Here is a 54,190-nt window from a genome sequence, read left to right as displayed (position 1 = left end):
CGCCCCCGCCGGCCACCGGCGGATTGAGCCCTGGTTGGTATCCCGACCAGCAGGATCCGAACCTGATGCGCTACTACGACGGCCGCGTCTGGACGGCGCAGACGCAACCCCGTAGGTAGTCCGCGGCTAGAAGTCCCAGTCCTCGTCTTCGGTGATGACGGCCTTGCCGATGACGTAGCTCGACCCCGAGCCTGAGAAGAAGTCGTGGTTCTCGTCGGCGTTGGGGCTCAGCGCGGACAGGATCGCCGGGTTCACGTCGGTCTCGTCGCGCGGGAACAGCGCCTCGTAGCCGAGGTTCATCAGCGCCTTGTTGGCGTTGTAGCGCAGGAACTTCTTGACGTCCTCGGTCAGCCCGACCTCGTCGTAGAGGTCCTGGGTGTATTCGACCTCGTTGTCGTAGAGCTCGAACAACAACTCGTACGTGTAGTCCTTGAGCTCCTGCTGCTTGGCCGAATCCTCGAGCGCCAGGCCGCGCTGGTACTTGTAGCCGATGTAGTAGCCGTGCACGGCCTCGTCGCGGATGATCAGCCGGATCATGTCGGCGGTGTTGGTCAGCTTGGCCCGGCTGGACCAATACATCGGCAAGTAGAAGCCGGAGTAGAACAGGAAGCTTTCCAGCAGCGTCGAGGCCACCTTGCGCTTCAAGGGCTCGTCGCCGCGGTAGTACTCCATCACGATTTCGGCCTTGCGCTGCAGGTTCGGATTCTCCTCCGACCAGCGGAACGCGTCGTCGATCTCAGCCGTCGAGCACAGCGTCGAGAAGATCGCGCTGTAGCTCTTGGCGTGCACCGACTCCATGAACGCGATGTTGGTGTAGACGGCCTCTTCGTGTGGGGTCAGCGCATCAGGGATGAGACTGACCGCGCCGACGGTGCCCTGAATGGTGTCGAGCAGCGTCAGGCCGGTGAACACCCGCATGGTGAGTTGCTTTTCAGCAGGGGTGAGCGTGTTCCACGACGGGATGTCGTTGGACACCGGCACCTTCTCGGGCAGCCAGAAGTTGCCCGTCAGCCGGTCCCAGACCTCGGCGTCCTTCTCGTCCTGGAGACGGTTCCAGTTGATCGCCGAAACGCGGTCGATGAGTTTCATGTCGCTCACGGGACCCCACTTCACCAAGGAGTTTTGACGTGCCTATAGCGGTTCTATAGCGCGCCACCGACACTACCTCTGGGGCGCGACAACCTCCGGCACCCCAACATCTAGATTTTTCGTGTCGGTGCGACCGTCCCAGAACCGGTACTCGCTGGGGTCCAGCTTGCGGGTATCGCGCCAGTATTCCCACGTCATACCGCTCCACAGAGTCCGGTTGACGCCATGCTCGTCGAGATACCAGCTGCGGCATCCGCCGGTGTTCCACACGGAGCCGGCGAGCCTTTGCTGAAGTTCGGCGTTTTTACGGTTTTGGGCGTCGCGGGTAGGCGCCAGCGCCTGGGCACCGCGCTTGTCCACCGCGGCGATCGCCTGGGCCACGTATCGAATCTGCGCCTCGATCATGAACACAACCGAGGTGTGCCCGAGCCCGGTGTTGGGACCGAGCAGGAAGAACAGGTTGGGCACGTCGGCCACGGCGACGCCGCGGTGTGCCACGACGCCTTCGCGGTTCCACCGATCCACCAGGTCTTCGCCCCCGGCGCCTTTGACGTCGACGTAGGTGTAGGAGTCGGTGACGTGAAATCCGGTCGCGTAGACGATCACGTCGACCTTGCGCTCGGTGCCGTCGGCGGTGACGATCCCGTCCGGCGTGATCCGGTTGATCCGGTCGGTGATCAATTTCGTCTTCGGGTTCGCGACGCCCTGATAGTAGTTGGGCGAGTAAAGAATTCGCTTACATCCTGCCCGGTACGTCGGAGTCAGCTTGCGGCGCAGCTCCTTGTCTTTGACGTGGTGCCGGATGTTCCACCGGCCCACCAGCTCGACCGCCCGCAGAAGTGCCGGCTGCCGGGTCATCGCGAACCCCAGCCCCTCGAGCCACCAATAGATGCCGCCGCGAACGGCCAGCCGCAAACCCGGAACAGTTGCAAAGGCCCGCTTGAGGCTTTCCGGGAACGGCTTGTTGGGCCGCGGCACCACCCACGGCGGCGTGCGCTGGTAGAGCTGCAGTTCGCTGACGTCCTTGACGATCTCGGGCACGATCTGGATGGCACTGGCTCCGGTCCCGATCACCGCAACCCGCTTGCCCGCGAGGTCGACGCTGTGGTCCCACTGCGCGGAATGGAAAGCGACACCGCGGAATACGTCCTTGCCGTCGATGTCGGGGATCAACGGTATGTGCAGTGCACCGGCCCCGGAAATCAGGAACTGCGCGACGTACTCTTGGCCATCCGCGGTGAACACATGCCAGCGGCACTCGGCGTCGTCCCAATTCGCGCGGTCGACAAAGGCATTGAACTTGATGTAGCGGCGCAACCCGTACTTGTCGGTGACGCCCTTGAGGTAATCCCAGATCTCCGGCTGCGGCGAGAACAGCTTGCTCCACGTCGGCTTCGGCTCGAAGGAGAAGGAGTACAGGTGCGACGGGACGTCACAGGCGCATCCTGGATAGGTGTTGTCGCGCCAGGTGCCCCCGACCTCGTCTGCCTTCTCCAGGATCAGAAAGTCCACCCCCTGCTTCTGCAGGGCGATGCCCATGCCGAGGCCGGAGAAGCCGGTGCCGATGATCAGCGCGCGGGTATGGACGGGCGAAGCGTCCGGTCGGGTGGCCACGCTCGGTTCGGCGACAGTCATGGCGGTCCGTCCTTTCCTGGGAACGCCGGTACCGGGTAACTGCGGAACAGTGTAGGCGTCACCCGGAACCGGTGAGAAGTGCGACGGAGCGACGCAATTGCTGCTCGTCGGGCGGCGCCGGCAGCTGCGAGGTTCCGGTTTGGAACGCGTCGAGCATCAGCGCGGCGAACCGCCGCCAGGCGTCCGGCGCAGCCGTGGCCGTCGCGGCCAGCACGCCGGAATTGGCCAAGAGCAAGACGACGACGTCAGCCACCACCAAGTCGGCGCGCACAGCACCTTCGGCCTGCGCTCGCGCGATCAGTGCCTTGAGCTTGTCGACGGCCTCGGCCGTCTGTTGCTCGACCGTGCTGGTCGCCGGAAATGCGGTGGTGAGCAAGTCCCGCAGACCGGCGTCGCGGGCTTGCAATTCGCAGACCTCGAAGATCAGGTCGCGGAAGCCGTCGCCGGCGCGGGGATTGGCCAGCGCCCTGTCTACCGCCTCCGTGTACTGCGACATGCTGCGCTCGAACGCCGCCTCTGCCAGGTCGGCCCGGGTGGGAAACCGCCGGTACAGAGTGGCCACTCCTACCCCGGCCCGACGTGCGATTTCTTCGAGCGGAACTCCGAGACCGCGCTCTGCGAACACTTTGGCGGCCGCCGACAAGATGCGGTCGCGGTTGAGCTGAGCATCGGCGCGCAGTGGCCTGGCTTTCTTCGCGTGCCTCGTTGCGCTTGAAATCACAGGTCCAGACTACCCGCTGAAGTGGAGGCGCGCGTCCATTTATCCGTATTGTCGATAGCGGTAAGTGGCAGTTGTCCTCCACTTAAGGAACGGAGCAAATATGTCAGTCGTAACGATGGCGCCGGAGCTGACCCACGGCGGTCGGCATCGGGCGCCCGAGAAGCGCGGCCTGCGAGGCCACCCGTGGTGGACGCTGGCCGCAGTGTCGATCGGCGTCATCATGGTCGGGCTCGACGCGTCGGTGGTGGCGATCGCCAACCCGCGCATCGCGGCCGACCTGCACGCGTCGCTGTCGGATCTGCAATGGATCACCGACGCCTACCTGCTGGCGCTGGCGTCGCTGCTGATCTTCGGCGGCAAGCTGGGAGACCGGTTCGGCCGTCGCGAGATGTTTTTCATCGGCGTGGCCGGCTTCGCGCTGACGTCGGTCGGCATCGGGCTGGTCGGCTCGGTGTCCGGGGTGATCGCGCTGCGCGCGCTGCAGGGCGTTTTCGGCGCATTGCTGATGCCGAGCACGCTGGCCATCGTCCGCAGCGCCTTCCCAGCCGACAAGCTCAACACCGCCGTGGGAATCTGGGGCGCCGCGTCGGGTGTGTCGATCGCCGCGGGCCCGATCGTCGGCGGCCTTCTGGTCGAACACGTCAGCTGGGAGTCGGTGTTCTACATCAACGCGCCAATTGCCGTGGCCGCCTTGATCATTGGGGCCATGGCGATCGTCGAGAGCCGCAGCACGAACGCCCACCGGCTGGACGTGCCCGGCATCACCGCGCTCAGCGGCGGGTTGTTCCTCATCGTGTTCGGTCTGATCAAGGCGCAGAACTGGGGCTGGCTGGCGGGCAGCACGTTGGCGTTCATCGTGGCCGGGTTGGCGGCCCTGGCGGCGTTCGTGATGATCGAGTTGCGGTCGCCGGAGCCGCTGGTTCCCATGCACCTGTTCGCCAACCGGTCGCTGTCCATCGGAACGGCTGTGGTCGTCATCAACTTCTTCGCACTCTTCGGGGCGCTGTTCTTCATGACGCTGTATCTGCAGAACGTGCACGGGATGTCGCCTGTCGAGTCGGGCGTACGGACGCTGCCGCTGAGCTTGGCACTGATGGTGTCGGCCCCGGTGAGCGGCCTGGTCACCGAAAGGTTCGGACCGCGTCCGGCCATGGTCGCGGGGCTCGGCGCCGTGGCGGCTGCCCTGTTCCTGCTCACGGGTCTGCAGACCGATTCCGGCTATGACGCGCTGTGGCCGGCGTTTGCGCTGCTCGGCGCGGGTATCGGGCTGGTGCTGACGGCGAGCTCGGACGCGATCGTCGGCAACGCCAGCGTCGACGACGCCGGGGTGGCCGGCGGCCTGCAGAGCACCGCCGTGCAGTTGGGCGGAGTGCTGGGTACGACGATCCTCGGCTCGGTGCTGAGCAGCCGCGTGGGTGCGGCGCTGCCGGGTGAGCTGACGGCCGCTGGAACCCCAGAACCGTTGGCGGACAAGCTGATTGCGGCCAAGCAGCTCGTCGCACAAGGAGTGGCACCGTCGATACCCGGCGCGCCGACCCCGCTGTCGGCCGCGATCGCCGAGGGCAGCCACAACGCGTTCATGGCAGGGCTGCACACGTCACTTGTGGTCGCAGCGGCTGCGGCCGGCGTGGGCGCGGTGCTCGCGATGTTCGTGCGGCGCGGGCAGAACTCCGACGCCGTCGTGCCCGTCGGCCTCTGACCCGCGGCGACGTCAGGCGACCGAGTGGCTGGGCAGCGGAACCGCTTCGCTGATCGGCCGCTCGGCGTCGAGCTTGATGCCGAGAAGTTCGCTGGTCCCCGTGATCACGCTCAGCATCACCGTGGTCAGGTGCTCGATGAACTTCTCGCGCGCCATCCGTCGCGGGCTGTCGGCATTCGGGCCCAGCCACCAGTCCGTCGCCGACGCTGCTGAGCCGAACGTCGCGAACGCCGCCAGCTCCAGGGCGGCCGGATCGAGTTCCATCTCCCGCAGCTCGTTGCTGAACAACGCGGCCATCTCGAGCGTGATCTCGCGGCCCTCGTTCAGGGTCCGCATCGTGGACTCCGTCTGCTCGACAAAGCGGCCCTGAATGAGGAACCGCAGCACGTTGGGATGCTGGTCGACCAGGTCGACGTAGTGTTCGACACTGCTGCGGATGATCTCGCGCACCGAGTCGGTGGACAGGTCGATCGACGGGAAGATGGCCGACCACAGCATGTCGCGCAGCCGCTCCCCGATGGCCTGGAAAAGGTCGGACTTGTCGGTGAAGTGCCGGTAGATCTTGGGCTTGGCGGTACCGGCCTCCTCGGCGATCTCGCGGATCGACAGCTCAGGGCCGCGCTTGTCGAGGGCACGGAACGCGGCGTCGACGATCTGGGCGCGCACCTTCTTGCGGTGCTCGCGCCAGCGTTCGCTGCGGGCATCCACCTTGCCGCCCGCGGTCACGCTGGGTCTGGGCATCGCCGGTCTGCGCACGGGCAACACTCTACCCGTATCAGGCTGCTGACCTGCTCATAAGCGCTTTCCAACTGTCGCGGGGCGAATTGTATGCGCGGGTCGTGGGTACTATTCGGGATCAAATCCGATTACCGATTGCGAGATCGATGACGCAGCACTACGACCTGGTCATAGCAGGCGGCGGACCGTCCGGGTCGGCCGCAGCATGGCAGGCCGTGCAGGCCGGGGCCAATGTCGTGGTCTTGGACAAGGCCGAATTCCCGCGCGACAAGCCGTGCGGTGACGGCCTGACCGCCCGCGCGGTCAGCTATCTGCAGAAGATGGGCCTGGCCAGCGAAGTGGCCAAATTCCACCGCGTCAACAGGGTGACGGTCTTCAGCCCCAGCCAGTGGGAGCTGTCGTTCCCCAAGCGCCCGGGCATGCCTGATCACGGACACACCGTCAGCCGCACAGAACTCGACACACTGCTGCTCAAACACGCGGAGTCCGCTGGAGCCGAAGTGCGCCAATCGGCCGAGGTGACCGGACCGATCGTCGACGACAACGGCCGTGTTATCGGCGTGACGCTCAAGAGCGGCGAGAAGGTCTACGGCGATGCCGTGATCGCCGCTGACGGTGCGTACTCTCCGATCAAGCGCGCACTGAAGATCGACTCTGAATACAACGGATACTCGGCGATCGCGATTCGCTCGGAGATGTATGCGAACCGCCCTGACTCCGACAGCCTCGACATCTATCTGAAACTGGCCTTCCGGGGCGACCAATTGCCCGGCTACGGCTGGGTTTTCCCCATGGGCTCCGGCCGGTTCAACATCGGCCTGGGGTACGTGAACAGCTACAAGAACTGGCAGCAGATCAACGCCACCCAGTTTCTGGGCGAGTTCTTGCGGTCGCTGCCTGCCGAGTGGGAGCTGCCACCGATCGAGGAGCTCAAGAAGAACAAGAGTGTGCGGGCGTGGCGGCTGCCGATGGGCTTCACCGCGTGGCCGCCGTGGCGTCCGGGCGTGCTGTTCACGGGTGACTCCCTGGGTGCCGGCAAGCCGGCGTCCGGGGCGGGCATCTCCAAGGCGCTCGAATCAGGCTTGGCCGCAGGCGAATGCGCGGTGATGGCGCTGCAGAACGGCGGGCCCGACGACTTCATGAACTATGCGCTGCGCATGGAAGAGGCGTGGGGTCGGGAGTATCGCCGCGGCCGCTACTTCCACAAGCTGGCCGGCATCCCGGCCATCGCCAACGCCGGAATCAAGGTGCTCGACAACGGCCGCGTGCGCGACTTTCTGCTCAAGCGGATGTACAAGAAAGCGCAAGGCCCGCAGCACACCTACTGACTGGTGCCGAGTGGCCACTTAAGTCACGCTTTTTCGCGAAACGCGTGTATCAACTGCCCACTCGGCGCACCATTTCGGTATGCGGATGCGGGCAATCGTCGGTGCGGCAGTTGTGGGCGCTGGTGTGGCGTTGTCGGGCATCGGCTTGCCGACCGTTGCCACGGCCGACCCGGGGACTGGTCCGGCGGACCGTCAATGGTGTCCTGCCGAACAATTCGTGCCGTGTGAGTTCTGGCAGCAGCGGTTCTGGCAGTCCCCGCTGTGGCAGTCGCAGCTGTGGCAGAACCCGTGGATCAGGGTGCCGTGGCAGCAGACCGCCTCACCGAGGGTGAACTGAGCGAAGCGCTACCGTTAAGCGGCCGGCCTCTACAGCATGCAGCTGACGCAACCCTCGACTTCGGTTCCCTCCAAAGCCATTTGCCGCAACCGGATGTAGTACAGCGTCTTGATTCCCTTACGCCAGGCGTAGATCTGCGCCTTGTTCACATCCCGTGTGGTCGCCGTGTCCTTGAAGAACAACGTCAGGCTGAGGCCTTGGTCGACGTGCTGCGTGGCAGCGGCATAGGTGTCGATGATCTTCTCGTAGCCAATCTCGTATGCGTCCTCGTAGAACTCGAGGTTGTCGTTGGTCATGTAGGGCGCCGGGTAGTAAACCCGCCCGATCTTGCCCTCCTTGCGGATCTCGATTCTGCTCACGATCGGATGGATCGAGCTGGTCGAGTGGTTGATGTACGAGATCGACCCCGTCGGCGGCACCGCTTGCAGGTTCTGGTTGTAGATGCCGTGCTTTTGCACCGACGCCTTGAGCTCCCGCCAATCCGCTTGCGTCGGAATCGCAATGCCGGCGTCCGCGAACAGCTTTCGCACCTTCGACGTCTTCGGCTCCCACACCTGGTCGGTGTACTTGTCGAAGAACTCCCCCGACGCGTACTTCGACCGCTCGAAGCCCTTGAAGTGCGTGCCGCGTTCGATCGCGAGCTTGTTGGACGCCCGCAATGCGTGGTAGAGCACCGTGTAGAAGTAGATGTTGGTGAAGTCGATGCCCTCTTCGGACCCGTAGTAGATCCGCTCGCGCGCCAAATACCCGTGCAGGTTCATCTGCCCGAGCCCGATCGCGTGAGAGTCGTTGTTGCCCTGTTCGATTGACGGCACCGACTTGATCGACGTCTGATCGCTCACCGCCGTCAACGCCCGGATAGCCACCTCGATGGTCTGCGCAAAATCCGGCGAGTCCATGGCCTTGGCGATGTTCAGCGACCCGAGGTTGCACGAGATGTCTTTGCCGACCCTCTTGTACGTCAGATCCTCGTTGAACTCCGAGGGCGTCGACACCTGCAGGATCTCCGAGCACAGGTTGGAGTGCGTGATCTTGCCCTCGATCGGGTTGGCCCGGTTCACCGTGTCCTCGAACATGATGTACGGATAGCCGGACTCGAACTGCAGCTCCGCCAGCGTCTGGAAGAACTCGCGCGCTTTGATCTTGCTCTTGCGGATTCGCGCGTCGTCGACCATCTCGTAGTACTTCTCGGTGACCGAGATGTCCGCGAACGGCACGCCGTACACCCGCTCGACGTCGTAGGGCGAGAACAGGTACATGTCCTCGTTCTTCTTGGCCAGCTCGAACGTGATGTCGGGAATCACCACACCCAGCGACAGCGTCTTGATGCGGATCTTCTCGTCGGCGTTCTCCCGCTTGGTGTCCAAGAAGCGGTAGATGTCGGGGTGGTGGGCATGCAGATACACCGCACCTGCACCCTGGCGCGCACCGAGCTGGTTCGCGTAGGAGAACGAGTCCTCGAGCAGCTTCATGATCGGGATGACGCCCGAGCTCTGGTTCTCGATGTTCTTGATCGGCGCGCCGTGCTCGCGAATGTTGGTGAGCAGCAACGCAACTCCACCGCCACGCTTCGACAACTGCAGCGCCGAGTTGATGGCCCGGCCGATGGACTCCATGCAATCCTCGACGCGAAGGAGAAAGCACGAAACTGGCTCGCCGCGTTGCTTTTTGCCCGAGTTGAGGAACGTCGGAGTCGCCGGCTGGAATCGGCCGTCGATGATCTCGTCGACCAGTTTCTCCGCCAAGTCGGTGTCGCCCGCTGCGAGCGTCAACGCCACCATGCACACCCGGTCTTCGAACCGCTCGAGGTACCGCTTTCCGTCGAATGTCTTCAGCGTGTAGGAGGTGTAGTACTTGAACGCGCCGAGAAACGTCGGGAACCGAAACTTCTTGGCATAGGCGCGGTCGAACAGCGACTTGACGAACTCCCGCGAGTACTGCTCGAGCACCTCGGCTTCGTAGTAGTTCTCCTCCACGAGATAGTCCAGCTTCTCGTCGAGGTTGTGGAAGAACACCGTGTTCTGGTTGACGTGCTGCAGGAAGTACTGGCGCGCGGCCTGCACGTCCTTGTCGAACTGAATCTTGCCGTCGGGCCCGTACAGATTCAGCATCGCGTTCAGCGCGTGGTAATCCGTCTCCGTCGACGGATGCCCCGCGCTGGACGTGGCCGCTACAGGCTCTGCAGTTGTGACGGTTGGTGGCACGTTGCGTCCTTCCAGAACTCAGCCAGGCCCGCACGGACGGCGTGCACGTCCTCGTCGGTGCCCATCAATTCAAAGCGGTAGAGATACGGCACCTTGCACTTGCGTGACACGACGTCGCCCGCATAGCAGTACTCCGCGCCGAAGTTGGTGTTGCCGGCCGCGATGACTCCGCGCAACAGCGACCGATTGTGTTCGTCGTTGAGGAAGGCGATGACCTGCTTGGGCACGTAGCCGCCGGCACCGATGTCCGGCGTCGCGCGGCCTCCGCCGTAGGTGGGCAGGACCAGCACGTAAGGCTGGTCCACCCGGATCCGCCCGTGCAGTGGAATCCGGGTGGCCGGCAACCCGAGCTTCTGCACGAACCGGTGGGTGTTCTCCGAGACGCTGGAGAAGTACACCAACCCGCCGTGCGGACTCACCTGAACCTCCTTCGCTACGGCCTCGGCGTCAGGCGCTGAGCGCGCCCGCCAGAGCCTTGATGCGGTCCGGCCGGAAACCCGACCAGTGCTCGCTGCCCGCCACCACCACCGGTGCCTGCAGGTATCCCAGAGCCATCACGTAGTCGCGCGCCTCGCTGTCGAGGCTGATGTCCACGACGTCGTAAGAGATGCCCTGCTTGTCCAGCGCCTTATAGGTGGCGTTGCACTGCACGCATGCGGGCTTGGTGTACACGGTGATCGTCATCGGCGGTACGGCTCCTCAGCGAAAGTTGACACGGACACTCGAAACCAAGAGCCCAGGGGCTCAGCGGACCGCCGGACTCCGAGATTTCGACGGGTCTGGGGCCGATCTGCACCGGGGCTTTCACCACCGGATCCTCGTTCCCGTCGACCCGAACATCTCGGCGTCTGTCGGTGCTTGGGACACTACACCTAGTGTCCCACAAAGCGAGGACATACAACATATTCGAAACCACATTGATGAAATTCCCTGGTCGTAAGCCGGTGCGTGAGCCCGGCCACGGCGTGTCGCGCCGCGTTCGGCGTGTCGCTCGGGCAGCATGACGACAGGTCTACCACCGGGCACCGACAAGTTGGTCGCCGACGCTCCGCAGCGTCGGCGACCATCCGCATAGCAAACTAGTTAGCCAGACTCAGCAACAAGCTTCCGCAGCACGTCGTGAACGTTGGCCACGAGCGCGGCGTTCTCCCCGGGATGTTTGCCGTCCAGCGATCCGATCGGCACCGACAGTGCCAGCGCGTCGACGATGTTGGCGCCGGCGATGCCGAACGACTTGCGCGTTTCGTCGTGCGCCCACACCCCGCCGTAGCGGCCGAGTGCTGCACCGATCACCGCGACGGGCTTGCCGGCGACTGCACTTTGGCCGTACGGCCGCGACAACCAGTCGATCGCATTCTTGACCACGGCCGGGATGCCGCCGTTGTATTCGGGGGTGATCACCAACAGGGCGTCGGCGTCGGCAACCGCGGCGCGCAGCCTGCCGGCCGCCGCCGGCGCCGTTTGGCCGTCGATGTCTTCGTTGTAGAACGGCAGCTCGCCGAGCCCCTCGTACAGCGTCACGGCAGCACCTTGCGGCGCATTGGCTGCCGCGAGCTCGGCGATCTGACGGTTGACCGAGGCGGCGCGCAGGCTTCCGACCAAGACCAGCACCCTGATGTCCGACATGTGATGATCCTTCCGCCGTTCGAGTCGATCCTCGCATGCCCTAACCGGACCACAGTCCGAATTGTTCCAGCTGAGTTAAAGTCAAGCATGGTCGCCGCCCACGAGCCGCTGCGCGTCTCAGACCAGACCACACAGGAACGCGGCGACGCTGCCCGCAATCGCGAACTGCTGTTGGGTGCGGCGCGGCGGCTCATCGCCGAGCGCGGCCCGGATGCGGTGAAGATGGACGACATCGCCGCCGAGGCGGGCGTCGGCAAGGGCACACTGTTCCGCCGATTCGGCAGCCGCGCCGGGTTGATGGTCGTGCTGCTCGACGAGGACGAGCAGGCGCTCCAGCGGGCCTTTCTGTCCGGCCCGCCGCCGCTGGGGCCCGGCGCGCCTGCGCTGGACCGCCTGCTGGCATACGGCCGCGCGCGGTTGACTTTCGTCGCCGAGCACCTCGGCGTGCTGTGCGACGCTGCCCGCGACCCGCAGACCCGCTACAACGCGCCGGCCACCCTGCATCGCACCCATGTCCGCGTTCTGCTCGAGGCGGCCGGAACAACCGGAAGTCTCGACGCCCAGGCCGACGCGCTTTTAGCGCTTCTCGAGCCCGGTTATGTCGCTCATCAGCTGCGCGACGCCGGCTTGGCGCTCGACACCCTCGGGGACCGTTGGGAAGACGTCGCGCGCAAGTTGTGCGGACGATGAGCGCTCGCGCGAAGAGCAGACGGCACCGATGACGAATTCGCCGCGCTGGATTCTGCATGTCGACCTCGACCAGTTCCTCGCGGCCGTCGAGGAGCGGCGCCATCCCGAACTAGCGGGATTGCCGGTCATCGTCGGCGGCAGCGGAGACCCGACAGAGCCGCGCAAAGTCGTCACCTGCGCGTCGTACGCGGCCCGCGAGTTCGGCGTGCATGCGGGGATGCCGCTGCGCACCGCGGCGCGCAAGTGCCCAGATGCGACGTTCCTGCCGTCGGATCCCGCCGCCTATGACGCCGCCTCCGAAGAGGTGATGAACCTGTTGCGCAACTTGGGTTTTCCGGTCGAGGTGTGGGGCTGGGACGAGGCGTATGTGGGCGCCGACGTGGATGACCCGGTGGAGCTGGCCGAGCGCATCCGCGCGACGATCGCCGCGGAGGCGCAGCTGTCGTGTTCGGTCGGCATCAGCGACAACAAGCAACGCGCGAAGGTGGCGACCGGATTCGCCAAGCCGGGCGGCATCTTCGCGCTCACCGATGCGAACTGGATGGCGGTGATGGGCGACCGCGCGGTCGACGCACTGTGGGGCGTCGGCCCGAAAACCGCCAAAAGGCTTGCGGCGATGGGGATTACGTCAGTTTCCCAACTCGCTGCGACGGACGCCGACGCACTTACGTGCGCCTTCGGCCCGACAATCGGGCTGTGGTTGCTGTTGTTGGCCAAGGGTGGTGGCGACACCACCGTGAGCGCCAAACCGTGGATCCCGCGATCGCGCAGCCACGTGATCACCTTTCCGCGCGACTTGACCGATCGCACCGAAATGGACGCAGCGATAGCCGATTTGGCGCGTCGCACACTCGCCGAGGTGACTGCGGAGTCGCGGATCGTCACGCGTGTCGCTGTCACCGTCCGCACGTCGACGTTCTTCACCCGCACCAAGATCCGCAAGCTGCCGAAGCCGACGGTCGACCCCGACGTGGTCGTGCCGGCGGCATTGGGTGTCCTCGACCTCTTCGAGCTGGACCGGCCGGTGCGGCTGTTGGGCGTGCGCCTGGAGTTGGCGGCGCCCGCGCCGATCACGTCCGCGGCATCACGCGGGTGAAGGTGTCGTTGGCCACTCGCATTGCGATGCTGTACGGCCACCACGCAAACCGCTTGAACATGTACAGCGCGCGTATGTCGTTGGAGGTGTAGATCAGGAAGCGGTTCTTGCGAACTCCGGCCAGTATTTTGTCGGCGACCGCCTCCGGCGCGACTGCATGCCCGGTGAACCGACTGACCAAGCGCTGCACCCGCGGGTTGTTCCGGTCGACACCGGCGATCTCCACCGTATTCACCAGGGGGGTGTTGACAGCTCCTGGCACCACCACCGACACACCGATCCGGTGGCGCGCGAGGTCGAAGCGCAACACCTCAGACAACCCCCGCAGTCCGAATTTGCTTGCGCTGTAAGCGGAATGCCACGGCAATGCCACCAACCCAGCAGCCGACGATACGTTCACCAGATGCCCGCCGCGACCCGCGGCCACCATCGGCGGCACGAACGTCTCGATCACGTGGATCGGCCCCATGAGGTTGATCGAAATCATCGAGCTCCACTGGTCGTGGGTGAGCTGGTCGACGGTCCCCCATGCCGACACGCCCGCGATGTTCATGACGATGTCCATGCTCGGATGGGCCGTGTGGATGTCGGCGGCGAAGCGGGCGACTTCGTCATAGTCGGATATGTCGAGCGCGCGGTGCTCGGCCACCGTGGCGCCCAGTGCGCGGGCGTCGGCGACGGTGGTGGCGAGGCCGTCCGCGTCACGGTCGGTGAGGTACAACTCGGCGCCGTCGGCCGCCAACTTCAGTGCGGTCGCCCGGCCGATGCCGCTGGCCGCGCCTGTCAAGAAAACCCGTTTTCCTGCGAACCCCTGCGCCACGGGCGTGACCCTACCGGGTATCGCCCGCACCGCCCCACAGTGCCGCGAGCCACAGCCGTTCGAGCACTCGCAGCCCACGTTGCACGTCGCGGTCCGGGCCCAGGAAGGTCGCGTCGCCGGAGAGCATCAGCGCCGTAGCTGCACCGAGAGTGCGTACCAATGCCGGTATGTCGTCACTGATAGGCCGCGCCGTGCCGGCCGCGCATTCGGCCTCGACGACGCGCACGATCTGGTCGATCACGGTGTCGATCTGACCGTCGAGGATCTCGCGGATCTTGGCGTCGGTATTGCGGGCGTTGTTGCACGCCGTCATCACCGGATCGTTGTGCGCGAAAACCGCGGCGGCGCTGCCGACCATCCGCGTGGCGAACTCGGCCGGCGTCTCGTCGGCGCCCCGCGGCGCGAAGTAGTGCGTGAGCTCCTCGAGCTCATGTGTGGCCTCGGCCAGGATCAGGGCCAGCACGTCGTATTTCGAGTCGAAGTAGAAGTAGAACCCGGACCTGGCGATGCCGGCCCGCTCGCTGATCGCACTGACCGACAAGTCCGCAAAGGACTGCTCCTGCAACAGTTCTCGGACCGCGGTGACGATCGCCTCGCGCTGCCGGTCGCCGCGGCTGCGGCGGGCGGCCGACTGTGCGGGCTCAGCAGTCATGACTTGCACTGTTCCATCACCGCTGGTCGACGACAAACTTGACAGCCGTCAAGTATGCCCGTCAGGATAAAGCCGAGTGACCTCGACCACACACTTCAACGGCGGGAGAACGCATGGCGACCATCAGTACCCGGGATTATTTGATCGATCAGGCGAAGCGCCGGTTGACGCCATCGTTCAACAACTTCCCTGGCATGGGTGCGGTCGAACGCAAACTTCTCCAAACAAATTTCCCGCAGAAAAAGCTTGCCGATCCGCCGCCGGGCAGCGGGCTGAAGCCGGTCGTGGGCGACGCGGGACTGCCCATCCTCGGGCACATGATCGAAATGCTGCGCGGCGGCCCGGACTACATGCTGCATCTGTACAGGACCAAAGGCCCCGTCGTGTTCGGCGATTCGCCGGTGCTGCCCGGTGTCGCGGCGCTGGGGCCGGACGCCGCGCAGGTCATCTATTCCAACCGCAACAAGGATTACTCGCAGCAGGGCTGGGTACCGGTGATCGGCCCGTTCTTCCACCGCGGGCTGATGCTGCTCGATTTCGACGAGCACATGTATCACCGGCGGATCATGCAGGAGGCGTTCGTCCGCTCCCGGCTCGTCGGCTATGTCGAGCAGATGGACAAGGTCGTGTCTCAGGTCGTCGTGCGGGACTGGGTGGCCAATGACGCGCGGTTTCTGCTGTATCCGGCGATGAAGGAGCTGACCCTCGACATCGCGTCGATGGTGTTCATGGGCCACGAACCGGGCACCGACAAAGAGCTGGTGACCAAGGTGAACAACGCGTTTGCCGTAACCACCCGCGCAGGAAACGCGATCATCCGCACCAGCGTGCCGCCGTTCAAGTGGTGGCGCGGACTGCGGGCGCGCCGGCTCCTGGAGAACTATTTCGAAGAGCGGGTCGCCGAACGCCGCGGCAAGGAAGGCAACGACCTGCTGACCGTGCTGTGCCAGACCGAAGACGAAGACGGCAACCGGTTCTCTGACGAGGACATCGTCAACCACATGATCTTCTTGATGATGGCCGCACACGACACGTCCACGTCGACCGCGACGACGATGGTGTACAACCTTGCGGCGCACCCAGAATGGCAGGATCGCTGCCGCGACGAATCGGACCGGCTTGGCGACGGGCCGCTGGACATCGACTCACTGGAGAAGCTGGAGTCGCTGGACCTTGTGATGAACGAGTCGATCCGGTTGGTGACGCCTGTGCAGTGGGCCATGCGCCAGACCGTGCGGGACACCGACCTGCTGGGCTACTACATTCCCGAGGGCACCCAGGTCATCGCGTACCCGGGGATGAATCACCGGCTGCCCGAGATCTGGACGGACCCCCTGAAGTTCGATCCGGAGCGCTTCACCGAACCGCGCAACGAGCACAAGCGGCACCGCTACGCGTTCACCCCGTTCGGCGGTGGCGCGCACAAGTGCATCGGCATGGTGTTCGGCCAGCTGGAGATCAAGACGATCTTGCACCGGCTGCTGCGCCACTACCGGCTCGAGCTGCCACGGCCCGACTACAAGGCTCGCTGGGATTACGCGGGCATGCCGGTGCCGATGGACGGCATGCCGATCGTGCTGCGGCCGCTCACCGGCCGGTGATTTCGGCGCTTGTCGCTTTGCGCGCAAGCGCTCATCGACGCCGCCAGGTGAACTTCTTCGCGTCGACGTCGAGCTCGGTGTACCACGCGACCGACATCAAGCGATTGGCGCACGCGATGATCGCGCGCAGCGCCGACTCGGTCTTGTCCTCCGCCCAGCCCATTGCCCATTGGACGTGCTGGCCGTCGGTGCCTTGGATGAACGTGGCGGTGTGGGTTCCGGACTCGAGCTGGTGGAAGCGCAGCATGTCGATGAAGATCCCGCAGCCGAACAACATAGAGATCAATGCGTCGACGGCCCCGGTGGACGCGACGGTGGTGGTCTCGATGCGGTCGCCGATCGCAAAGGTCGCGTGATAGATCCGCGGCTGAGGTCCGAGCCGGGTGGCCGGCTTGTCGGCATCCGCACAGGTGAACGAACCGAGCCGCAGCGGGCCGGAGACGGGACTGTAGGTGGCGGTGAATGTCTCCCACGACATGTGCTCGGCGTCCTCGCGAAGCCCCCGCGGCAGGGGAACGCGAAAACGGCTCGACGGTGAGTCGTAGGCGTGAGCCGCGGTGTCGGTGCTCGGTGAAGGTGTCATGGGTGCCGGTCCTCGGATCGAAGGAAGATGACCGACGTAGTAGCTCGACCCACAGCGGGGGGTCGGCCTGAATCAGACCCCGCTGCGGGCCGCTACTACGAGAAGCCTAGGCACGTCGCCGACAATAGACGCTGCTGCGCAGTCGGTGCAACCGAATCAGCTGGTAGCTAGCGAATCGATGGCATCCTGCAGCTTCTTCGTAACCTCGTCGGCGACTGGTTGCAGGCCGGCGTTTTCGGTGACGTCCACCAGGACCTTCGGGTTCATTGCCTCAACCAGTACTGTGCCCGGGGTGTCGGGGTCTTCTCGCACGACGACATTGCACGGCAGTAGCAGGCCGATCTGGCGATCGGCATCGACGGCTCGATGTGCCAGCGGTGGGTTGCACGCCCCCAGGATGAGGTAGGCCTCCATGTCGACGCCGATCTTCTCCTTGAGCGTCGACTTGACGTCGATCTCGGTGAGTACCCCGAACCCGTTCTGGGCGAGCGCAGCCCGGGTCTTTTCGACTGCATCCTCGAACGACGTGCGCAGCGCGGTTGACAAAGCAATGTTCACGTTCATCACCGTAGCTCTCTGACGCCCTCGTCAGCAGACCTACGAAGCGAGAAGATCTCGGCCCGACGCGATCTGATTGCCCAGGGTCACAAGGTGAATGGCGGCGGCGTGCAGGTACTCGCCGGCCTCGCGAGTGGCCTGCCCTTGGAGATAGCGCACCCAGGTCCCTTCGATCACCGTGCCGAGCTTGAAGCACGCCAGCGCCAGATACCAGGGCAGGTAATCGGTGCGACGGCCGCCGGCCACGTGGTAGGCCTCGAGCAGCTCGCGACGGCTGGCCAAACCGCCGAGCGCAGCCAACGCCTTACCACTGCCCAGTGGGTCGGCATCGCTGGGCCAGCACACCAGCATCCAGCCGAGGTCCAACAGCGGATCGCCGACCGTGCACATCTCCCAGTCGACGAACGCCGCCACCTCTGGCCGGTCGCGACGCAACAACACGTTGTTGAGGTGAGCATCGCCATGCATGACGCCCGGAGCGGAATCCGGTGGCTGGTTGTCCTCCAGCCAATCCGCGAGCCGATCGACACCAGGCAGCGCATCGTGCGGGTAGTTGGGCTGCTGACGGTAGGCCTCGACGAAGCCGCGAAATTGCGGAACTTGGCGTGCCACAAAGGATCCCGGTCGTTTGAGCGCGGCCAGCGGGCTGCCTTCCCATGGCACCTGGCCGAGGGTGGCCAGACCCGCCGCGTAATGCAGGCCGACGTCGTGGCGAAACTTCGGCTTGTCGACGTAGGTCGGGGCCACCTCAGTGCCGGGGTTGAACCCGTCGACGTAGGCCATGAGGTAGAACACCACCCCCAGAACGTCCAGATCTTCACAGCCACAGACGAATTCGGGATGCGGTACGCCAGTGCCCGCGAGCGTGCGGAGCACCGCGATCTCGCGCTGCATGGTCTTGTTACTGGTCGGCCGCGGATGTGCCGGCGGGCGGCGCAACACCATCCGGCGTCCGTCGACGCGCAGTCCCACCACAATGTTCTGAGTGCCCCCGGCAAGCGGTGTCACGTCGGTGACCTCTGACCCGATGCCGTGCTCCCGTATCCAGTTCCGCAGCACCGCGAGGTCCTCGTCGGTAAGCGATTCCGCCATCGCACGATCGTAAGCACGCTCGGGGCCGCGCGGCGGGAAGCGCCATTGTGCACAGGCGCAGCACGGTCCTATCGTGAGGATCATCGGGGCGACGGAGCGGGCGATGCACGAGATGGCCATCACTGAGAGCGTGGTCGACACCGTCTGCGAACACGCCGGAGGCCGGCGCGTGCACAGCGTCCGGGTGCAAGTCGGCGCGCTGTGCGCCGTGGTTCCCGACTCCATGCAGTTCTGTTTCGGCTTGGCCACTGAAGGCACCGTTGCCGAAGGAGCGCGGCTGGATCTCGATCTGCAGCCCGCGTTGGCGCGGTGCCGCGCCTGCGGCGCCGAGTTCGGCGTCGACGACCTGATCTTGCTGTGCGGATGCGGCAGCGCCGACGTCGAAGTGCTTGCCGGACGCGAACTGCGGATTCTCTCGATGGAAGTGAGCTGACATGTGCGCTACCTGTGGATGCGGCGACGACGGTGCAGTCATCACCGTCGCCGGCGAGACCGGCCACCACCACCCGCACAGCCATGACCATCACCACGATCACCCCCACGAGCATGGGCCGGCGACGCACACCATCTCGCTGGAACAGAAAGTCCTAGCCAAGAACGACGAGCTCGCGGAGCGGAACCGAAAATGGTTGGCGCAGCGCAACATTGCCGCCTTCAACCTCACCAGTTCCCCCGGCGCCGGCAAGACCACTCTGCTGGAGCGCACTATTCGCGAGCTGCAGGGCCGGCGACCGGTCGCCGTCATCGAGGGTGACCAGGAGACGTTGCTGGACGCCGAACGCATCCGCGCCACCGGCTGCCGCGTGGTTCAGGTCAACACCGGCGCCGGGTGTCACCTCGACGCCGAGATGACCCGCCGTGCGCTGGAAAGCCTGGCACCAGAGCCCAACTCGGTGGTGTTCATCGAGAACGTCGGCAATCTGGTCTGCCCGGCCCTGTTCGACCTGGGCGAGCAAACCAAAGTCGTCGTCATTTCGGTGACAGAAGGCGCCGACAAACCGCTGAAGTATCCCCATATGTTCTCTGCCGCCGGACTCGTCCTGATCAACAAGACCGACTTACTCCCCTATGTCGATTTCGATCTTGATGTCTGCGCATCGTATGCGCGGTCGATCAACCCGAATGTCGACATCATCCCGGTGTCGGCCACGACGGGTGACGGCGCCTCTGCGTGGTACGCGTGGATTGACGCTCACGCAAACAACTATTGCGAAACTGGACGTTGACAAGTCTTTGCTCCGGGAGTAGACCCAGAAACTAGCGCCACGCAAGTGGGCCGATGGTCGACTCCTGTGGTGCAGGGACACGGGTCGTCCCGGAAAGAGCTGCTAAATGCCAACTGAGGCAGCAGTCCAAGCAGAAGAGACCTTGATCCATGTCTTGTGGATCAATGCCGGTCTGAGTTGTGACGGCGATTCCGTGGCGTTGACTGCCGCCACCCAACCCAGTGTCGAAGAAATTGCTCTCGGCGCACTTCCGGGGCTACCAAAGGTCGCCGTCCATTGGCCCCTGATCGATTTCGAATGCGGGCCGAACGGGGGCGCCGACGACTTCCTCGAATGGTTCTTCAAAGCCGACCGCGGCGATTTGGAACCGTTCGTGCTCGTCGTCGAAGGGTCCATTCCGAACGAGCAGCTGCACGACGAGGGCTACTGGTGCGGATTCGGTAACAATCCGGCCACCGGTCAACCGATGACCACCAGCGAATGGCTCGATCGGCTGGCGCCGAAGGCCACCGCAGTGGTCGCCGTCGGCACCTGCGCGACCTACGGAGGCATCCATGCGATGGCCGGTAACCCCACCGGCGCGATGGGAGTCCCCGACTACCTGGGGTGGGACTGGAAGAGCAAAGCGGGCATCCCGATCGTCTGTGTCCCGGGTTGCCCCATCCATCCCGACAACCTCTCCGAGACACTGACATACCTGCTGTACATGGCCACAGGTCAGGCGCCGATGATTCCGCTCGACGACGCGCTGCGGCCGAAGTGGTTGTTCGGCCAGAGCGTCCACGAGGGGTGCGATCGGGCCGGATATTACGAGCAGGGCGATTTCGCGACCGAGTACGGATCGCCGAAATGCATTGTGAAGCTCGGATGTTGGGGTCCGGTGGTGAAGTGCAACGTGCCCAAGCGTGGCTGGATCAACGGTATCGGCGGGTGCCCGAACGTCGGCGGCATCTGCATCGGCTGCACCATGCCGGGCTTCCCGGACAAGTTCATGCCGTTCATGGACGAACCCCCGGGCGGCAAGTTGTCGTCCACCGCGTCGACGATGTACGGCTCGGTGATCCGCAGCCTGCGTCACATCACCGGCCGCACTGTCGACAAAGAGCCGAAGTGGCGGCATCCGGGAACCAAGCTGGAAACGGGAGCAACCCGCACCTGGTAGGTGCGCGTTGTGTTCTGCGCTCTGCCAGCGGCTTTCGCGTCTTCTAGCAGCGCCACACGCATCAACGAGAGAGAAGTCCGATGACAACGATCACCCCCGAACCGACACAGGCGAAGCGTGAACCCGGCCAGCTGGTCGAGATGGCGTGGGATCCGATCACCCGGATCGTGGGCAGCCTGGGCATCTACACCAAGATCGACTTCGAGAACAAAGAAGTGGTGGAATGCCATTCGACATCGTCGATCTTCCGCGGCTACTCGCTGTTCATGAAGGGCAAGGACCCGCGCGACGCGCACTTCATCACCAGCCGCATCTGCGGGATCTGCGGTGACAACCACTGCACCTGCTCTTGCTACACGCAGCAGATGGCGTATGGCGTCCAGCCGCCCCACCTCGCCGAGTGGCTGGTCAACCTCGGCGAGGCCGCGGAATACATGTTCGACCACAACATCTTCCAGGAGAATCTGGTCGGCGTGGACTACTGCGAGAAGATGGTCGCGGAGACCAATCCCGGTGTACTGGCCAAGGCCGAGAACACTGCGGCACCACACGCAGACATGCACGGCTACAAGACCATCGCCGACATCATGCGCGCGCTGAACCCGTTCACCGGCGAGTTCTACCGGCAGGCACTGCAAGTCAGCAGGTGGACACGAGAGATGTTCTGCCTCATGGAAGGTCGCCACGTTCACCCGTCGACGTTGTACCCGGGTGGTGTCGGCACCACCGCCACCATCCAGCTGATGACCGACTACATGACGCGGCTGATGCGCTACGTGGAGTTCATGAAAACCGTGGTGCCGATGCACGACGACCTGTTCGACTTCTTCTACGAGGCGCTGCCGGGGTACGAGAAGGTCGGCCTGCGTCGAACCCTGCTCGGCTGCTGGGGGTCGTTCCAGGATCCCGAGCACTGCAACTTCTCCTACAAGGACATGGAGAACTGGGGCCGCAAGATGTTCGTCACGCCGGGCGTGGTGGTGGACGGCAAGCTCGTCACCACCTCACTGGTCGACATCAACCTCGGCATCCGAATCCTGTTGGGGCACAGCTACTACGACGACTGGACCGACCAGGAGATGTTCGTCAAGACCGACCCGCTGGGCAATCCGGTGGACCGGCGCCATCCGTGGAACCAGCACACCAATCCTCGTCCGCAAAAGCGCGACTTCGACGGCAACTACAGCTGGGTGATGGCGCCGCGATGGTTCGACGGTAAAGACCACCTCGCCCTCGACACCGGCGGCGGGCCGCTGGCCCGCTTGTGGTCGACGGCGCTGGCCGGACTGGTCGACATCGGCTACATCAAGTCCACCGGACACAGCGTGCAGATCAATCTGCCCAAGACGGCGCTGAAAGGCCCGGTCGAGCTGGAGTGGAAGGTGCCGCAACACGGCAGCAACACCATCGAACGCAACCGCGCGCGCACCTACTTCCAGGCTTATGCTGCGGCGGCCGCCCTGCACTTCGCCGAGAAGGCGTTGGTGGAGATCCGCGCCGGGCGCACCAAGACCTGGGAGAAGTTCGACGTGCCTGACGAAGGCATCGGGTGCGGCTTCACCGAGGCCGTCCGCGGTGTGCTGAGCCACCACATGGTGATTCGCGACGGCAAGATCGCCAACTACCACCCGTATCCGCCCACCCCGTGGAACGCGAACCCACGCGACAGCTACGGCACCCCGGGGCCGTACGAGGATGCCGTGCAAGGTCAGCCGATCTTCGAGGAGAACGACAGAGAGCATTTCAAGGGCATCGACATCATGCGCACGGTCCGCAGCTTTGATCCGTGCCTGCCCTGCGGCGTGCACATGTACCTGGGCAAGGGCAAGACGCTCGAGAGACTGCACTCCCCGACCCAGTCCGTGACCGGGGAGTGACGTATGGCCGATCGCCGGCGCGACGAGCAGGTGAGCGAGCCGGAAGAATTCGAGCCAGAGGCGCACTGGCGCACGGCCGGCAATCGGATTCAGAATTTGCTCGACGCCAGCGCCGCCGCCGGCCCGGTGGCGCAGCAGCGTGCCGAGCAACTGGTCCGTGAGGTCACCGATCTCTACGGCGCCGGTCTGGAAAGGGTGATGCGGCTCGTCGTGTCATCGAATCCCGAACTGGCAGAAGCCTTCACAGCGGACCCGCTGATTGCCAGCCTGCTTCTGGTGCACAACCTTCACCCGCATCCCCTACAGCGGCGGGTGGCTGATGCCCTCGACAGCGTGAGGCCCTATCTGGGCAGTCACGGCGGCGACGTGGATTTGATCGAGGTCACCGGTGAGGTGGTGAGGCTGCAATTCACCGGTAGCTGCCGCACCTGTCCGTCATCCTCGGTGACCCTGGAGCTGGCGGTCGAGGAGGCGATTCGCGCTGCCGCTCCCGAGATCGTGTCGATCGAAGTCGTTGCGGCCGAAGCCAAACCGCCGAAGCCGATACCTGCCGACTCGCTGATGAGCCGTGTCCACACCAAACCCGTTTGGCATCGGGTTCCCGACGTCGCCGCGCTGGCCCCGGGTGAGGTGGGCGGCTTCCGGGTCGACGGCGCAGTGGTGCTGGCGTGCCGCGTCGACGACACGCTATTCGCCTACCGAGACCGCTGCGGATGCTGCGGCGAATCGCTGGCCGGCGCGGCGCTGCACCGGGTGATGGGTTCGACGGCCCCGGTGCTGCGATGTCCGCGCTGTCACGCTCACTTCGACGTGGTGCATGCCGGGCGCTGTGTCGACGGGAACGGCCACGCTGATGCGCACCTCGAGCCGATTCCGTTGCTGCAACGCGATGGTGTGCTGTCGATGGCTTTGCAGGGCGGCTCGTGATGGACGGCGCGTACGACGTGCTGGCCCGTATCCGGGCAAGCCGCGGGTCGACCCAACCGGCCGGCGAGCGGTGCGAGATGTGCGCCGATCCGATCGCCGACGAACACCAGCACGTCGTCAACGTCGAAGGCCGGCAACTGATGTGCGTGTGCCGCGGATGCTATCTGCTGTTCACCGACACCACCGCCGACCTGCGTTACCGGGCGATTCCGGACCGAGTTCTGAGCTTCGGCGATTTCGGCATCGATCGCCGGCAGTGGGATGCGTTGGAGATCCCGGTCGGTCTGGCATTCTTCTTCCGCAACTCGGCGCTCGGCCGTGTCGTCGCGTTCTATCCCGGACCGGCCGGTGCGACGGAATCAGAGTTGGACCTGGGCGCCTGGAGCGCCATTCGCGACGCGGACCCGCGCGTGGACATGCTCGCCGACGACACCGAGGCGCTGATCGTTCGGGTGCCCAGCGACGAAACCTGTTCGCCGGATTGCTATCTGGTGCCGATCGACGTCTGCTACGAGTTCGTCGGCCGGATGCGGATGCTGTGGCACGGGTTCGACGGCGGCCGAGAAGTCCGCGATTACATCACCGGGTTCTTCGACGAACTCGCCGCCCGAAGCAAGGCGGTATCGCGGTGACAGACCTGACGTTCCGCGTTGTCGACGTGTCGCCGCAGCCGTACGCGGTGACACCGGTGCTGGCGGCGCGCGTCGCGGTTACCGCAGTCGGCGACGACCCCGTGCATGCGATCGCGCTGCGCTGCCAGGTGCGGATCGACCCGTTGCGGCGCCGGTACTCCGACGAAGAAGCGGCCGGGCTGTTGGATTTGTTCGGGCCGCGGGAGCGGTGGAGCTCCACCCAGCGAACGTTCGTGTGGCTGCACTGCGCCGTGATGGTGCCGGGCTTCACCGGCACCACCCAGGTCGACCTGCCGCTGCAATGCACCTACGACTTCGAGGTCGCCGCGGCGAAGTACATGCATGCGTTGCGTGACGGCACCATTGCGCTCCAGTTCCTGTTCAGCGGAACAGTGTTCACCCAGGGCGCGCGCGGCTTCGCGGTGCGGCAGGTGCCGTGGGACAAAGAGGACCGATACGACTTGCCGGTGGCGGCGTGGCGCACGCTGATGGACCAGCACTACCCGAACACCGGATGGCTGCGCCTGAACCGCGCCACGCTGGCGGCGTTGTCCGCGTACAAGACCGAACGGGGTCTGCTGGGCTACGACGACGCCGTCAGTGCGCTTCTGGACGCGGCGTGTCAGAAGGAGCTGCGATGAGCGGCGGCTGGGACCATGTTCGCGCCGTCGCCGACGCGGTGCTCTACGAGGGTTATCTGTTGTACCCGTACCGGGCGGGCTCATCGAAGAACCAGTCACGCTGGCAATTCGGCGTGCTGGGACCGCCTGGCGCCGAACAGAAAGGCATCGGCGAGAACGACTTGATGTCGGCCCAGGTGCTCGTCGACGGTGACACCGTCGAGTTGACGGTGGTGGTCCGGTTCCTCCAGTTGCAGCGGCGCACCGCGCAGAAGAACAGTCCTGCCGGTGGTTTCGTGCCCGTCGACCAGCTGACCGCCGGCGGCCGGACGTGGCTCACGTGGGACGAGGCGGTGGAACGGGAGCTGGAGTTCGGACCGTTCACTGTCGCGAATCTCGAAGAAAAGCAACGGGTTCCGATAGCCGTAGCCGGCGGCACCGACGTCGAGCGCATCGACGGTGGCCGCCTGGTCCGTAGCCGCAGAGAGCTTGCCGGTGAACTCGCACTGGCTGCCGACCGGGACGACGGGCTCATTCGGGTCAGCCTGGTCGTGCGTAACACCGGTGCTGAGCCGGCCGACAAAGACGAAGCCATCGCCGCCTCGTTCATCGGCACGCACCTCGTAGCAGAGGTGACCAACGGCGCCTTCGTGTCGCTGCTCGACCCGCCGTCGACCGCTGCCGAGGCCGCGACGCGATGTCATCAGCACCGCTGCTTCCCGGTGCTCGCCGGTCCGCCCGGCGCAAATGATCTGATGCTGGTTTCGCCGATCATCCTCTACGACCACCCGCAGATCGCCGAGCAGAGCGAAGGCGCGCTCTACGACTCCACCGAGATCGACGAAATCCTCACGTTGCGCGTGATGACCATGACCGACGAGGAGAAGGCGCAGGCCCGGGCGACCGATCCGCTTGCCGCCCAGATCATCGACCGATGTGACTCGATGTCGCCAGAAGCGATGCTCAATCTGCATGGCGTTCTGCGTGATCCGCACGCCGCGGATGGCCGGCCGCCCCTGATCCCCGAGATTCCCGACGGCGTGGACTGGTGGGATCCGGTGGCCGACACCGCGGTTCAGCCGGAGATCGACGCGGTGTTGGTCGACGGGGTCCGGGTGGCCGCCGGCTCTCGGGTGCGTCTGCACCCGTCACGGCGCGCCGACGCTCAGGACATCTTCTTCAGCGGAAAGACCGCACGCGTCACCTCGGTCCACGAGGACGTGGACGGCAACCAGCACGTCGCGGTCGTGGTCGACGACGACCCGGCTGCCGATTTGCACGAGTGGTACGGCCGCTACCTGTACTTCGCCCCGGATGAAGTCGAGCCGCTCGAAAGGAGTTCGAAATGGATGTAGTGGGTTGGGTGGCGATCGGCGTCGTCGCCGCCGTGATCGTCGCGGGCGTCGTGGTCGGCGTGACCTCCATACCGGATGCGCGGCGCTACATGAAGATTCGCCGGATGTAGGACGGGAGTGACATCACGTCCCGGATTCTGGTAGCAGGCATCGGCAACATCTTCCTCGGCGACGACGGGTTCGGCCCCGAGGTGGTGCGGCGCGGGCGGGAACGCATCGCCGCCACCGGCGCGCGGGTAATCGACTACGGCATCGGCGGCATGCACCTGGCCTACGACCTGCTCGAGGACTGGGACGGCCTGGTCCTCGTCGACGCAGTGCCCAACCAAGGTTCACCGGGCACCGTACACCTCTTCGAGGTGGACCATGAATCTGCTTGCAGCGCACCAGTTCTGGACGCCCACAGCATGCACCCCGGCGCGGTGTTCGCAAGCGTGGCCGCACTGGGCGGCAAGCCGCCCTACACCGTGGTGGTGGGCTGCGAGGTCGAAACCGTCGACGAAGGCATCGGGTTGTCCGATTCGGTGCGCAGGGCCGTGAACGGCGCCGTCGACGACGTGCTGCAGGTGGTCTCGGCGATGGCGGCGCGGGTCTGCGCGGGAGGCGATTGAGATGTGCCTGGGAATTCCTGGTCAGGTGGTCGGTCTGCTGGAGGGTTACGGCGGCCAGCTCGCGCTCGTCGACGTCGCCGGGGAGCAACGCAAGGTCAACATCGGCATGCTGCCCGAGGAGACATTCGAGCCGGGCGACTGGGTGATCATCCACATGGGCTTCGTCGTCGAAAAGACCGACTGCGCAGGAGCTGACGCCGCGATGACAGGCCTGAAGCTGATGGGCCGCGATCCGGAGGCAGCGCCGTGACCGACCGGCGCCGACTGCGGGTCAGCGTGCGCGGGGTGGTGCAAGGCGTGGGCTTCCGGCCATTCGTCTACACCACTGCGGCAGCGTTCGGCCTGTCCGGGTGCGTGCGCAACGACAGCTCTGGCGCGCTGATCGAAGTGGAAGGCGACACCGCCGGTCTCGAGCAGTTCTTGTCCCGGCTGCGCGACTCGCCGCCACCGTTGGCGCTCATCGAATCCTATGAGATCGAGGAGGTTTCGCCTGTTGGCGGCACCGGCTTCGCGATTGCCGACACCTCCCGGTCGAACAGTGGCCGCACGCTGGTCTCCCCCGACGTCGCGATGTGTGCGGACTGCGCGGCAGAATTACGTGACCCGACCAACCGCCGGTACCGGCATCCGTTCGTCAACTGCACCAACTGCGGGCCGCGGTTCACGATCATCGGCGGGCTCCCCTACGACCGCGCTACCACGACGATGTCGGCGTTCGACATGTGCGCCGACTGCGCCCGCGAATACGCCGATCCAGCCGACCGCCGCTTCCATGCCCAACCGGTGTGTTGCCCGAAGTGTGGCCCCACCCTGCGCTACGTGAAGCCGGGACGAGACATGCTGTACCGCGACGACGCACTCAGCGCGGCGCGCATGCTGTTGCGTGACGGCGGCGTGCTCGCCGTGAAAGGGGTCGGCGGTTACCACCTCGCCTGTGATGCCCGCGACCAGACCGCGGTGACGGGATTGCGACGCCGGAAGCGCCGCGGCGACAAGCCGTTTGCCGTGATGGTGGCCGACCTGGCCAGTGCGAGGCGCATCGCCCTGGTCGACGAAACGGCTCAGCGCATGCTCACCGGGCCGCAGCGGCCGATCGTGCTGCTCCCTCGCTTGGCTTCGGCGCGGGTAGCCGAATCCGTCGCACCGCGCAACCCCGACCTCGGCGTGATGGTGGCTTATACGCCGCTGCACGCCCTGCTGTTCGGGCTGGACGGCGACCAGCAGGGCCCCGATGTGCTGGTGATGACGTCGGGAAACCTTGGCGGAGAGCCGATTTGCTATCACGACGACGATGCGCTGACCCGGTTGGCGCACCTCGCCGACGGTTGGCTGATGCACGACCGCGCAATCCTGGTTCCGTGTGACGACTCGGTGGTCCGGGTGGTCGACGGATCGGAGCTGCCGATCCGGCGCTCACGCGGTTACGCCCCTCTGCCGGTCGCGTTGCCGCTGCCCGTACCTCCGACACTGGCGGTCGGCTCGGACTTGAAGAACACGATGGCTGTGGCCGACGGTCGCTACGCCTGGCTGAGTCAGCACATCGGCGACATGGACGACCTGGCCACCCTGTCGGCGTTCGACGACGCGCAGCAGCACCTGCGCGCGCTCACCGGCGTGCAGCCGCAACTGCTGGTGGCTGACGCACATCCGCTGTACCGGTCGACGGGCTGGGCGCACCGTAACGCCGACGGGCGGCCGGTGCGCACCGTGCAACACCATCACGCCCACATCGCAGCCGTGATGGCCGAGCACGGGTGCGACGGTTCCGAGCAGGTGCTCGGGTTCGCGTTCGACGGCACGGGTTACGGCTGCGACGAAGCGGTGTGGGGCGGCGAGCTCATGCTCGCGAACTACAAGGGATACGAGCGCTTGGCGCACCTGAAATATGTACCGCTGGCCGGCGGCGACACCAGCGTGCTGCGCCCGTACCGGATGGCACTGGCCCACCTGTGGGCGGCCGGCATCGACTGGGATCCCGACCTGCCGCCGGTCGCGGCGTGTCCACCCGAGGAACGAAAGGTGTTGGCACACCAGTTCGCCACCGGCCGGGGCTGCGTGCCGACGTCGAGCATGGGGCGGCTCTTCGATGCGGTGTCGGCGCTGACCGGGGTGCGCCAGGTGGTCGCCTATGAGGCGCAAGCAGCCATCGAGCTGGAAGGACTTGCGCGCGGCGCCGCATGTGGCGCAACGGTGTACACGTTCGGCATCGAGCGCCGCGCCCCGGTCGATCTGATCGACCCCGCTCCCGTGCTGGCAGCGGCGGTCGGCGACTGGCGCGCTGGTGTGAGCGCAGCCGTGATCGGTGCCCGGTTCCACCACGCGGTCGCCCACCTGATCGTCGCATTGGCGGCTCGGCATGCCGAGGCGTCGCAAACGATCGCCCTGTCGGGCGGGGTGTTCCAGAATGCGCTGCTGCTGCACTCGACGCTGCAGTGCTTGCGACACAGAGGTTTTCGGGTGATCAGCCACCGGCGGGTGCCGCCGAACGACGGTGGGCTTGCGTTGGGCCAGCTCTTGGTGGGGAATTCGGCATGAGCACGGTGACTCGAGGGCAGGAATTGTTCGGCCAGTACGCCTATCCGCCGAACGAGCTCGGCTATTGCGGGCCCGCCGGGACCGGCGATGTGGGCGAACTCGCTGCACATGCGCGCGAATTCGACGGCGCCTGGCCCTACCTGACCGCGATCGCCGACGCCGTCGGCGGCACCGAGGCACTGCATGAAGACGTCGTTCGAAGCTACTGGACGGGCGGCCGTGCGTTGGACAAGGTGGACCCCGGCGATCTGCTCCGCCGTCTCAGAACGGCATTCCAGGGGCAGGTGACCGGTCTGCTCGACTCGATCCAGCCGTGCGCTGAGGTGCTGGCGCACCACAGTTTTCACGTCTTCGTCGTCTACCCGTGGGTGCGCTTCCTGGATCGCGGCCCAGATACCGCGCTGACAGTCCTGCAGGACTGCCGGATCCGCTGGGGCACGGTCCAGTCGGTGTCCGATGACCATGTGACGATCGCGTCGCAGCCACTGCAGCTCACTGCGGGCCGGCTGTCTCTCGGCGAAGCCCGCACCGAAGACGTGCGGTGGAAGAAGGGCGACCTGCGGCTGGCGCCGATGCCCGCGCCTGGCGACGTCGTGTCGGCGCACTGGAACTGGATGTGCGCAGCCCTGAGCGACGACGAAGCCGCCGCGCTCGCGGCCGCCACCCAAGCCACCCTCGATCTGGTCAACACTGCCCGCGCCGAACGCCTGCCGGTCGCAGCGAAACAAGAGCAGACTGGTGGGCAGCGCAGGCCCGCGCACCCGGGAGGCCCACGATGACAACCACTGCGCAACTGGGCGGCTCGTACGTCGACGCCGAACTCTCCGCCGACTTGGCCGCTGCGGCATTGGATCTGGCCCGCCGATTCCACGACGGCGCCACCCTGTGGGTGATCTCGCCTGAGTGGGAGCCGCACGCCCATCACGTCGCCGTCGAGTTCGTCCACCCGGTGGTCATGGGTAAGCGGGCATTGCCGTCGGTCGCCCTCGTAGACCCCGATCCGGTGGCGCAGGCGCGGGTGGCCAGCCAGCCCGGCGATCTGTTGATCGCGATTGCGGCGGCCGATCAGCCCGCCGTCCTCGACGCCATGCGGCGCGCGCAGGCGTGGGGCGTTTTGACGCTGTGGATCGGGTCCGGACCGCGACCACCCGCCGGGGCGGCCAACCACATCCTGTGGATCGACTCCGACGACCCGATGGTCCCGGCGACCGGAACGTTTGTGCTGCTGTATCACTTGTTGTGGGAGCTCACCCACGTCTGCTTCGAGCATCCGGGCCTGCTGAAAACCGCCCGCACCGACGAAGTCTGCGTGACATGCGGCGACGAGGGCCGGATCGCCGAAATTCTTCTGGCACCAACAGACGACACCGGTCAGGCGCTGGTGCGCACGGCCTCCGGCGAGGAGTGGGTGGACGTCACGATCCTCGGTGACGTCGCCACCAATGACCTCGTGTTGGTGCACGCAGGAGCCGCAATCGCCCGTCTTGGCGATGAGCGCTCGAGCGAAGATCAGACAACAGGCCGCGAGGTGACCATATGACCGAAAGCACCGGATTTCTCTACCCATTCATCGAGTCGGAGGAGACCGACGCCAAGAGCCTGCTCGACGACCTCGCTGACTCGGCACGCGGTAAGGCCGCGGAAAGCGCTCGGCTGCAACGGGAATCGCTCGACGAGTATGGCGACGCGCTGGCGGCCGCCGGAGCGCAGATGGCCGAACGCTTCCGTCGCGGCGGGCGGCTCTACACGTTCGGCAACGGCGGCAGCTCCACCGATGCGGCGACGCTGGCGTCACTGTTCAGCCGTCCCGCGCGGGGCCGCCCGGTCGCCGCGTGGTCATTGGCCGCCGACGAGGCCGTGGTGACCGCACTCGGCAACGACGTCGGATTCGAGCTGATCTTCAAGCGCCAGATCATCGCCCATGCCCGCGATAAAGACGTGGCGATCGCGTTGTCGACGTCCGGCAACTCCGAGGATCTGATGACGGCGATCACGGAGGCCGACCAGCGTGGACTGTTGACGATCGGGTTCTCCGGCCACGACGGCGGCCGGATGGCCGTAGCCGACGACCTCGACTTCTGTTTCACGGTGCATTCGCAGAGCATCCATCGCATCCAGGAAAGCCATGCGATGCTCGGGTATCGGCTCTGGTCGGTGGCACAGGACCGAATGGCTCAGCCCCGCAACGGAGTTCACCCGTGACCACCAACGCGATGAGCGCCGCCGAGCGCGAAGACCGGGTGCTGGAACGCATCGACAAGTTCCGGCAGCGCCGTCCGCGCCTGCTCGACGACGTGGTGACACTCGCGCATGGCGCGGGTGGCAAGTCGTCGGCCGCACTCGTCGACGCAGTGTTCGTCGAGGCGTTCCGCAACGCCGAACTCGAGCAACTCGGCGACGCCGCGCTGCTGCGCACTGCGTCCGGCGAGCGGCTGGCCTTCTCTACCGACTCGTATGTCGTTGCGCCACGGCGCTTTCCGGGCGGTTCCATCGGACATGTCGCCGTGCACGGCACCATCAACGATCTGGCCGTGACGGGTGCCCGGCCGCAATGGCTGTCGGCGGCCTTCGTGATCGAGGAAGGCTTTCCCATCAGCGAGCTACGCGAGATCGTCGCGGACATGAGCGAATCGGCGGCCCGATCCGGTGTCCACATCGTCACTGGCGACACCAAGGTGGTGGGTAAGGGCGCTGCCGATGGGCTCTACATCTGCACCGCCGGCGTCGGCCTGATCCCGGACGGCCGGCACCTGGGACGCGAGCGTGTGCGGCCCGGCGACAAGGTGGTGTTGTCGGGCACCATCGGCGAACACGGCATGGCGGTGATGCTCGCTCGCGGTGACCTGGCCATCGACGCCGACATCGCGTCCGACACCGCACCGGTGCACGAGCTGGTGGAGCTTCTGCTCGAGGCGGCCCCGCGCACCCGGTGGCTGCGCGACGCCACGCGCGGCGGCGTCGGCACCGTCTGCAACGAGCTTGTCAAGGACTCGCCGTTCGCGCTGATCCTCGACGAGGCGAGCCTTCCGGTGCAGCCGCAAGTCCTCGGTGCTTGCGACATGCTCGGTATCGACCCGCTGTATGTGGCCAACGAGGGCAAGTTCGTCGCTGTCGTGCCTGCCGAGGAGGCGGACGTGGCGATCACCGCGCTGCGTTCCCACCCGCAGGGCGCCGATGCGGCGGTGGTCGGCGAGATCGTGGCCGAACCTCACGGCATCGTGGCGCTGCGAACGTCGTTGGGCGGCAGCCGAATCGTCGACATGCTCGTCGGTGATCCGTTGCCGCGAATCTGTTGAGATTGAGGAGTTTTCACGATGTGTCTGGGGATACCCGGTCAGGTGGTCGACATCGTCGACGCCGAACAGTCGCTGGCGAAGGTGGACGTCAACGGCGTGCGGCGCAATATCAGTGTGCGGCTGCTCACCGACGACAACCTGCAGGTCGGTGACTGGGTGCTGGTGCACGTGGGGTTCGCGATGGCCAAGATCGACGAACGCGAAGCCGAGATCACGCTGAATCAGCTCAAGCACATGGGCGCCGACTACGACAACGAGATCCAAGCCTTCAATTCATCCGAAATCGCTTGAGGGAGCTGGGCAATGAGATTCGTCGACGAGTTCCGCGATCCGGCAGCAGCTCGCGCCCTGGTCAAGTCGATCACCGAGCTCGCCGGTGGCGACCACTTCAAGTTCATGGAGGTGTGCGGCGGCCACACGCACACCATCTACCGTCACGGGATCGAGCATCTGCTGCCGGAATCGGTTGAGCTGGTGCATGGCCCGGGTTGCCCGGTGTGTGTGATCCCGATGGGCCGGGTGGACGACGCGATGTGGCTCGCCGAGCAACCCGGAATCATCTTCACCACGTTCGGCGACATGATGCGCGTCCCGGGCTCCAGAGGCAACCTGATCGAGGCGAAGGCGCGCGGCGCCGATGTGCGGTTCGTGTACTCCCCGCTCGACGCGTTGAAGGTGGCGCTGGACAATCCCGACCGCCACGTCGTGTTCTTCGCCGTCGGATTCGAAACCACGGCCCCGTCTACAGCTGTGACCCTGGTGCGGGCCCGGTCGCTCGGTGTCCGGAACTTCTCGGTGTTCTGCAACCATGTCACGATCGTGCCGCCGATCAAGGCGATCCTGGAGTCGCCTGATCTGCGGCTGTCCGGATTCTTGGGTCCGGGCCATGTCTCGACGGTGGTGGGGTTGCGGCCGTACCGGTTCGTGCCGGACGTGTACGGGAAACCCATGGTGGTAGCCGGTTTTGAGCCGCTGGACATTCTGGCGTCGGTGCACATGCTGTTGCGCCAGATTCGCGACGGGCGGTGCGAGGTCGAGAACCAGTACACCCGCGTGGTGCGGCCGGAGGGCAACACCCAGGCGTTGAAGCTGATGGCCCAGACATTCGAGCTGCGGCCTCACTTCGAATGGCGCGGACTGGGATTCATTTCGCAGAGCGCGCTCAAGGTCCACCGCGACTACGCCGATTTCGACGCCGAGCTGGCATTCGACATGCCGGGTGTGCGGGTCGCCGATCCGAAGGCATGCCAGTGCGGGGAGGTGCTCAAGGGCGTGATCAAGCCGTGGGAATGCAAGGTGTTCGGCACCGCGTGCACCCCGGAGACGCCGATCGGCACGTGCATGGTGTCACCGGAGGGCGCCTGCGCGGCGTACTACAACTTCGGTCGGCTGCACCGCGAGACGGCTCAACTGCTGGGCCAACGCTGAGCGCGACCGCGCCATGACCCAGCGCTTGCGCGCGGTCACGGGCGCGACGATGCTGCCCGCATGGTGCACGAGGATCCGGTGGCTGTGCTGCAGCGCTGGGCGGACGCCGGTGCGGTGTGGCGGGTGATCGAGCACCGCAGAGGTGAGGTCACGGTGGGATTGTTCCAATGCGACGGCGGTGAGGAGGTGGACCGCATCAGGTCGACGGATCCACGGCTGTTGCGCTTCCTGGAAAACCGCAGCAGCAGCGAGGATTGATCTGCGGTCACATCAGCCGCGCGGAGCGCGCGAGGTTGACGATCCCGGTGCGTGAACTCAATTGGCTGACGATGTCCTCGAGGCGGCTCAGCGGCAGGTCGATCTGCCATTCCGGAAGCAAGCCGTACAGCAGCACGAAGCCAGGTCGCACGTCGACTTTGGTGATCAGCAGCCCGTTGGGCAGATCGGGCAGTTCGACGGGATAGATGGGCAGCCGCCCGGGCAAGCCCATCCGACGCCCGCCGACCACCAATGCCTGCGGCTGCAGCCACAGCGCGGTGCCGACGATGCGGATGTCCACTTCGAGGTGACCCCAACCGGGCCGGCGGGTCCAGCACAGCCGCACCACCCCGTCGTCGCCGACCTGGGCGGTGAACTGCGGGGTCGCCTGCGCGACAAGCTCCTCGAGTACTTCGGCGGGCAGTTTCAGGGCCAGCTCCACGGGTGCCGCCACGATCTCCGACGTCGCGCCCGGCCGGAAGTGGACGTTGCTCAGCACGGCCATGGCCTGGTCGAACCGGTACTCCCGCCAAGCCACGTCTTCGGCGACCACCAGCACGTCGCCGATCTGGCCGACCGCCAGGCCGCGCGCCTCGAGCCGGAAGTCGAATTCGGTGACGGTCAGCGTGAGGTCGTCGCCGTCGACACGCACAGTGAGATCACGGCCGACCACCAGCCTGCGCAGGGTCTGAAACAACGTGCGGTAGGCGATCGCCGCACCAGTCGAGATGGTGGGCACCGCAGCTGAAGACCAGAGCGTCGCCAACCGCTCGCGGGAACGGAACGGATCCCAGTCGGGCAGCGGGTTGAATCGCGGCACCCGACCAGCATCCCCCATGCCCACCGCGCACGTCGTCCAGGATCGCAACGGGGACGGCGGATGAGAGGCTAGACCGCATGCTGCTCGCCGACGTCGCGACCGCATCGGCCGACGTCGGTGCACAGTCGTCGCGGCTGGCGAAGATCGCACGCCTCGCCGAGTTGTTGGCCACCGCAGCGGCCGACGGCAACGCGCGCCAGGTCGCCGTGGTGGTGTCGTGGCTGTCAGGCGAACTCCCGCAACGACATATCGGCGTCGGGTGGGCGGCCCTGCGCTCGCTTCCGCCGCCGGCTGACGAGCCGACCCTCACCGTCGCCGAGGTGGACGCGGCGTTCACCGCGATCGGTGCGCTCTCAGGCACCGGGTCACAAAAACAGCGGGCCGCACTCGTCGGACAGCTCTTCTCGGCGGCAACCTCCGCCGAGCAGACCTTCCTGCGCCGCCTCTTGCAGGGAGAGCTGCGGCAGGGCGCACTGGCCGGGGTGATGGCCGACGCGGTCGCGCGGGCCGGCGGCGTTGCCACCACACAGGTGCGGCGGGCGGCGATGCTCGCCGGTGACTTGCCGGCGGTGGCGGCCGCGGCGTTGACCGGTGGAGCAGCCGCTCTCGGCCAGTTCACGCTGCGGGTCGGCCGCCCGGTCGGGCCGATGCTCGCGCAGACGGCCACCGGCGTCGGCGACGCTCTCGAAAAGCTCGGCGGCACAGCGATTTTCGAGGCCAAGTTGGATGGCGCCCGGTTGCAGATCCACCGCGACGGCGACTCCGTCGCCCTGTACACCCGCAGCCTCGACGACGTCACCGCTCGGCTGCCGGAAGTCGTCGACGCCGCGCTCGCGCTGCCGGTGCGGTCGTTGATCGCCGACGGCGAGGCCATCGCGTTGCGGTCCGACGGCCGGCCGCACCGGTTTCAGGTCACCGCTTCACGGTTCGGGCGCGCCGAAGCCGCAGGGGCGCAACGACTTTCGGTGTTCTTCTTCGACGTGTTGCACTGCGACGGCGACGACCTGCTGGACCTTGCGGCCGTCGACCGGCTGGCCGCTCTCGACGCGGTCGTGCCTGCGGCACAACGCGTCGACCGGCTGATCACCGCAGATGCCGACGAGGCGGCCCGGTTTCTGGACGCGATGCTGGCCGCGGGCCACGAAGGCGTGATGGCGAAGTCGCCGACGGCGCCGTACGAGGCGGGGCGGCGTGGCGCGGGCTGGCTCAAGGTCAAGCCGGTGCACACACTCGACTTGGTGGTGCTTGCCGTCGAGTGGGGCTCCGGGCGACGCACCGGCAAGCTCTCCAACATCCACCTCGGTGCCCGGGACCCGGCGACCGGCGGTTTCGTGATGCTGGGCAAGACGTTCAAGGGCATGACGGACGCCATGCTGGACTGGCAGACCCAGCGGTTCCTCGAGCTTGCCGACGGCCCGACCGACGGCTACGTGGTCAGACTTCGACCCGAGCAGGTCGTCGAGATCGCGTTCGACTGTGTGCAGATCTCCAGCCGCTACCCCGGCGGGGTGGCCCTGCGGTTCGCGCGTGTGCTGCGCTACCGCGACGACAAGAGCCCCGCCGAAGCCGACACCATCGACACCGTGCGGCAGTTCGCCGACCGCTGAGCCCGCGACGCCCCCGCGACACGGTAACCAGCGCGGGAAAGTTCGAGAAGGGTCCACGCGGAATACCGTTTCGGCGTGAGAGGCGTGCCAAGATCAGCGCATGGCCTCACCGACCGCCACTTCTCTGGAGCTCACCGAGGAAACCGACGGCGACGTCACCTACATTCGCACCGATCCGCAGCTGCCGCCCGTAGCGGTCGTCGACCGCTCCCCGATCACTACCCGCCACAAGATCGTCTTCGGCGTCATCGCGCTGCTCGGCGCCGTGGCCTGGGCGATCATCGCGTTCGTGCGGGGTGAGGCGGTCAACGCCGTCTGGTTCGTGATCGCCGCCATTTGCACCTATGTCGTCGCATTCCGGTTCTACGCCCGGCTGGTCGAGATGCGGATCGTCCGTCCCCGCGACGAACAGGCCACCCCGGCCGAGGTGTTCGAAAACGCCACCGACTACATGCCCACCGACCGGCGGGTGCTGTTCGGCCACCACTTCGCGGCGATCGCCGGTGCGGGGCCGCTGGTCGGGCCCGTGCTGGCGATGCAGATGGGCTACCTTCCCGGCACGATCTGGATCATCGTGGGCGCAGTGTTCGCCGGCTGCGTCCAGGACTATCTGGTGCTGTGGGTGTCCACCCGGCGCCGCGGCCGGTCACTGGGTCAGATGATCCGCGACGAGGTGGGCGCCATCGGCGGGACAGCCGCGATCTTGGCGGTGATCGCGATCATGATCATTTTGCTGGCAGTGCTGGCGCTGGTGGTGGTCAACGCGCTCGCCCAGAGCCCGTGGGGCGTGTTCTCGATTGCGATGACGATCCCGATCGCGATCTTCATGGGCCTCTATCTGCGCTTCTTGCGTCCCGGCCGGGTCTCCGAGGTCACGTTGATCGGCGTGGTTCTGCTGTTGGTCGCGGTGATCGCCGGCAACTGGGTAGCCGAAACCCCTTGGGGCGCAGACTGGTTCGGCCTGTCGAAGGTCACGTTGAGCTGGTGCATCATCATCTACGGCTTCGCGGCGTCGGTGCTGCCGGTGTGGTTGCTGTTGGCTCCGCGCGACTACCTGTCGACATTCATGAAGGTGGGCACCATCGCGCTGCTGGCGGTGGGGATTCTGATCGCCCGGCCGGTGATCCAGGCGCCGGCGGTCTCCGCGTTCGCGCACAGCGGCACCGGACCGGTGTTCGCCGGCTCGCTGTTTCCGTTTCTGTTCATCACCATCGCCTGCGGTGCGTTGTCGGGTTTTCACGCACTGATCTCCTCGGGCACCACACCGAAGATGCTCGAGAAGCAAGGCCAGATGCGGCTGATCGGCTACGGCGGCATGCTCACCGAATCGTTCGTCGGCGTCATGGCTTTGGTGACCGCAGCGATCTTGAATCAGCATTTGTACTTCGTGCTCAACGCCCCTGAAGGTAAGACCGGCGCGACGGCCGAGTCCGCGGCGGCGTACGTCAACATGCTGCCGCTGGGCGGCGAGCCGATCACAGCCGCACAGATCAAGCAGTCGGCCGCTGCGGTGGGCGAGGCGTCGATCGTCTCTCGCACCGGTGGCGCGCCGACACTGGCCATCGGCATGTCGGACGTGCTGCATCGGGCATTCGGCGGCCCTGCGCTGCAAGCGTTTTGGTATCACTTCGCAATCATGTTCGAGGCGTTGTTCATCCTCACCACGGTCGACGCCGGCACCCGGGTGGCGCGATTCATGCTTTCCGATGCGCTCGGCAACCTGGGCGGCCCGCTGCGCAACTTCCGCAATCCGAGCTGGCGTCCGGGTGCCTGGACGTGCAGCGTGGTCGTGGTCGCATTGTGGGGCAGTGTGCTCTTGATGGGCGTCACCGATCCCCTGGGGGGTATCAACACGCTGTTTCCGCTGTTCGGCATCGCCAACCAGCTGCTGGCCGCGATCGCGCTGACGCTGGTGTCGGTGGTCGTAGTCAAAAAGGGCTATCTGAAATGGCTGTGGATACCGGCAATTCCGCTGCTATGGGATCTGGCGGTGACGCTGACCGCGTCGTGGCAGAAGATCTTCTCTGCTGATCCCGCCGTCGGCTACTGGGAGCTGCATACACGCTGCCAGCATGCCTTGGACGCCGGGAAGTTGTGCTCGACGGCCAAGAACGCCCACCAGATGCACGCAATCATTCGCAACACGTACATCCAGGGCACGCTGTCGGTCGTGTTCGCGGTGCTCGTCGTCGTCGTCTTCGTCACCGGTGTGGTCATGATCGTGCGGGTGCTTCGCGGAGGGGGAACGCCGCTGACCGAGGATGCGCCGGTGGCGTCACGGCTCTTCGCGCCGTCGGGCCTGATTCCCACCGCAGCAGAACGGGAGGTGCAACGGCAATGGGACGAGCTGGCCAATTCGCCCGCCAAGTCCGCTGGTACGTCGGCACGTTGATGGGCGATACGCACTACGCCCGCTACGTACAGCACCGTCGTCGCAGGCACCCCGGCGAACCGGTGCTCACCGAACGCGAATATTGGAAGGCGCGGCATGCTGCGGCCGACGCTGATCCGGCCGCGCGCTGCTGCTGACCCACTGCGGTGGATCGAGCACGGCAGCTCGCCGGTTACCAAGTCGTGTTCAGGCGGCGACGTGGGTGTCTCTGGTGAGTATCTAGACTTCGGGAACGCGCGGCCGAAACGCCTGGTCGGCTGCACCCTGGTATCCGGCTGGCTGAAAGGCTCGTGTCTTGAGCGTGGACGTGGAGACAGCATCCGCACGGTTTTCGCGGCTGCCAGACGTTCTCCGTCGACGCAGGGAACTCGAATCATCGCTGGACGACGACGCCGCGGCCCGGCAGCGGCGCCTCACACTGATCCGCCGCGCGGCGGTCACCACATGGGCCGTCGTCGTGGTCTACCGCACCTTGACCGCAGGCCTGGCCTTCAACCGTGAACTGATCCTTCTCTACATCGCGACCGGTCTGATCGCGGCCAGCATCGGCCGCCGCAAGATGCTGATGGTGATCCGCGACTGGCTGCCGTTTGCGGTGGTGCTGCTGGTCTATGACGTGAGCCGCGGCGCGGCGAAGCTCGTGGGCACACCGACCCTGTGGCAGTGGCAGGTGGACGCGGACAAGTGGCTGTTCTTCGGCAAAGTGCCCACGGTCTGGTTGCAAGAGCACATCAAGCTGGCGGCGCCGCCGTGGTGGGAGGTGGCCGTCAGCACCGTGTACATGTCGTTTTTCATCCTTCCCTACGTGGTGGCGGGGGTGCTGTGGCTGCGTTCGCGGGAGGACTGGAAGGCGTTCGTGCGCCGTTTCGTCGCGTTGTCGTTCACCGCGCTGGCGATCTACATCGTGTTGCCCGCCGCGCCGCCGTGGGCGGCCGCCCGGTGCACGGCTGCCGATGTGGCGGGCGGCCCGTCGTATCCGACGTGCATGTTCGGCTCTCCCGCCGGCGTGCCCGACGGCGGGCTGCTGGGACCGATGCAGACGACCCAGGCGGGCGCGAATCAGTTCGTCGAGCGGATTTCGACGCGGGGATGGGAGACGCTGCACCTGCACGTCGCCCGCGACCTGGTGAACAGCGGCCAGGTCAGCGTCAACATGGTCGCCGCCATTCCGTCGTTGCACGCCGCGCTTTCGGCGATGATCGCGGCGTTCTTGTGGAATCGGGTGCAACGGCGATGGCGTCCCGTTCTGGCCGCCTATGTGGTGATGATGGCCTTTACGCTGGTGTATTCGGCCGAGCACTACGTCATCGACATTCTGCTCGGGTGGGCGCTGGCCGCCGTGGTGGCGTTGGGCATCGGCCGCTTCGAGTCGCGCCGGTCCGTAGCCGCGGAAATCACCACACTGCCCCACTACGATCAGCGCCATGAGCAAGCCGCTGACTGTCGAGCAGTCTCGTGACATCCCGGTCGACGCACAGCGGGCCTTCGCCGGCACTCTGCCGTTGCCACTGCCGACATTGTTTCAGCGCTGGTACGGGCCGATTCCGCCGATCAGCAAGGTGACCGACCAAACCGGGGGCTGGGACGCGGCCGGTCAGACGCGCACGGTCTGGCTGACGTGGGGCGGCAGCCTGCGCGAGGAGCTCACCGATGTCGACCCCCCGCACGCTTTCCGCTACGTGCTCCGCGACATCAAAGGTCCCATGTCCCCGCTGGTCAGCACGGTGGATGGCGAGTGGCTGTTCACCCCGACCGGCAACGGCACCGCCGTGACCTGGCGGTGGACGATCCATCCGCGTTCACGGCTCGGCGCGCCGCTGACCCGCGCCGAGCACCGCTGAGCCGCCTGCCGGGCGATCAGGACTGCCACGAAGACCAGCGGCTCACGGCGATGCTGATCACCGGACCGGTCAGCGAAATCCGCTGGTACTGAGGGTACTTGCGGCGCAGCAGGTCATATCCCGTGGCCATTTCCTCACCGCGGTCGTGGATTTGCGCCAGCCCGTCGACGCGTACCCACCACAGCTGGTTCCAGTCGTCGTCGTAGTGGTCGACGAGCAGGCTGACCCGCGGGTTCTGCTCGATGTTGCGCAGCCGGCGCAGGCGGTGGGTGGTCTTCCGCTTGGTGTCCACCGCGGTGTACACGACGTCGTGGGCGACGGCGAACACGACAGGTACGACATGAGGCACGCCGTTGGACGAGGCGGTGGCGAGGCAGGCCACCTGCGCGCCGGTGAATCGTTGCCGGGCGTCGAAAGCGTCGGTCATCGTGTCTCTTCTTCTCGGGCACCCCGGTTAGCGCTGGACACCGCCGGGTAATCGTCCGGCACACCGGTGGAGGGTGAAACCATGACACAGCAGCACGACATCGTCGAGGAAATCATCACCGATCACCGCGAGGTGCAAGATGCATTCGCCGAGATCGAACGCGAGGGCGCGACGCCGAACACCGAGTTGGTCGAACACATCATCACCGAGCTGGTCCGCCACTCGGTCGCCGAGGAACAGTATCTGTATCCGACAGCGCGGCAGGTGCTGCCGGACGGCGATCAGATCGCTGACCACGAACTCAAGGAGCACGCCGAGGCCGAAGAGGTGATGAAGCAGATCGAGAACACCGACCCCGCCGACCAAAAGTACGGCCAGCTGGTCAACAAGCTGATCGAGGACATCCGCCACCACATCGAGGACGAGGAAAAGGACCTGCTGCCGAAGCTGCGCGGCGCGTGCGACGAGTCGCAGCTGCGCGAGCTGGGCGAAAAGTTCCAGAACACAAAGAAACTCGCGCCCACCCGGCCGCACCCGTCGGCACCGGACAAGCCCCCGGCCAACAAGATCCTCGGGCCCGGCGTCGGGCTCATCGACCGGGTGCGTGACGCGCTGACCGGTCGCAGCAGCTCCGGACTGTAAGCCAGCGCCCCGCGCAACAGCCTTGCGGTTCGGTCACATTCGGCGGCGTGGTCAGAGGTTTGCCGAAGATCGCCGAGGACGGCTGAACCGGCCTACGCTGTCAGCTATGGCCGAGGTCGCGTCGCGGTCGCGCATCAGTTCATGGTTGTACGCCTTGCGCACCACCAACCCGCCACCGGACGGCCGCGTCGACGCGGTGACCCGATGGATCGTCGTCACCCGCGCCGCGGTGCTGCCGATGACGCTGTTCGCCGGACTGGTGGCGGCGCTGCTGGCGGTCGGCGAGCCGGGGCTGGATTGGCGTTGGCTGGTCCTGGCGGTGGTGGGCATCATGTTGGCGCACACCGCCAACAACTTGATGAACGATCTGTTCGACACGCACGTGGGCACCGACAGCGAAAACTATCCCCGCGCGCTGTATGCACCGCATCCGGTGCTGTCCGGTCTGGTGAGCCGGCGCACCCTGGTGTCGGCGATTCTGGCGGTCAACCTCGCGGACCTGGCGATCCTGGTGGTGCTGACACTGGTGCGCGGCTGGCCCGTCCTCGCGTTCGCGCTCGCCGGGTTCGTGCTGAGCGTCGCATACACCGCGCCGCCGATTCGGCTGAAGAAGCGCGGACTCGGCGAGCCCGACGTCTTGGTCGTGTGGGGCCCGTTGATGGTGTGCGGCACTTACTATTCGGCGGTCGGTCACGTCGGGTGGGACGTGCTGCTGGCGTCGCTGCCCTACGGGCTGCTGTGCGCAACGGTGTTGATGGGCAAGCACATTGACAAAATCCCGTACGACGCGCCGCTGGGCATCCGCACGGTGCCGGTGTTGCTCGGCGGTCCACGCGCCCGCGTGACGACGCTGGCGATGATGGCGGGCTTCTACGTGTTGGTCGGCGTCTGTGTGGCGGTGGGTGCGATGCCGTGGCCGGCGCTGGTGGTGGTGCTGGCGCTCCCCCGGCTGGTCAAGGTCTGGCCGTACTTCCGCAAGCCCCCGCCGGCGGAGCCGCCGCCGAAGTTCCCGGTGTGGCCGTTGTGGTATGCCGCGCTGGCATGGCTGCACGTGCGGCTGGCCGGCGCATTGCTTGTCGCCGGCTTAGCGATCGGCGCGGTGCTGCGGGTGCTCTGACTCGCGTTCGGGGTTGTCGACTGCCTCATCGATGTTCTTCTGCGACTTCTTGGCGTCTGCTGCGAGTTCTTCGATCGATTCGTCGCCTTCTTCGGCGCGCATGAGCGCTTCTCCCCTCGTTGGTTGTTCGTTGACGGCTACCCACTTTCGGAGAGCAGCACTCGGCTATACCTAGAGTTGCCCCGGGAGGTCGCCGATGACTTTGACTGAAAACCTGCGCAACGGATCGCTGGGCGCCGTACACCGCCTTGTCGACCTCTACCGGCGCACCGGCGCCGACGTGCCCTTCGGCGATCCTCTGCCGTCGCACGGAACGGAGATGGAGGGCTGGTTCTGGCGGGTCACCGACGCAGCTTCCGGTCGTGTCGCGGTGGCGCTGTGCAGCGTCAACCGTCATCCGGACGGTGACTGGGCGACCGTCGCAGTGGCTTTGCATCCCGGCGGCCTGGTGCGATCGGCGGCATTGGACGACGCGCACGCGCAGCGGTCGCATTTTGCGGTCCGCGCCGGCACCGATCCGGCCCGCGCGCTGAGTGCGTCGGCGGAACGGCTTCGCATCGACCTCGACGACGTTCACCTCGATCTGCGGTTCGGCAACCCATTCCCCTGGCCCAAGGCTTTCGCCGGCGGCGGAGTCTTTTCCTCGGTTCCCTTCCTCAACCAGTACTGGCATCCGTACCGGCTCGGTGGATCCGTGAGCGGCACCGTCGAATTCGGCGGCGACACTTGGCAATTCGACAATGCCCGGTGGTATTCGGAACGAAATTGGGGCGCGGGTTTCCCGGAACGCTGGTGGTGGGGACAAGCCCACGACTTCGACGGCGCCGACGTCTGTGTCGCGTTCTCGGGCGGTCGTCTGCGGCTCGGTCCCCTCGGACGCGACGTCGGCGGAGTCGTGGTGCGCTTAGGCGAGAAGGTGATTCGCGTAACCCCGCCCGAGCTGGTGCAGTGGGAAGTCGGCGAGGGACGGTGGAACGTTCGCGCCAGGGGTCTGCGCTATCAAATCGACCTGGACGGCGACGGAACAGCCCTCGATCCGCATGTCCTGCCGGTACCCCTGCCCGCGGAGCGCCGCAACGTCGACACCGATTTCGAACACCTCGCTGGTCGACTCCGCTGCCGCGTAAGGGAATTCGGCCGGGTGCTTTTCGAGGGCACCTGCAGTATGGCGGGCCTCGAGGTCGGCAGCCTGCCCGGCCACCCACTGCCGTGAGCACTCGCACGTCGGCAGATGACTGGCTCCAGGCAGGCTATGCGCTTCTGGCCGAGGAGGGGCGAAACGCGCTCAAGGTCGACCGGCTCTGCGCACGCATGGGCGTGACGAAGGGCAGCTTCTACTGGCATTTCGCCGACGTGGCCGCCTACCGCAGCGCGCTGATCGAATCGTGGGCGCAGCTACGCGACGAAGATCGCGGCGCGTTCGCCCGGATGCGTGACGTCGCGCCGCGCGAACGGCTGTCCCAGATGATGGCGTCCCTCGTCAGCCCGCGGCACTGGACGCTGGAGCGAGCGATGCGTGAGTGGGCGCGCTCGGACGACACGGTAGCGGCAGCTGTGCGTTCGGCTGACCGGCGGCTGCTGCGGGCAGTGCGAGAGGCGTTCTGCGACTACGGCTTTGACGCTGACGAAGCCCGGCTACGAGCCGACACACTGTTCGCAGCAGGCATCGGCTTCCTGCATCTGGCCGGCGCCACACCCAAGAGGCAATCCGCGCAACAGCGTGAGCGGTTCCTCGACTTCATGCTTCGGCCGTGATAGCCGACCATACTAAAAGGTATGGTACGGTGCGGGGATGACGGCCGGCGCCATCACTGACGAATTCGTGGCGCGGCTTGCGCAGCGTGCGCAGGAGGCCGAGCAGCGCAGGCAGTTGCCCGCCGCCACCGTCGCCGAACTCACCGAGTCGGGCTTCACCGAACTCCTCCGACCGGCGCGTTACGGCGGCCAGCAGGCAGCGTTTTCGCAGATGTTCGGCCCGGTGCGGCGGATGGCACACGGGTGCGTCTCGACCGCATGGACGGCGGCGTTCTACGCACTGCACAACTGGCTTCTGGCGTTGTTCGACGAGCGGGCCCAGGAAGAAGCGTTCACGAGCGAGCCATTTATGGCGCCGGCGGCGCTGGCCCCCACCGGCCGAGGCGTCCCCGCCGACGGCGGCGTGCGGCTGCGCGGCCGCTGGTCCTGGGCCACCGGCGTCATGCACGGCAACTGGGTCATGGTCGGAGCGCTGTGCGGACCCGACGACGCGATCTATCCGGCACTGGCGCTGCTGCCCGCGGGCCACGTGGGCGTCGTCGACGTGTGGCACACCGACGGGATGCGGGCCACCGGGTCCAACGACGTCGTCGTCGACGACGTCGTCGTGCCCGCGCATCGGCTTGTCAAAGTCGCCGACATCTATCGCGGCACCGCGCCCGGCGCTGCGCTGCACGACGCGGTGCTCTACCGATGGCCGATGGTGCCGGCGCTCGCCCTGGTGGCCGCGATGCTCGCGCTGGGGGCCGCCGAGCGCGTCACCGAGCTGTATGCGGAACGGCTCGGCGAGCGCGTCATCGCGTACGAGGGCACTCGGCAGCAAGACAAGCCGGCCGCTCAAGCGCGGTTGGCCGACGCCCGGGTTCGGCTGCGGGCGCTGCACGGACTATTGGACGGCACGACGCAGCAGATCGAGACGATCCTGGCCGCCGGGGACCGCGTGCCGCGCCCGATCCGCGCCGACGCCCGGCTGGCGGCTGCACACATCGTGCGGGAATCGCGTGCAGTGATCTCTGGACTGCTCGAATCGTCAGGTGCCAGTGCGCATTTCGTCAGCAATCCGCTGCAGCGGTTCAAGCGCGACGTCGACGTCCTCAGTGGCCATGTGATCTTCGACTACGACGTCAGCCGAGAATTGGCCGGCGCGTTGGCCATTGGCCTGAAGGTCTCGCCGACCGCGATGGTCTGATCGCCGACGACGGCCAGGTCAGTCCTTCTCGTCGTCCTTGTCTTTGTCGCGCTTGTCTTTGTCGTCGTCGTCTTTGTCCTCGTCGTCTTTGTCTTTCTCGCGGTCCTTGTCCTTGTCTTTGTCCTCGTCACGGTCCTTGTCTTTGTCGCGACCGCTCTTGTCGTCGTCGCGAACTTCGATCGTGGCCCAATGACTTGGCGACACCAGGACCGTCCACTTGCCGGCCTCTCGCCCCATCTTCAGAACGCCGTCTTCGACGGCCCACTTGGTGGAGTCGTCGTAGTCGTCTTCTTGTCCATCGCGGTATGTGAGTTTGAACGCCATGGCCGCAGCGTGCCCGCAACCCGGCTAAGAGAAACAAGTGGGCGCCGATTTGTGCCTCGGCGGAGCCGATTTGTGCCTCAATGGCGCGAAGTTCGTCCTGAAACCGCCGGGGACCAGTAGGCGAGCATCTCGGCGAAGGTCTCGAACGCCGCGGCAGAGACGCCGTACGTCGCCTCCAAGTGGATGCTCAGCGGGAAACCGAGCTCCGCGACCCCGTCGATCACCCGCTTGTAGAGGTCGACGAGCAGTTGGCGTTTTGTCGCCGGGTCACTGCCGGCCAGCTTCTTGACGAACTCCTGCTCGCCGGCCACCGCAGCGTTTCCCGGGTCCTGGATCAGCCAGTCGATCAGGCCCACCCGCGTCTCGACTTTCGGCACGAAGCCGAACGACAGCAGGATTTCCGGCCGGTGGTCGCAGCTCTTCGCGAACTCGCGGAGAAAGCCGACGATCGCGTCGGAATACAGCAGCTGCGTCATGCCGAACGTGGCGCCTTGATTGCATTTGAAGGTGAACCGGCCCTGCTCGCCCTCGCGGGTGGGAATGAGGATCACACCCCGGTTGGGGACGAGCTCCCGATAGATCGACAGGGCGTCGGTGGGCGCGACGCCTGAACCTTCACCGTCTTGCATGGTGCGTGGCACGCCGACGAAGACAATGCCCTCGAAACCCGCCGAGCACAGCTGCGCCAAGCGCTCGCGCAGTGTGGGCTCGTCCATGAATGCCGTGACCTGCGTGCACAGTCCCTTCACCGTCGGCAGCTCCGGCTTGATGATCGACCAGAAGTCGAGCACGTCGAGCTTCGGCTTCATCTCGACGGGCCGGTCGTCGTCTTCGGCGATCATCCCGGGAATCATCACGTGCCGGATCCGGCCCTCCAGGCCGGACTCGGCGGAAAACTGCAGCACTTTGCGCGCATCCTCAATCGCCTGCTGCCGACCTCGCTCCACATTGGGTGGTACGAGCTCGAGCGCGACGGTGTTGAGCGTCACCAGCTGCTCCTCATTCGACGGCCCGGAATCGGTGCATCACCCTACAGAACTTGCCGACGGGTGCGTCGCGGGGTGACTAGGCGGCGTTGCCGGCGAACCATGCGGTGGCCACCGTGCGGGTCTGCGGCGGCGCAAAGCGCTCCCCCGGACTACCGAGTTGGCCCACTTTGACCGTCCACAGTGGTTGCGACCGGTCGATGCACGTGCCGGGGCCTGCACTGGGCAACCACAACACTGCGAGATTCTCAGTCGCGTCACCGCAGCCGTAGACGCCGACGTAGCCGTCGTCGCGGCTGCCCCAGGCGCCGCCGTTGCGCAGCAGGCAGCGTGTGCCGTCGGTGAGAAGCAGCGCGAACGGATCGGTGATCGCGGCTGGCTGCACATGCGGCAGCGTGCCAGCGTAGGTGACCCGGTGCAGGCGCTTGCTCCACGGATCGTCGATGCACAGCAGGGATCCGGGCGTTGACGGCCAGCACGTTCCGGCGCCGGCTGCGCTCGGGGAGCACGAGTAGATGTCGTCGGCCAGCGCCGACGGCGACGCCGCGGTGCAGTCGGTGACCGCGGTGACGTTTCCCTGAGCCGGCGCCTCCTGGTAGCCGTTGATCGGCTCGCCCGTCGGGCTGACCGCGACGGCGGTGATCACTTCGGTTGTGGCCGAATCAGCTGACGCCGGTCCCGGCGATATCGCGATCGCCGCGCCGACGAGCGCCGCCCCGACCGCACCGAGTCGCGCGAAGCTGTCCATCTGGCCCACCTCCAAATCCTCATTGGTGCGGGAAATTGTTGTGGCGCAACCTGATTCAAGAAATGACGCGGTGTACGTCGTCCTTGCCGGCGCCGCCGTCTTGCCCGATCCAGGGGCCGTCGATCGACGGGTCGAGGATGCCTTCCTCCAGCCAGGTGTAGCGGCCGTCGAGCACCGCGCGGGCCAGCGCCCGGTCGGAGTCGTCGCTGTTGTGCCAGAGTTCGTCGAAGCGCTGCTCGGTGCGGACCCGGGCCTGACGGCAGAACGCGTCGGCGAGCTCGACCGCGGTGGGGTCTGCGTTGTCGCGCTGGGCCCGCACGCACGCGGCGGTCATTGCGAACAACTCGGCGCCGATGTCGACGATCCGCCCCAGGAACCGCTGCTTGTGCTCGAGCTTGCCCTGCCATCTCGACATCGCGTAGAAGGTGCTGCGGGCGAGCCGCCGGCTGGCCCGCTCGACGTAGCGCAGATGCGCTGCCAGGGGGCCGAATTCGGGGTAGGACGTGGGTAGCTGACCCTTGCCGGCGACCAGGGTGGGCAGCCAGCGCGCGTAGAACTTCCCGGCTTGGGCGGCTGCTCGGGCCTTGCGCCGCATGTCGGCTTGCGGGTCGATGATGTCACCGGCCGCCGACAGGTGCGCGTCCACGGCTTCGCGGGCGATGAGCAGATGCATGATCTCGGTGGAGCCTTCGAAAATGCGGTTGATCCGCAGGTCGCGCAGGATCTGCTCGGCGGGCACGCCACGCTCGCCGCGGGCGGCCAGCGACGCGGCGGTCTCGTAACCCCGGCCGCCGCGGATCTGCACCAGCTCGTCGGCGATCAGCCAGGCCATCTCGGAGCCGTAGAGCTTGGCCAGCGCGGCCTCGATCCGGATGTCGGCGCCGCCGGCATCGGCGAGCTCGCTGGCGAGATCGAGCATCGCCTCCAACCCATAGGCGGTGGCCGCGATGAACGCCACCTTGCCGGCCACGGCTTCGTGTTCACCGACCGGCCGCCCCCACTGCACGCGCTCGCGCGACCATTCCCGGGCGATCTTCAGGCACCACTTCGCCGAGCCGGTACACACTGCAGGCAGCGACAGCCGTCCGACGTTGAGCGTGGACAGCGCGATCTTGAGGCCTTCGCCTTCCCGGCCGATTCTGTTGGCGGCCGGGACCCGCACATCCGTCAGCCGGGTGAAGCCGTTCTCGATGCCGCGTAATCCCATGAACGCGTTGCGGTTTTGAACCACGATGCCCGGCGCGTCGGCTTCGACCACAAACGCGGTGATGCCGCCTCGGTGCCCGTCGCTCCTGGGCACCTGCGCCATCACCACCAGCAGGTCGGCGATCACCCCGTTGGTAGTCCACAGCTTGACACCGTTGAGGATGTAGTCGTCGCCGTCGGGCGTGGCGGTGGCGTGTAGCCGGGCCGGGTCGCTGCCGACATCCGGCTCGGTGAGCAAGAAGGCGCTGATTTCGCGGGTACATCGGGGCAGCCACGTGCGCTTCTGCTCTTCGGTGCCGAACATCTTGATCGGCTGCGGCACCCCGATCGACTGGTGCGCCGACAACAGCGCGCCCAGCGACGGATGCACAGACCCGACGAGCGCGAGCGCCTTGTTGTAGTAGACCTGCGACAGCCCGACGCCGCCGTATTCGGTACCGATCTTCATGCCGAACGCACCGAGATCCTTCAAGCCGCGGATGACGTTGTCCGGGATCTGCGCATCGCGTTCGATCATCGCGGGGTCGATCTCGGATTCGCAGAAGGCGCGCAGCTTTGCCAGGAACGCCTGCCCGCGCTCGACGGCCTGCGGGGAACCGCTGGGGTGCGGGTGAACCAAGTCCAGCCGCAAGCGGCCCAAGAACAGCTCCTTGCCGAAACTCGGGTGCTCCCATCGCGTTTCACGCGCCTGCTCGGCGACTTGTCGGGCTTGCTGCTCGCTGACTTCTTTCGTCACGGTCATGTCGACCTCCACAGAAGCTGGGGTGTTACTCGACAGTAACCCCGCTCCGCGCCGGAGGTACCGCACATTGCCCGGACTGGCGAAAACCGACGTCAGGCGGCGCGAACAGGGACATTCGACCAACCGCACACATTGGTCATGTGCACTCGACGCAGGCCTTCTCGGTCCACCTCGTAGCGCGGAATCAAGTCGAGCAGCGCTTCGAGTGCAATGCGGCCTTCCATTCGGGCCAGAGCCGCACCCAGACAGCTGTGGATGCCGTAGCCGAAACCGATGTTGTAGCCGAACTTGCGCTCACGGTGAATGTCGAACCGATCCGGATCCGGGAACACCCTCTCGTCACGGTTCGCGGCTCCGTTGATCAGCACGACGGTGCTGCCGGCGGGAATCGTGGCGCCGTGCAACGTCACGTCGCGCATCGTGTACCGCACGTTGTACTGCGACGGCCCCTCGTAGCGGAGCAACTCCTCGAATGCCGCCGCAATCTTGCTGCGGTCGTTCTGTAGTTCTTGCCACTGGTCGGGGTTCTCGGCGAAGACCACCACCGCGTTGCCGACGAGCTTCGTCACCGTTTCGGCGCCCGCACCGCCCAACATGTTGGCGAAACCCGCGATCTCGACGTCATCCAGACGCCTCACCTCGCCGTCCTGGACGACTTCCGTCTCGATCAGCCGACTGATCATGTCGTCGCGTGGCTCGGTTCGGCGCTGCTGAATCAGGTTGTAGTAGTAGGTCCCCGATTTGATCATCGAGTCGATGCCTTCCCGCGAGGGGTTCATCGATCCCGGCGCGCGTTCCAGTCCCTTGTCCAGCCAGATACGAATTTGCTGGCGGTCTTCGGGCGGGACGCCCAACATTGCCGTGATGATCTCGACCGGAAACAAAGCCGAGAAATCCGCGACGGCATCGAACGACTCGGGGTTCAACGTCTTCACGACGTCGTAGATCTTCTCCCGGATCATCGGTTCCAGCGCCGCGACGGCGCGCGGCGTGAATACCCGGTTCACCAGCTTGCGCATCACCTCATGCTCGGGCGGATCCATCATGATGATCAGCCGGCCCTCCGGCATCTTCAGATCCGTGGCCTTGACCATGTCGAGCGTGACGCCCTTCGCCGACGAGTACGTCTCGAAGTCCCTGTACGCCGGCGCGACGTCTTCGTAGCGGGTCAGCGCGTAGAAGTCGTATTTTTCGCTGTAGTACACCGGCGCTTCGTCACGCATGCGGCGGTACGTCGCGTAGGGAGAATTGAAGAAGTCATCGGAATAGGGATCGAATTCGACCGGCTCCTGCGACACGGTCGCAGTCGACGCGGTCACAGCCGGATTCCCATTGCGGACCGCGCAACGGCGCCCTCACGTCTCTTCATGGGCTCTCTCCTCGACGTCGGCATATGACATTCAAGCGGACGACGGCCGCACCCACGTCGAGATCGCGCAGAGTTGTTGTGTGCTGCGAGTGGACTTTTAGCGGCGCCGCTAGTGCTTCACCTTGGCGGCGATCTGGGCGGCGATCTTCACCGCGGTGTCTGCCGGGTTGGGGCTGCAGGTGTTCACGTCGACGACCACGTTGTTGCGGGCTGCCAGTGCCCGCCCGCACGCCCAGCCGGGGGCTTTCGCGTTCTGTTGACTCGCGGTGATGCTCAAAATGCCGTTGGCATTCGAGATCGGTCCCGCCTGCCATTCGGAGCCGGATTGCAGGTGCTTGTAGGTGTGGCAGGCCGGCCACTGCTGGACCGATGCGGTGAAGAACGCGGTGGCTTCTTTGGCGCTCGGAAATAGCACCACCGCCTGCTCGGCGAAATGCGTGAAGTTGTCGCCCTCTTGCAGCGTCTGGTCACGTACAGCGGTGAAGCCACTGCCCGCGTAGGTCTGCGCTTGCGCCGCTCCGTCGATCGCCAGGCATTCTTTGGGCTCCATCAAGGCGCTGTCGTCGGACATCTCGAAGCGCGTGTTCGACACCGCCATTTCGGTGGCGCCCATAGCGGCGTTGATCTCCTCGGGACTGAGCAGTAGCCCGGGCAGGTCTGTGTCGGCGAGCGGAGGGGCGGCGGCGGTCGTCGGCGGTGGTTTGCTGCTCGACGTCTTGTCGCCGTCGCTGCTGCTGCCACAGGCTGCGACGAGGACACATGCGACGGCGACGGTGACTACAGCTGTCAGATGGCGCATGCCTTCATCCTCTTCATCGGTCTTGCGCTGTCGCTGAACGGGTTTCGCTTTGCCGGAGTGCGGCCCTGCCGGTAGGGCGGGTAAGGCGGCTGGTATGGCAATGACCGGGCCCTTCCACTCATGGCGTCAGCTGCGGCAAAACCTACAGTTGCAGGCGAGGACGTGGAAACACCCGAAATTGCCGACACGCCGAGGTTTCTGATCGCTAACAATTCGGTTGTGCCTTGGAACCGACGCTCGCACGGTCCGCCGAACCGTGGTCTGGTGGAGGTGATGTCGTTCTCTGCGGTCTCGACGCGTCGCCTGGCCATCGCCGCGGCGGCGGGTTCAGCGCTGCTCACCATCGCACTCCCCATGGCTCACGCTGTGCCTTCCAGCGATGGGCAGGGTTACGTCGACTCGACCGCGCGGTGCTCGGCACCGGACACCGCCGTGGTTTTCGGGAGCACGGATTCGTCGCGCGTGGCGATCTGCAAGACCCCGGGCGGCCAGTACCAGTACCGCGGTGTCCGTTTGCGCGACGGCGCCAAGGTGATTCTGGCTGCCTCGGAGTCCGGTGACGGCGGGTTCGTCGCCAAGAACGACGGCGTGGAGTATTTCGTGACCGCGAACTCGTTGTCGGTCACCGTCGACAACCGGGTGATCCGCGAGGAGAAGATGGTGGACTTCCACCGCCCGGGTGCGCCCGCCTCGTCGGCGGCTCCCTCGACACCGGCTCCGACGACGCCGTCGGGGCCGCCTCTGCCGGCCGAGGTCGGCTACGGCAAACGCTGACACCGCACGGTGTGCGCGGCGGACGAGCGGGCGTTCGCATGCAGTGGAAAATCCTTGTGAATCCGCAACATTGGGCGCTGCGCTGTCGCACAATCTGGGAGATGACCACCCCGTCGAACCAAGAGGAATGGACGAACCGCCCGCGTCGTGTGGCCATGACGGATCACGACTTGGGCCGCTGGCAGGCGTACCGCCTGAGTCGAAGTTTCGCCGGCGTGGGCGTCGAGATCCCTGCCGCGCGGCTTCGCCAGATCGCGGCCGGCGCGGCCGTCAGCACCGACGAATTCGTCGATGTCAATTTTGCGCTCGCAGCCAGGCACCTGATCCGCGAGGAGCGCCACGCGCACAACCAACGCCGCCGTCGTTTTTGTGCGCGATGCCTGATGTTCCTAGCGCTCGTCGCCGTCGCATTGAACTTGCTGATCTGCATGGGCTGGGCGCTGTTCAGCTTCATCGAACTGCCGACGTCGTTTTAGGGATTCCGGCGCGCGAAACGACGCGCATCACCGTGGGAACGCGCCGAAATCGCAGCAGCGTGGCTTTAACTGCCCGGGTCCCCCGATCGGGCGACCCGCATGTACTCCGTTGCATAAGCCGATCGGCCGACTGACGAGCCGGTGCGCCGCTGGCACCGTTCACCTAAGAGCAAATCTGAGTGCGATGACGGAAGTGGTGAGACGATCCTTATGAGAAAACAACCGGGGTACGAATCGGAACGGTTGGAGATGCGGTGAAAGCGCTGTTTCTCATATTGGGTGTCGCGCTACTCGCGGTTGGAGTAGGCGTCGGCTCCCATCAATTGACGGTCACCGAGAATGGCTCCGCAAAATCGTGCGGCATCGCGTATCAGCCGCAGGCCGCAGAGGTGGTCACAGCGACTGGCGGTGAGCTTTCGGCCAGCGACGACCTGGCGACCCGGTGCGACGACATCGGTCGTGTGTGGCAGGCGAGCGCGCTGGGGTTCACCGCTGTAGGCATCGTCAGCATCATCGGTGGTCTGTTCGTCGGCGGCGAGTCGGGCCGCAGGGCCGAGAGCTGAAACTGAGTGGAGCTAAG

61 protein-coding genes (1 of these 61 cut by a window edge) are annotated in these 54,190 nt (G+C 65.9%); 39 read left to right on the top strand and 22 right to left on the bottom strand.

Features of this window, described 5'->3' with window-relative positions:
- Positions 1-119, top strand: the 3' end of a protein-coding gene (locus AC5Y4C_RS20845; protein WP_499964928.1) for a DUF2510 domain-containing protein. It extends 142 nt beyond the left edge of the window; 119 of the gene's 261 nt are visible here — the last part of the coding sequence; its start codon lies off the left edge, out of view; its stop codon occupies positions 117-119.
- A gap of 7 nt (positions 120-126) precedes the next feature.
- On the opposite strand, the gene nrdF is transcribed toward AC5Y4C_RS20845, so the two are convergent.
- The 3 genes from nrdF to AC5Y4C_RS20830 all read right to left on the bottom strand — a co-directional run bounded on the left by nrdF (position 127) and on the right by AC5Y4C_RS20830 (position 3,445).
- The gene (gene nrdF, locus AC5Y4C_RS20840) at positions 127-1,089 is read right to left on the bottom strand and encodes a class 1b ribonucleoside-diphosphate reductase subunit beta (protein WP_499908077.1); all 963 of its coding nucleotides are present in this window, start codon (positions 1,087-1,089) and stop codon (positions 127-129) included.
- 72 nt (positions 1,090-1,161) lie between these two features.
- Positions 1,162-2,724 (bottom strand): flavin-containing monooxygenase, encoded by a 1,563-nt coding sequence (locus tag AC5Y4C_RS20835; RefSeq protein WP_499964930.1) that lies wholly within the window; start codon positions 2,722-2,724, stop codon positions 1,162-1,164.
- 58 nt (positions 2,725-2,782) lie between these two features.
- On the bottom strand, positions 2,783-3,445 hold the full coding sequence (locus AC5Y4C_RS20830; RefSeq protein ID WP_499951501.1) for a TetR/AcrR family transcriptional regulator: 663 nt from the start codon (positions 3,443-3,445) through the stop codon (positions 2,783-2,785).
- 100 nt (positions 3,446-3,545) lie between these two features.
- Between AC5Y4C_RS20830 and AC5Y4C_RS20825 the strand changes: the two genes are divergently transcribed.
- Positions 3,546-5,144, top strand: coding sequence for an MFS transporter (locus tag AC5Y4C_RS20825; RefSeq protein WP_499964932.1), 1,599 nt, complete (start codon positions 3,546-3,548; stop codon positions 5,142-5,144).
- Positions 5,145-5,156: 12 nt separating this feature from the next.
- Here the strand turns inward: AC5Y4C_RS20825 and AC5Y4C_RS20820 are convergent, their stop codons facing one another.
- Positions 5,157-5,900: a TetR/AcrR family transcriptional regulator gene (locus AC5Y4C_RS20820; RefSeq protein WP_499907952.1), complete on the bottom strand. Its 744-nt coding sequence runs from the start codon at positions 5,898-5,900 to the stop codon at positions 5,157-5,159.
- Positions 5,901-6,028: 128 nt separating this feature from the next.
- Here AC5Y4C_RS20820 and AC5Y4C_RS20815 point away from each other — a divergent pair, with 128 nt between their 5' ends.
- The gene (locus tag AC5Y4C_RS20815; protein WP_499964934.1) at positions 6,029-7,210 is read left to right on the top strand and encodes a geranylgeranyl reductase family protein; all 1,182 of its coding nucleotides are present in this window, start codon (positions 6,029-6,031) and stop codon (positions 7,208-7,210) included.
- A gap of 79 nt (positions 7,211-7,289) precedes the next feature.
- Entirely contained in the window at positions 7,290-7,547 is a 258-nt protein-coding gene (locus AC5Y4C_RS20810) for a hypothetical protein (protein ID WP_499907950.1), read from the top strand.
- A 29-nt stretch (positions 7,548-7,576) separates the two neighbouring features.
- On the opposite strand, the gene nrdE is transcribed toward AC5Y4C_RS20810, so the two are convergent.
- The 4 genes from nrdE to AC5Y4C_RS20790 form a co-directional block, all read right to left on the bottom strand.
- Positions 7,577-9,751 carry a class 1b ribonucleoside-diphosphate reductase subunit alpha gene (nrdE, locus tag AC5Y4C_RS20805; protein WP_499964936.1) on the bottom strand — a complete coding sequence of 725 codons (2,175 nt, stop codon included), beginning with the start codon at positions 9,749-9,751 and terminating at the stop codon, positions 7,577-7,579.
- Complete coding sequence (gene nrdI, locus AC5Y4C_RS20800; protein ID WP_499907948.1) at positions 9,718-10,170, bottom strand: class Ib ribonucleoside-diphosphate reductase assembly flavoprotein NrdI; 453 nt, start codon at positions 10,168-10,170, stop codon at positions 9,718-9,720. Before nrdI ends, nrdE begins: the two co-directional genes overlap by 34 nt.
- A 28-nt stretch (positions 10,171-10,198) precedes the next feature.
- On the bottom strand, positions 10,199-10,435 hold the full coding sequence (locus AC5Y4C_RS20795; RefSeq protein WP_499907947.1) for a redoxin NrdH: 237 nt from the start codon (positions 10,433-10,435) through the stop codon (positions 10,199-10,201).
- A 399-nt stretch (positions 10,436-10,834) separates the two neighbouring features.
- Positions 10,835-11,377 carry an NAD(P)H-dependent oxidoreductase gene (locus AC5Y4C_RS20790; protein WP_499964937.1) on the bottom strand — a complete coding sequence of 181 codons (543 nt, stop codon included), beginning with the start codon at positions 11,375-11,377 and terminating at the stop codon, positions 10,835-10,837.
- 87 nt (positions 11,378-11,464) lie between these two features.
- Between AC5Y4C_RS20790 and AC5Y4C_RS20785 the strand changes: the two genes are divergently transcribed.
- Both AC5Y4C_RS20785 and AC5Y4C_RS20780 read left to right on the top strand, forming a co-directional pair.
- The gene (locus AC5Y4C_RS20785; protein WP_499964939.1) at positions 11,465-12,067 is read left to right on the top strand and encodes a TetR/AcrR family transcriptional regulator; all 603 of its coding nucleotides are present in this window, start codon (positions 11,465-11,467) and stop codon (positions 12,065-12,067) included.
- A gap of 28 nt (positions 12,068-12,095) precedes the next feature.
- Entirely contained in the window at positions 12,096-13,163 is a 1,068-nt protein-coding gene (locus tag AC5Y4C_RS20780; RefSeq protein ID WP_499951510.1) for a DNA polymerase IV, read from the top strand.
- Here the strand turns inward: AC5Y4C_RS20780 and AC5Y4C_RS20775 are convergent.
- On the bottom strand, positions 13,138-13,983 hold the full coding sequence (locus AC5Y4C_RS20775) for an SDR family oxidoreductase (protein WP_499907943.1): 846 nt from the start codon (positions 13,981-13,983) through the stop codon (positions 13,138-13,140). The two genes, AC5Y4C_RS20780 and AC5Y4C_RS20775, sit on opposite strands and share 26 nt — an antisense overlap.
- A gap of 10 nt (positions 13,984-13,993) precedes the next feature.
- Complete coding sequence (locus AC5Y4C_RS20770; protein ID WP_499907942.1) at positions 13,994-14,635, bottom strand: TetR/AcrR family transcriptional regulator; 642 nt, start codon at positions 14,633-14,635, stop codon at positions 13,994-13,996.
- 113 nt (positions 14,636-14,748) lie between these two features.
- Here AC5Y4C_RS20770 and AC5Y4C_RS20765 point away from each other — a divergent pair, with 113 nt between their 5' ends.
- Positions 14,749-16,236, top strand: coding sequence for a cytochrome P450 (locus tag AC5Y4C_RS20765; protein WP_499951513.1), 1,488 nt, complete (start codon positions 14,749-14,751; stop codon positions 16,234-16,236).
- A gap of 31 nt (positions 16,237-16,267) precedes the next feature.
- On the opposite strand, the gene AC5Y4C_RS20760 is transcribed toward AC5Y4C_RS20765, so the two are convergent.
- The 3 genes from AC5Y4C_RS20760 to AC5Y4C_RS20750 form a co-directional block, all read right to left on the bottom strand.
- A complete protein-coding gene (locus AC5Y4C_RS20760) occupies positions 16,268-16,819 on the bottom strand; it encodes a homocitrate synthase (protein ID WP_499964942.1) in 552 nt (183 codons plus the stop codon).
- Between the two features lie 156 nt (positions 16,820-16,975).
- The gene (locus tag AC5Y4C_RS20755; RefSeq protein ID WP_499907939.1) at positions 16,976-17,377 is read right to left on the bottom strand and encodes a DUF302 domain-containing protein; all 402 of its coding nucleotides are present in this window, start codon (positions 17,375-17,377) and stop codon (positions 16,976-16,978) included.
- A 39-nt stretch (positions 17,378-17,416) separates the two neighbouring features.
- Positions 17,417-18,469 (bottom strand): phosphotransferase family protein, encoded by a 1,053-nt coding sequence (locus tag AC5Y4C_RS20750; protein WP_499951515.1) that lies wholly within the window; start codon positions 18,467-18,469, stop codon positions 17,417-17,419.
- A 103-nt stretch (positions 18,470-18,572) separates the two neighbouring features.
- Between AC5Y4C_RS20750 and AC5Y4C_RS20745 the strand changes: the two genes are divergently transcribed.
- The 19 genes from AC5Y4C_RS20745 (at position 18,573) to AC5Y4C_RS20655 (ending at position 34,396) form a co-directional block, all read left to right on the top strand.
- On the top strand, positions 18,573-18,902 hold the full coding sequence (locus AC5Y4C_RS20745; protein ID WP_499908076.1) for a hydrogenase maturation nickel metallochaperone HypA/HybF: 330 nt from the start codon (positions 18,573-18,575) through the stop codon (positions 18,900-18,902).
- A gap of 1 nt (position 18,903) precedes the next feature.
- Positions 18,904-19,695 carry a hydrogenase nickel incorporation protein HypB gene (gene hypB, locus AC5Y4C_RS20740; protein WP_499951517.1) on the top strand — a complete coding sequence of 264 codons (792 nt, stop codon included), beginning with the start codon at positions 18,904-18,906 and terminating at the stop codon, positions 19,693-19,695.
- Between the two features lie 106 nt (positions 19,696-19,801).
- Complete coding sequence (locus tag AC5Y4C_RS20735) at positions 19,802-20,857, top strand: NADH-quinone oxidoreductase subunit B family protein (protein WP_499907936.1); 1,056 nt, start codon at positions 19,802-19,804, stop codon at positions 20,855-20,857.
- A gap of 80 nt (positions 20,858-20,937) precedes the next feature.
- Positions 20,938-22,734, top strand: a complete 1,797-nt coding sequence (locus AC5Y4C_RS20730) for a nickel-dependent hydrogenase large subunit (protein ID WP_499951518.1) — start codon at positions 20,938-20,940, stop codon at positions 22,732-22,734.
- 3 nt (positions 22,735-22,737) lie between these two features.
- Positions 22,738-23,661: a NifU-related iron-sulfur-binding protein gene (locus AC5Y4C_RS20725; RefSeq protein WP_499964944.1), complete on the top strand. Its 924-nt coding sequence runs from the start codon at positions 22,738-22,740 to the stop codon at positions 23,659-23,661.
- Positions 23,661-24,293 carry a DUF5947 family protein gene (locus AC5Y4C_RS20720; protein WP_499964946.1) on the top strand — a complete coding sequence of 211 codons (633 nt, stop codon included), beginning with the start codon at positions 23,661-23,663 and terminating at the stop codon, positions 24,291-24,293. Before AC5Y4C_RS20725 ends, AC5Y4C_RS20720 begins: the two co-directional genes overlap by 1 nt.
- Positions 24,290-24,934 carry a DUF6084 family protein gene (locus AC5Y4C_RS20715; RefSeq protein ID WP_499907932.1) on the top strand — a complete coding sequence of 215 codons (645 nt, stop codon included), beginning with the start codon at positions 24,290-24,292 and terminating at the stop codon, positions 24,932-24,934. The genes AC5Y4C_RS20720 and AC5Y4C_RS20715 overlap by 4 nt, the downstream gene beginning before the upstream one ends.
- Positions 24,931-26,268 (top strand): hypothetical protein, encoded by a 1,338-nt coding sequence (locus AC5Y4C_RS20710; protein ID WP_499964948.1) that lies wholly within the window; start codon positions 24,931-24,933, stop codon positions 26,266-26,268. Before AC5Y4C_RS20715 ends, AC5Y4C_RS20710 begins: the two co-directional genes overlap by 4 nt.
- The gene (locus tag AC5Y4C_RS20705; RefSeq protein WP_499907930.1) at positions 26,259-26,378 is read left to right on the top strand and encodes a DUF6893 family small protein; all 120 of its coding nucleotides are present in this window, start codon (positions 26,259-26,261) and stop codon (positions 26,376-26,378) included. The genes AC5Y4C_RS20710 and AC5Y4C_RS20705 overlap by 10 nt, the downstream gene beginning before the upstream one ends.
- A gap of 12 nt (positions 26,379-26,390) precedes the next feature.
- Positions 26,391-26,879 carry a hydrogenase maturation protease gene (locus AC5Y4C_RS20700; protein WP_499908075.1) on the top strand — a complete coding sequence of 163 codons (489 nt, stop codon included), beginning with the start codon at positions 26,391-26,393 and terminating at the stop codon, positions 26,877-26,879.
- Position 26,880: 1 nt separating this feature from the next.
- Positions 26,881-27,129 carry a HypC/HybG/HupF family hydrogenase formation chaperone gene (locus tag AC5Y4C_RS20695; RefSeq protein ID WP_499964950.1) on the top strand — a complete coding sequence of 83 codons (249 nt, stop codon included), beginning with the start codon at positions 26,881-26,883 and terminating at the stop codon, positions 27,127-27,129.
- A complete protein-coding gene (gene hypF, locus AC5Y4C_RS20690; RefSeq protein ID WP_499964952.1) occupies positions 27,126-29,414 on the top strand; it encodes a carbamoyltransferase HypF in 2,289 nt (762 codons plus the stop codon). The genes AC5Y4C_RS20695 and hypF overlap by 4 nt, the downstream gene beginning before the upstream one ends.
- Positions 29,411-30,193, top strand: coding sequence for a DUF6390 family protein (locus tag AC5Y4C_RS20685; protein WP_499964954.1), 783 nt, complete (start codon positions 29,411-29,413; stop codon positions 30,191-30,193). Before hypF ends, AC5Y4C_RS20685 begins: the two co-directional genes overlap by 4 nt.
- Positions 30,190-30,954 (top strand): hydrogenase assembly protein HupF, encoded by a 765-nt coding sequence (locus tag AC5Y4C_RS20680; protein WP_499964956.1) that lies wholly within the window; start codon positions 30,190-30,192, stop codon positions 30,952-30,954. Before AC5Y4C_RS20685 ends, AC5Y4C_RS20680 begins: the two co-directional genes overlap by 4 nt.
- Positions 30,951-31,616, top strand: coding sequence for a D-sedoheptulose-7-phosphate isomerase (locus tag AC5Y4C_RS20675; RefSeq protein ID WP_499907925.1), 666 nt, complete (start codon positions 30,951-30,953; stop codon positions 31,614-31,616). The genes AC5Y4C_RS20680 and AC5Y4C_RS20675 overlap by 4 nt, the downstream gene beginning before the upstream one ends.
- Before the next feature lie 11 nt (positions 31,617-31,627).
- A complete protein-coding gene (gene hypE / locus AC5Y4C_RS20670; protein WP_499964990.1) occupies positions 31,628-32,710 on the top strand; it encodes a hydrogenase expression/formation protein HypE in 1,083 nt (360 codons plus the stop codon).
- Positions 32,711-32,728: 18 nt separating this feature from the next.
- Positions 32,729-33,001, top strand: coding sequence for a HypC/HybG/HupF family hydrogenase formation chaperone (locus tag AC5Y4C_RS20665; protein ID WP_499907924.1), 273 nt, complete (start codon positions 32,729-32,731; stop codon positions 32,999-33,001).
- Between the two features lie 12 nt (positions 33,002-33,013).
- The gene (hypD, locus tag AC5Y4C_RS20660) at positions 33,014-34,138 is read left to right on the top strand and encodes a hydrogenase formation protein HypD (RefSeq protein WP_499964958.1); all 1,125 of its coding nucleotides are present in this window, start codon (positions 33,014-33,016) and stop codon (positions 34,136-34,138) included.
- 60 nt (positions 34,139-34,198) lie between these two features.
- Positions 34,199-34,396, top strand: a complete 198-nt coding sequence (locus tag AC5Y4C_RS20655) for a hypothetical protein (RefSeq protein ID WP_499907922.1) — start codon at positions 34,199-34,201, stop codon at positions 34,394-34,396.
- Positions 34,397-34,403: 7 nt separating this feature from the next.
- On the opposite strand, the gene AC5Y4C_RS20650 is transcribed toward AC5Y4C_RS20655, so the two are convergent.
- Entirely contained in the window at positions 34,404-35,216 is an 813-nt protein-coding gene (locus AC5Y4C_RS20650) for a hypothetical protein (protein ID WP_499964960.1), read from the bottom strand.
- A 77-nt stretch (positions 35,217-35,293) separates the two neighbouring features.
- Between AC5Y4C_RS20650 and AC5Y4C_RS20645 the strand changes: the two genes are divergently transcribed.
- The 5 genes from AC5Y4C_RS20645 to AC5Y4C_RS20625 all read left to right on the top strand — a co-directional run bounded on the left by AC5Y4C_RS20645 (position 35,294) and on the right by AC5Y4C_RS20625 (position 41,056).
- Positions 35,294-36,823: an ATP-dependent DNA ligase gene (locus tag AC5Y4C_RS20645; protein ID WP_499964962.1), complete on the top strand. Its 1,530-nt coding sequence runs from the start codon at positions 35,294-35,296 to the stop codon at positions 36,821-36,823.
- A gap of 100 nt (positions 36,824-36,923) precedes the next feature.
- Positions 36,924-39,215, top strand: a complete 2,292-nt coding sequence (locus AC5Y4C_RS20640; RefSeq protein WP_499964963.1) for a carbon starvation CstA family protein — start codon at positions 36,924-36,926, stop codon at positions 39,213-39,215.
- Positions 39,161-39,352: a YbdD/YjiX family protein gene (locus AC5Y4C_RS20635; protein WP_499907918.1), complete on the top strand. Its 192-nt coding sequence runs from the start codon at positions 39,161-39,163 to the stop codon at positions 39,350-39,352. The genes AC5Y4C_RS20640 and AC5Y4C_RS20635 overlap by 55 nt, the downstream gene beginning before the upstream one ends.
- A gap of 242 nt (positions 39,353-39,594) precedes the next feature.
- Positions 39,595-40,674 carry a phosphatase PAP2 family protein gene (locus AC5Y4C_RS20630; protein WP_499908073.1) on the top strand — a complete coding sequence of 360 codons (1,080 nt, stop codon included), beginning with the start codon at positions 39,595-39,597 and terminating at the stop codon, positions 40,672-40,674.
- Positions 40,640-41,056, top strand: coding sequence for an SRPBCC family protein (locus tag AC5Y4C_RS20625; RefSeq protein WP_499964965.1), 417 nt, complete (start codon positions 40,640-40,642; stop codon positions 41,054-41,056). The genes AC5Y4C_RS20630 and AC5Y4C_RS20625 overlap by 35 nt, the downstream gene beginning before the upstream one ends.
- A gap of 16 nt (positions 41,057-41,072) precedes the next feature.
- Here the strand turns inward: AC5Y4C_RS20625 and AC5Y4C_RS20620 are convergent, their stop codons facing one another.
- Complete coding sequence (locus AC5Y4C_RS20620; protein WP_499948200.1) at positions 41,073-41,483, bottom strand: TIGR03668 family PPOX class F420-dependent oxidoreductase; 411 nt, start codon at positions 41,481-41,483, stop codon at positions 41,073-41,075.
- Positions 41,484-41,564: 81 nt separating this feature from the next.
- On the opposite strand from AC5Y4C_RS20620, the gene AC5Y4C_RS20615 reads away from it, so the two are divergent.
- Positions 41,565-42,125 (top strand): hemerythrin domain-containing protein, encoded by a 561-nt coding sequence (locus AC5Y4C_RS20615; RefSeq protein WP_499907915.1) that lies wholly within the window; start codon positions 41,565-41,567, stop codon positions 42,123-42,125.
- A gap of 106 nt (positions 42,126-42,231) precedes the next feature.
- On the top strand, positions 42,232-43,242 hold the full coding sequence (locus AC5Y4C_RS20610) for a prenyltransferase (protein ID WP_499964967.1): 1,011 nt from the start codon (positions 42,232-42,234) through the stop codon (positions 43,240-43,242).
- On the opposite strand, the gene AC5Y4C_RS20605 is transcribed toward AC5Y4C_RS20610, so the two are convergent.
- The gene (locus tag AC5Y4C_RS20605; protein WP_499907913.1) at positions 43,210-43,344 is read right to left on the bottom strand and encodes a hypothetical protein; all 135 of its coding nucleotides are present in this window, start codon (positions 43,342-43,344) and stop codon (positions 43,210-43,212) included. The two genes, AC5Y4C_RS20610 and AC5Y4C_RS20605, sit on opposite strands and share 33 nt — an antisense overlap.
- Positions 43,345-43,438: 94 nt before the next feature.
- On the opposite strand from AC5Y4C_RS20605, the gene AC5Y4C_RS20600 reads away from it, so the two are divergent.
- From AC5Y4C_RS20600 to AC5Y4C_RS20590, 3 genes are read left to right on the top strand one after another with little or no spacing between them, the layout of a single operon-like run.
- On the top strand, positions 43,439-44,455 hold the full coding sequence (locus AC5Y4C_RS20600) for a tocopherol cyclase family protein (RefSeq protein WP_499964969.1): 1,017 nt from the start codon (positions 43,439-43,441) through the stop codon (positions 44,453-44,455).
- Positions 44,452-44,997 carry a TetR/AcrR family transcriptional regulator gene (locus AC5Y4C_RS20595; protein ID WP_499964971.1) on the top strand — a complete coding sequence of 182 codons (546 nt, stop codon included), beginning with the start codon at positions 44,452-44,454 and terminating at the stop codon, positions 44,995-44,997. The genes AC5Y4C_RS20600 and AC5Y4C_RS20595 overlap by 4 nt, the downstream gene beginning before the upstream one ends.
- Positions 44,998-45,034: 37 nt before the next feature.
- Positions 45,035-46,186, top strand: a complete 1,152-nt coding sequence (locus AC5Y4C_RS20590) for an acyl-CoA dehydrogenase family protein (protein WP_499964973.1) — start codon at positions 45,035-45,037, stop codon at positions 46,184-46,186.
- A gap of 18 nt (positions 46,187-46,204) precedes the next feature.
- Here AC5Y4C_RS20590 and AC5Y4C_RS20585 read toward each other — a convergent pair whose 3' ends face one another.
- The 6 genes from AC5Y4C_RS20585 to AC5Y4C_RS20560 all read right to left on the bottom strand — a co-directional run bounded on the left by AC5Y4C_RS20585 (position 46,205) and on the right by AC5Y4C_RS20560 (position 52,360).
- The gene (locus AC5Y4C_RS20585) at positions 46,205-46,510 is read right to left on the bottom strand and encodes a hypothetical protein (protein WP_499907909.1); all 306 of its coding nucleotides are present in this window, start codon (positions 46,508-46,510) and stop codon (positions 46,205-46,207) included.
- Positions 46,511-46,587: 77 nt separating this feature from the next.
- A complete protein-coding gene (locus AC5Y4C_RS20580; RefSeq protein WP_499907908.1) occupies positions 46,588-47,499 on the bottom strand; it encodes a mycobacterial-type methylenetetrahydrofolate reductase in 912 nt (303 codons plus the stop codon).
- 76 nt (positions 47,500-47,575) lie between these two features.
- Positions 47,576-48,244 (bottom strand): hypothetical protein, encoded by a 669-nt coding sequence (locus tag AC5Y4C_RS20575; protein WP_499964974.1) that lies wholly within the window; start codon positions 48,242-48,244, stop codon positions 47,576-47,578.
- Positions 48,245-48,299: 55 nt separating this feature from the next.
- Complete coding sequence (locus AC5Y4C_RS20570; protein WP_499964976.1) at positions 48,300-50,192, bottom strand: acyl-CoA dehydrogenase family protein; 1,893 nt, start codon at positions 50,190-50,192, stop codon at positions 48,300-48,302.
- A gap of 92 nt (positions 50,193-50,284) precedes the next feature.
- Complete coding sequence (locus tag AC5Y4C_RS20565) at positions 50,285-51,511, bottom strand: cytochrome P450 (protein ID WP_499964978.1); 1,227 nt, start codon at positions 51,509-51,511, stop codon at positions 50,285-50,287.
- A gap of 159 nt (positions 51,512-51,670) precedes the next feature.
- On the bottom strand, positions 51,671-52,360 hold the full coding sequence (locus AC5Y4C_RS20560) for a sensor domain-containing protein (RefSeq protein WP_499964980.1): 690 nt from the start codon (positions 52,358-52,360) through the stop codon (positions 51,671-51,673).
- Between the two features lie 273 nt (positions 52,361-52,633).
- Between AC5Y4C_RS20560 and AC5Y4C_RS20555 the strand changes: the two genes are divergently transcribed.
- From AC5Y4C_RS20555 to AC5Y4C_RS20545, 3 genes are all read left to right on the top strand, one after another.
- Positions 52,634-53,134 carry a hypothetical protein gene (locus AC5Y4C_RS20555; protein ID WP_499964992.1) on the top strand — a complete coding sequence of 167 codons (501 nt, stop codon included), beginning with the start codon at positions 52,634-52,636 and terminating at the stop codon, positions 53,132-53,134.
- A 101-nt stretch (positions 53,135-53,235) separates the two neighbouring features.
- Positions 53,236-53,610 carry a hypothetical protein gene (locus AC5Y4C_RS20550; protein WP_499964982.1) on the top strand — a complete coding sequence of 125 codons (375 nt, stop codon included), beginning with the start codon at positions 53,236-53,238 and terminating at the stop codon, positions 53,608-53,610.
- Positions 53,611-53,864: 254 nt separating this feature from the next.
- Positions 53,865-54,173, top strand: a complete 309-nt coding sequence (locus AC5Y4C_RS20545; RefSeq protein WP_499964984.1) for a hypothetical protein — start codon at positions 53,865-53,867, stop codon at positions 54,171-54,173.
- Positions 54,174-54,190 lie beyond the last annotated feature (17 nt).

The sequence above is a fragment of the Mycobacterium sp. NGS35 genome (genome assembly GCF_059812855.1).
The sequence above is the reverse complement of the archived record's forward strand: the minus strand, read 5'-3'. Positions and strand labels throughout refer to the sequence as shown.

Excerpts from the sequence above, each read along its gene's own strand:
- nrdF (WP_499908077.1), bottom strand. The coding sequence starts at position 1,089 with ATGAAACTCATCGACCGCGTTTCGGCGATCAACTGGAACCGTCTCCAG.
- AC5Y4C_RS20835 (WP_499964930.1), bottom strand. The coding sequence starts at position 2,724 with ATGACTGTCGCCGAACCGAGCGTGGCCACCCGACCGGACGCTTCGCCC.
- AC5Y4C_RS20825 (WP_499964932.1), top strand. The coding sequence starts at position 3,546 with ATGTCAGTCGTAACGATGGCGCCGGAGCTGACCCACGGCGGTCGGCAT.
- AC5Y4C_RS20815 (WP_499964934.1), top strand. The coding sequence starts at position 6,029 with ATGACGCAGCACTACGACCTGGTCATAGCAGGCGGCGGACCGTCCGGG.
- AC5Y4C_RS20810 (WP_499907950.1), top strand. The coding sequence starts at position 7,290 with ATGCGGATGCGGGCAATCGTCGGTGCGGCAGTTGTGGGCGCTGGTGTG.
- AC5Y4C_RS20795 (WP_499907947.1), bottom strand. The coding sequence starts at position 10,435 with ATGACGATCACCGTGTACACCAAGCCCGCATGCGTGCAGTGCAACGCC.
- AC5Y4C_RS20790 (WP_499964937.1), bottom strand. The coding sequence starts at position 11,377 with ATGTCGGACATCAGGGTGCTGGTCTTGGTCGGAAGCCTGCGCGCCGCC.
- AC5Y4C_RS20785 (WP_499964939.1), top strand. The coding sequence starts at position 11,465 with ATGGTCGCCGCCCACGAGCCGCTGCGCGTCTCAGACCAGACCACACAG.
- AC5Y4C_RS20780 (WP_499951510.1), top strand. The coding sequence starts at position 12,096 with ATGACGAATTCGCCGCGCTGGATTCTGCATGTCGACCTCGACCAGTTC.
- AC5Y4C_RS20770 (WP_499907942.1), bottom strand. The coding sequence starts at position 14,635 with ATGACTGCTGAGCCCGCACAGTCGGCCGCCCGCCGCAGCCGCGGCGAC.
- AC5Y4C_RS20765 (WP_499951513.1), top strand. The coding sequence starts at position 14,749 with ATGGCGACCATCAGTACCCGGGATTATTTGATCGATCAGGCGAAGCGC.
- AC5Y4C_RS20760 (WP_499964942.1), bottom strand. The coding sequence starts at position 16,819 with ATGACACCTTCACCGAGCACCGACACCGCGGCTCACGCCTACGACTCA.
- AC5Y4C_RS20750 (WP_499951515.1), bottom strand. The coding sequence starts at position 18,469 with ATGGCGGAATCGCTTACCGACGAGGACCTCGCGGTGCTGCGGAACTGG.
- AC5Y4C_RS20745 (WP_499908076.1), top strand. The coding sequence starts at position 18,573 with ATGCACGAGATGGCCATCACTGAGAGCGTGGTCGACACCGTCTGCGAA.
- hypB (WP_499951517.1), top strand. The coding sequence starts at position 18,904 with ATGTGCGCTACCTGTGGATGCGGCGACGACGGTGCAGTCATCACCGTC.
- AC5Y4C_RS20735 (WP_499907936.1), top strand. The coding sequence starts at position 19,802 with ATGCCAACTGAGGCAGCAGTCCAAGCAGAAGAGACCTTGATCCATGTC.
- AC5Y4C_RS20730 (WP_499951518.1), top strand. The coding sequence starts at position 20,938 with ATGACAACGATCACCCCCGAACCGACACAGGCGAAGCGTGAACCCGGC.
- AC5Y4C_RS20725 (WP_499964944.1), top strand. The coding sequence starts at position 22,738 with ATGGCCGATCGCCGGCGCGACGAGCAGGTGAGCGAGCCGGAAGAATTC.
- AC5Y4C_RS20720 (WP_499964946.1), top strand. The coding sequence starts at position 23,661 with ATGGACGGCGCGTACGACGTGCTGGCCCGTATCCGGGCAAGCCGCGGG.
- AC5Y4C_RS20710 (WP_499964948.1), top strand. The coding sequence starts at position 24,931 with ATGAGCGGCGGCTGGGACCATGTTCGCGCCGTCGCCGACGCGGTGCTC.
- AC5Y4C_RS20705 (WP_499907930.1), top strand. The coding sequence starts at position 26,259 with ATGGATGTAGTGGGTTGGGTGGCGATCGGCGTCGTCGCCGCCGTGATC.
- AC5Y4C_RS20695 (WP_499964950.1), top strand. The coding sequence starts at position 26,881 with ATGTGCCTGGGAATTCCTGGTCAGGTGGTCGGTCTGCTGGAGGGTTAC.
- AC5Y4C_RS20685 (WP_499964954.1), top strand. The coding sequence starts at position 29,411 with ATGAGCACGGTGACTCGAGGGCAGGAATTGTTCGGCCAGTACGCCTAT.
- AC5Y4C_RS20680 (WP_499964956.1), top strand. The coding sequence starts at position 30,190 with ATGACAACCACTGCGCAACTGGGCGGCTCGTACGTCGACGCCGAACTC.
- AC5Y4C_RS20675 (WP_499907925.1), top strand. The coding sequence starts at position 30,951 with ATGACCGAAAGCACCGGATTTCTCTACCCATTCATCGAGTCGGAGGAG.
- hypE (WP_499964990.1), top strand. The coding sequence starts at position 31,628 with ATGAGCGCCGCCGAGCGCGAAGACCGGGTGCTGGAACGCATCGACAAG.
- AC5Y4C_RS20665 (WP_499907924.1), top strand. The coding sequence starts at position 32,729 with ATGTGTCTGGGGATACCCGGTCAGGTGGTCGACATCGTCGACGCCGAA.
- hypD (WP_499964958.1), top strand. The coding sequence starts at position 33,014 with ATGAGATTCGTCGACGAGTTCCGCGATCCGGCAGCAGCTCGCGCCCTG.
- AC5Y4C_RS20655 (WP_499907922.1), top strand. The coding sequence starts at position 34,199 with ATGGTGCACGAGGATCCGGTGGCTGTGCTGCAGCGCTGGGCGGACGCC.
- AC5Y4C_RS20645 (WP_499964962.1), top strand. The coding sequence starts at position 35,294 with ATGCTGCTCGCCGACGTCGCGACCGCATCGGCCGACGTCGGTGCACAG.
- AC5Y4C_RS20640 (WP_499964963.1), top strand. The coding sequence starts at position 36,924 with ATGGCCTCACCGACCGCCACTTCTCTGGAGCTCACCGAGGAAACCGAC.
- AC5Y4C_RS20635 (WP_499907918.1), top strand. The coding sequence starts at position 39,161 with ATGGGACGAGCTGGCCAATTCGCCCGCCAAGTCCGCTGGTACGTCGGC.
- AC5Y4C_RS20625 (WP_499964965.1), top strand. The coding sequence starts at position 40,640 with ATGAGCAAGCCGCTGACTGTCGAGCAGTCTCGTGACATCCCGGTCGAC.
- AC5Y4C_RS20620 (WP_499948200.1), bottom strand. The coding sequence starts at position 41,483 with ATGACCGACGCTTTCGACGCCCGGCAACGATTCACCGGCGCGCAGGTG.
- AC5Y4C_RS20615 (WP_499907915.1), top strand. The coding sequence starts at position 41,565 with ATGACACAGCAGCACGACATCGTCGAGGAAATCATCACCGATCACCGC.
- AC5Y4C_RS20610 (WP_499964967.1), top strand. The coding sequence starts at position 42,232 with ATGGCCGAGGTCGCGTCGCGGTCGCGCATCAGTTCATGGTTGTACGCC.
- AC5Y4C_RS20605 (WP_499907913.1), bottom strand. The coding sequence starts at position 43,344 with ATGCGCGCCGAAGAAGGCGACGAATCGATCGAAGAACTCGCAGCAGAC.
- AC5Y4C_RS20600 (WP_499964969.1), top strand. The coding sequence starts at position 43,439 with ATGACTTTGACTGAAAACCTGCGCAACGGATCGCTGGGCGCCGTACAC.
- AC5Y4C_RS20590 (WP_499964973.1), top strand. The coding sequence starts at position 45,035 with ATGACGGCCGGCGCCATCACTGACGAATTCGTGGCGCGGCTTGCGCAG.
- AC5Y4C_RS20585 (WP_499907909.1), bottom strand. The coding sequence starts at position 46,510 with ATGGCGTTCAAACTCACATACCGCGATGGACAAGAAGACGACTACGAC.
- AC5Y4C_RS20575 (WP_499964974.1), bottom strand. The coding sequence starts at position 48,244 with ATGGACAGCTTCGCGCGACTCGGTGCGGTCGGGGCGGCGCTCGTCGGC.
- AC5Y4C_RS20570 (WP_499964976.1), bottom strand. The coding sequence starts at position 50,192 with ATGACCGTGACGAAAGAAGTCAGCGAGCAGCAAGCCCGACAAGTCGCC.
- AC5Y4C_RS20560 (WP_499964980.1), bottom strand. The coding sequence starts at position 52,360 with ATGCGCCATCTGACAGCTGTAGTCACCGTCGCCGTCGCATGTGTCCTC.
- AC5Y4C_RS20555 (WP_499964992.1), top strand. The coding sequence starts at position 52,634 with ATGTCGTTCTCTGCGGTCTCGACGCGTCGCCTGGCCATCGCCGCGGCG.
- AC5Y4C_RS20550 (WP_499964982.1), top strand. The coding sequence starts at position 53,236 with ATGACCACCCCGTCGAACCAAGAGGAATGGACGAACCGCCCGCGTCGT.